The following is a 57,671-nucleotide window of genomic DNA, read 5'->3' on the forward strand; positions in this document are numbered from 1 at the left end:
TTGAATACAAGGCGTACGCGTTGTCGTCGGCGGCTACGCGCTGGGGCAGCTGTTCCAGCGAAGGCAAGATCCGGCTCAACTGGCGGCTGATTCACTTTCCGGTTCACATCATCGATTACGTGGTCGCGCACGAACTCGCGCACCTTCGCGAGATGAATCACAGCGCGCGTTTCTGGAATACCGTCGAATCGATCTACCCTGACTTCAGGGAAGCGCGGCATACGCTCAAGCATCACCCGCCTGAACTGCTGCCTTTGCTCTAGCGGCCGGCTCAGGATGCCTTAAAACGACAACCCCCAAAGGACCCCATCATGCGACTTCTTCACACCATGCTGCGCGTTGGCGACTTGCAGCGTTCCATCGATTTCTACACGCGCATTCTCGGCATGAAAGTGCTGCGTCAAAGCGAGAACACCGAATACAAGTACACGCTGGCGTTCGTCGGTTACGGCGATGAAAGCGAAAACAGCGTGCTCGAACTGACCTACAACTGGGGCGTCGACAAGTACGACCTGGGCTCGGCATACGGCCACATTGCGCTGGAAGTGGACGACGCCGCCGCCGCGTGCAACCGCATCCGCGAAGCTGGCGGCAAGGTGTCGCGCGAAGCCGGTCCGGTGAAGGGCGGCACGACGGTCATCGCGTTCGTGGAAGACCCGGATGGCTACAAGGTCGAGTTGATCGAGAAGCATTCTTGAGATGAACTCGTGAGTTGAACGACAGGCCCTGCGGGGCCTTCAACGTTTTAAAAGCTCCAGCAAGACCACTATAAAAAGCAGAGACAAGACATTCCGATGAGCACCGCCCTTCCCGTTCGACGCGCGCCCGACGCCACCGCCATTCTGTTGATGATCGGCTTGTGCGCGGTATGGGGCTTCCAGCAAGTCGCGATCAAAGGGGCGAACGGCTCGTTTCCACCGCTGCTGCAGGCGGGCATCCGCTCGACCATCGCGACCATTCTGGTGTGGTTGTGGACGCGTTCGCGCGGCGTGGCGCTCTTTCGCCGCGACGACACGCTGCCGTCCGGCCTGCTCGCGGGCGTGCTGTTCGGCGGCGAGTTCGTGTGCATCTTCCTGGGCCTGACGCTGACCAGCGCAACGCGCATGGTCGTGTTCCTCTACACCGCGCCGTGTTTCATGGCGCTTGGCCTGCACTTCTTCGTGCCGGGCGAAAAGCTGAAGCGCGTGCAATGGGCTGGGATTGTGCTGGCGTTCGGCGGTATCGCCATTGCTTTCGCCGATGGCTTCCTGCATCCGAACCCCGATACGGCATCGACATGGCAAGGCACCGCGGGCGATGCGCTCGGCGTGCTCGGCGGCGTGTTCTGGGCCGCGACCACCGTCGTGATCCGCGCCTCGCCGCTTGCGCGCGCCAGCGCAAGCAAGACGCTGTTCTATCAGCTGGGTGTATCGGCGATTGTCTTGCTCGGGCTTGCCTGCGCGCTCGATCAGACGCACATCAGCACGATCACGCCGACCGCGATTGCGAGCCTTGCGTATCAGGCGATCATCGTGGCGTTTTTGAGTTACCTCACGTGGTTCTGGCTGCTCACGCGCTACATGGCGTCGCGGCTTTCCGTGTTCTCGTTCTTGACACCGATCTTCGGCGTGGCGTTTGGCGTGCTGTTGCTCGGCGATACGCTGACCACGCGCTTCGTGATGGCGGCGGCGCTGGTGGTGATTGGCATCGGCCTGGTGAACTCACCGGCTGCGCGGGCGCGCGCCTGATTATCTGAGGCGGCCCATTGAGCGCGCCGAACGAGTCGCCTCGTTCATGATCTGCGCCGCGAGCGCAAGTGCGCCATCAGCCGCCGCCGATTGCGTGCGGTCAGCAAGGCAAACCAGTGCGAACTGCAAGCCCAGCTTGCGCGGATGCACGATCGCCACACGCACGAGCCGCTCATCGAGCACATCGCGCTGCACCGACGAAGCCGTGCAAAACATGACGGCATCCGTGCGCGCGACGACTTTCTTCAACACGGCGACATCGTTGCATTCCAGGTGCAGCGGAATCTCCTCGTGCGCGCGAAACTTCAGCAGCCGGCGCAACGCGTCTTCCATGAACGCCGACAACGATACCGACACCAGCGGATACTCCCGCAGCGCCGCGAGCGGCACGGGTGCGCGCGCAAGCAGCGGATGGCCCTGCCGCACGAACCAGCCGCCGTCGTGACCCGTTAGCCGATGCATGGTGACATCGGGCGCAATGGCCGTTTCCCGGCGATCCACCACGACAAAATCCGCGCGCTCGGCACGCAGCCGCTCCATCAACGTGCCCGCTTCAGCCATCTCCAGCGATATCTTGATACCCGGATATTTCCGCGCGAACTCGACGAGCATTTCCGGAAACAGGATATCGGCGGCATGCGCTCCCAGGCCGATCCGCACTTCGCCGAGTGCATCGGCACGGATCAGCTCGACATCGCGAAAAAGACAACGCGCTTCGAACAGCACGCGCCGCGCGCGCTCGACGAGCAGCTTTCCCGCCGGAGTCGTAGCCACGCCGCGTGCAGCACGGTCGAAGAGTTTGATATCGAATTCGTCTTCGAGCGCCTGGATGCTGCGGCTCAACGCGGGCTGGCTCAAATGCACGCGCTCCGCCGCGCGTGCAAAACTGCCCTCTTCGGCGAGCGCGACAAGGTGCGCCAGTCGACGCGAATTGATCTCATGCATGATGTGTAACGCAGCTCTAAATGTTTTCTGCCTGATGCAATGCGGGCTGGTTATATCATCCACACTCGTTTTTGCCGATGCCCGAGGCATTCATCCGAACGCCCCAAGGCACATTCAGAAGCGATGCCGGATTCCGGTCATCACCCCGATCTGCGTGCTTTTCTGCGCAAGACCGACGGCGTTCACGCCTTGCAACTGCGCGCCGATCAGATCGCCCTTGTAGCGCGAATAATCGGTTTCGATATACACGTCGGTACGTTTTGACAGGTCGTAATCCGCGACCAGCTGGTACTGCCACGCCGAGCCGTCCTGCGATTGCGCCTTGCCATCCTGAAGCGTGCGCCAGACGTTCGCGGCGAAATGCCATGTGCTTCCGACATGCTGCGTAATGCCGCCGAGAATCATGCGGCGGCGCTTGAAGTCCGAGTACTTCAGCGCGGCAAGACCGGGCGCGGCGAACGGACCATTGGCGAACGTGGTGAACCCCTTGTCGTTCTGATTGACGATATAACCCACCGCGAAGCGCGTCTTGTCCCATGTGTACGACCCGCCGAAGGTCCACGCCTTTGCGTCGCTGCCGTTGATGGAATCCTTGGTTTCCTTGAACGCCCCGCCAATCGAAACGGGTCCACCGCCCGGCACGAACGCCGCAGCCACGCCGTACTGACTGCCATACGAGAGTCTGCCCGCGTTGCCGCTGAATGAATACGCGGTGGAAATGCGCAAGTCCTTGAACTTGCCGTGATACTGGATCTGATTACTGCTCCAGATACCGCCAGTCATGGTGACTTCAGGCTGGAAGCTGAAGTCGTATGGAATCCATGGATTGCTGGAGTAACCGCCCATGGTGATGCCTTCGATCATCACGTTGTATTGGCGGCCAATCACGATCTGCCCATACGATGTGGATTGAATGCCGATCTGCGCTTCGTTGAAGAACGGCATGGTCGGATCGCTTTGGCCGTTGTTCAGGAAGAACCGGTTTTCGAGCTTGAACATGGTCGACCAGCCGCCGCCGAGGTCTTCCACGCCCTTGATGCCCCAGCGGCTTTCGCTCATGCCGCCCGGGCCCATGACGAAGTTCCCGTCTCCTTGCTTGTTGGCGTTGGAGAGGTACCGCAAGCTGACGTCCGCGACGCCATAAAGCGTGACACTCGACTGTGCATGGCTCGATGCACAACTCAGCGCTGCGGGCAAAACGGCAAAGCTCAACTTGCACCAGTTGCCGATACCACTTTTTTTCCTCGAAATTCTTGAACTTGTCATGCGTCTCCCGTCTCTTTGTCATCTCGTAGTGCGAATCAAAACCGCACGCATCGGCGGCGTTCACGCATGCGGCTTTAAAGCCGGCCGCGCGAAACGCGTCGCTAATTTGAGGGCAAGAAGACGGTTAACTCCAGTGCATTCCTTGCATCGAAAGAATGCAGGGAACGCATGGGATCAAGAGGGGAAAAGCCTGGAAAAGGAAGCGGGGAGCCGAATAAATAAAATTGACGCTTAATTACTACGCGCTTGCGTCACGACCTGTGCAAGCTTTACGAATTCATCGACAGGCACTTCTTCGGCGCGCCGGGAAAGATCGAAGCCGAGTGCATCGAAGTCAACCTGATCGCGATACACACCCAACGTATTGCGCATCATCTTGCGCCGCTGCGAGAAAGCCGCCAGCACGACTTCGCCGAGCACCTTGTCATCCACATCAGGCAGTTCATTTGGTGCGTACGGAATCATGCGGACGATCGCCGAGTTCACCTTCGGCGGCGGATTGAACGACTCGGGCGGGACATCGATCAGTTTGTCGATGGAATAGCGATATTGCAGCATCACCGTCAGCCGGCCAAAGTCCTTGGTGCCCGGCTCGGCGATCATCCTGTCCACCACTTCGTCCTGCAGCATGAAATGCTGGTCGATGACCTTTGGCGCGAACGTGGTCAGATGAAACAGCAGCGGGCTGGAAATGTTGTACGGCAAATTCCCGACAATCCGCAGCGACGGCCTGTCGCCTTCCAGCGCGAGCGAACCGAAGTCGAACGCAAGCGCGTCTCCGGCGTGCAGCGCCAGCAGATTGCCAAAACGCTTTTCCAGCCGGCCGATCAGATCGCGGTCCAGCTCGACCGCATGCAACGGCGATTCCGGCGTGGAAAGCCGCTCGATCAACGGCGCGGTCAGCGCGGCCAATCCTGGCCCGATCTCGACCATGCGTTCGCCGCGCTTGGGGTCGATGGTATCGACGATCGAATCGATCACGCCCTGGTCAACGAGGAAGTTCTGCCCGAAGCGCTTGCGCGCGAAGTGGCCCTGGTGCTTGATGGACATCGGAGAAACCGGTCAGGAACTGCAAATAAGGGGATCAGGCCGCGCGACGATGGCGCGCCATGGCAACAGCGGTATCGATGGCGACAATCAGGCTGCCCGGGTCCGCCCGGCCCGTGCCGGCGAGATCGAGCGCGGTGCCGTGATCGACGGAAGTACGGATGATCGGCAAGCCGAGCGTCACGTTGATGCCTTCGCCGAAGGTTGCGTACTTCAGGACCGGCAGGCCCTGATCGTGGAACATGGCGAGCACGCAATCGGCGTCTTTCAGGTAACGCGGCTGGAACAACGTGTCTGCGGGATATGGACCCGGCGCATCGATACCCAGCTCGCGCGCACGCAACAGCGCCGGCGTGATGACATCGATTTCCTCGCGGCCGAGATAACCGTTTTCACCCGCGTGCGGATTCAGGCCGGTGACGAGAATGCGCGGCGTAGCCAAGCCAAACATGGCCTTCAGGTCACGATGAATGATGCTCAGCGTTTCGACAATGCCATCCACCGTCAGCGCCGCGGATACGTCCTTGAGCGGCAAATGCGTGGTGGCGAGCGCGACCCGCAACGGCCGCTCGCCCGAACCCGCGAGCATCATCACGACACGCGGCGTATGCGTGCGTTCCGCGAGATATTCGGTATGGCCGGTGAAGGGAACGCCGGCGTCGTTGATGGTGCTTTTCTGCAGCGGCGCCGTGACGATGGCGTCGAAGCGTCCGCTGAGCGCGCCGTCGATGGCTGTATCGAGCAGACCGAGCACGTAGCGTCCGTTCGCGGCGTCGAGCTTGCCGGCTTGCGCCGGAACGCTCAGCGCGTGGTGTTCGATCTCAACGGATGCACCGCTGGAAAGCCACGGAGACGCCCCCGCGCGCTCGGTCATGAGGTCACGGTCGGCGAGCACAGAGAACCTGACGCCGGGCCAGCGCGTGGCCGCTTGAGCCAGCGCCGCCACCGTCAATTCAGGACCAACTCCGGCCGGTTCCCCGGTGGTGATGGCTATCGACAATGAGCGGCCTGCTGGTTCCATTCGGACAACCCTTACTGGTTCAGGGCCTGCTGCGCAGCGGTGCCCTTGTACTGGACGTACGCGGTATCGCGCAGTTCGCGCAGCCAGTCGGAATACGCTTGTTCAGCCTTGCGCTGACCGATCGCCTGACGCGCCAGATCGAGCTGTTGCTGCACCGACCCTTCTGCTTCACGACGTCCGAGCACCTGGATCAAGTGATAGCCGTATTCGGAACGAACTGGATCGCTGACTTCGCCGTCTTTCAGGTTGTTCATGGCGCGCTCGAATTCCGGCACGGTTTCACCCGGGCTGATCCAGCCGAGATCACCGCCTTGCGACGCCGAGCCGTCCGACGAGTAGGTCCGCGCATAGTTGGCGAAATCGCCGCCCTTTGCAACGTCAGCCTTGATTTCAAGCAGCTTCTGACGCGCTGCCGGTTCCGACGTGCCGTCGGTCACGCGCAACAAAATGTGGCGCACGTGCGTTTGCACGAGCTTGGGTGCATCGGCGGCCTGGCCCTGACCCGTACGCCGTTCCACCAGCTTGATGATCTCAAAACCGCCGTCGGTGCGGATCAGTTGCGGATTCACCTGATTCGGACGCAGCGTCGAAACCGCCGTCACAATCGATGCCGGCAACGAGGACTGCGTACGGAAACCGAGATCGCCGCCCTTGGCCGCGTCGGTGTCCTGCGTGTTGTTCTTCGCGAGCTTCGTGAAGTCCGTTCCGCTTTGCGCGTCCTTCAGTACGGCCTCGGCCTTCGCCTGAATTGCGGCAATGTCAGCCTGCGATGCGTTTTCCGGCACCTTGAACATGATGTGCTGCAGATGCAGGTCGTTGCCGCCGCGAGCGTTCGGTCCGCGCTGGCTGGCTACGTAGTTCGCCACTTCCGCGTCCGACACCGTGATCTTGCTGTCCACCTCTTTCTCACGCAGCTTCGAGAGCGTCAGCTCCGTGCGGGCGTCGCGTTGAAAGGTCGTCCATGGAACGCCTTGCGCCTCGATACGCGCGCGGTACACGTCGAGCGTCATCTGGTTTTGCTGAGCGAGACGCTCGAGCGTGCGCTGAACGGTGGCGTCGTCGATGGTGATGTTGTCTTCCTTCGCCTTCTGCAACTGGATGCGTTCCAGCACCATCTGGTCGAGCACCTGCCGCTGCAGCTGAGCGGCTGGGGGAACCGGCGCGTTCTGCTGCTGCAGACGACGCACGATCAGGTTGCTGCGGTCATTGAGCTCGCGCTCGGTGATCACGTCGTTGTTCACAACCGCGACGACGGAATCCGCTATCTGCGCGCCGCCCGCCGTGGTCAACGCCTGAGCGTGCGCCACCGGGCCGGTCAGGAAAGCCGCTGCGCATGCGCTTGCCGCGAACGTTGTCCACTTAAACTTGTTCATGTTTGACACAGATACTCCATCGATTGCGGCCGGTGACCGGCCCTATTACCTTGCGCTGCTGCGTGTCTATGACGCCGCGCCAAACCCGCAAATATACGCCTCGGCGCGTACCACAGGCACTTTCTGCCCTGACCGTTTCTATTCACGCGTTCATTCGTAATTGGTGTAACGCGCAAGCGGCGCAGGCGGCGGCGGTGGCGGCGTGTAACCGGCAACGCCGGCACGGAATGCCGCGGTCAGGCCGTTATCGACGTTCGACAAGCCCTTGAACGTCATTTGAGCCAGCACGCGAGTACCGGCGCTGTTACTGCCCGTGCTATTGACACCGTTTGCGTAACGCTGCACGCCGAGGCCGAGCGTCCAGCAGTCGGCATCGTACTGGAAGCCCAGCAGCCCGTCGACGAGACGATGGCTTGCCAGATCGTAGTTCACCCGGCCGACGCTATAAATGTGTCGCGTGATCGGCCATTGTGCCGAGAGCAGAACCTGGTTGATCGGCTGGGTGGACAACGTGGTTTCGTTCGCCCGCGTGTACCGGTAGCCAATATTGATGACCTTGCGCGCTTCCGGACTGAATCCGAAACCGATGCTCGAACGCACGAGCTGATTGTTGTCGGCATTATATTGGAACGCCGTTTCCTGCGAAAAACCGGCGCCCAGCTTGAAGGACGCGCCCAGGATCAGGTCCGAATGCTTCGCCTGGTCGAGCGGCTGGCCTTCCGTGATCGTCACGCGCTGCGGCTGGAAATAATACTGCTGCGCGATGACAAAACGCGCGCGTTCGTCGCCCGTTGCCGGGTTGATGAAACGCGAGGTCAGGCCGACCGTGAGCCGGTTTGCGTCCGCGATGCGGTCGTTACCCGCGTACGTGTTCGGCGTGTAGATTTCGGCGAGGCTGAAGTCGGCCTGGCCGGTATCGAAGATAGGCGCGAACTCCTGGTTCCTGTACGGCGTGTACACGTAGTACAGGCGTGGTTCCAGCGTCTGGATGTAATCCTGCCCGAACACGGTGACCGAACGGTCGAAGACCAGGCCGGTATCGAAACTGACTGTCGGGATGGATTCCGTCAGGCTCTTCGGCTGGTTGGCGGGCGTGCCGGAAGCAACGCTGCCAAGCTGGCTCAGGTTGTACGACGCCAGATGGTATTGAATCTTCGGCGTGACGAAATAACCCGGGCCCGTGACGCTGTAGCTCAAATACGGATTGAAAACGGCGCGCTGACCCTTCGTTGCATCGTCGACGGTGGTCGTGAAGCGCGTGTAATCCATCTCCGCGCCGTAGTCGAAGCCGCCTACGTTGTACTTGTTGTACAGCACGTTCAACTGCGGCTCGCGCGCATACGGCGCCACCGCCGGCGGCAGGGTCTGCCAGCGCTGTTCGCGGGCGATGATGGACCACGGGCCGTTGTTGTAGGTCAACCCCGCTTCCTGTTGATACAGCACTTGCGTACCGTTCAGGAACTGATTCGTGGCATTGCCCAGGTCTTCCGGATACTGGCTGTCCGAGACCTTGTTGTAGTTGATGTAGCCCGCGAAACCGCCGCCGAAATTCTGCTGATGCTGAATGTAGATCGCATAGCGGTTCGTATGCGTCTGCATGTCGTTCGGCAGGAATTCGCCGGTGATCGTGCCCGAATAGGTGGGCGACAAATACCGGAAGGTCGACTGCAACTGAATGCCGCGCCGTGTCATCAGGCGCGGTGTCACCAGCAAGTCGCGGTTCGGCGCGATGTTGAAGTAATACGGCAGCGAGATTTCAAAACCGGTCGTCGAATTCAGCGACACCGTGGGCGGCAAGATGCCGCTGCGGCGTTCGCCGGTCAGCGGAAACGACAGCCACGGGCTCGCGAATACCGGCACGCCCTGGAAGAACAGCACGCCGTTGTGTGCTACGCCTTCGTTCGCGCCGGTATCGAAATCAAACGACGTGCCCTTGATGTACCACGCCGGATCGGTCTCGCACGAACACGCCGTGTAGGTGCCGTGGTCCACGCGGGTCTGCTCGTTGTCGATCAAATCCGCGCGCGCGGCGCTGCCCGAGCCGTTCGACAAGTTGAAGCGGTACTTCGGGTTCGTCATGTAACCCTCGTTCGCCTCCACCTTCAAATGCGCTTCCGGGCCAATGAACGTATTGCCGTTGTTGAAGATCCTGACATTGCCGTAAGCATCGGCCATGTCGGTGTCCTGGTCGTAATGCAGCGCATCCGACTTGATCACCGAGGTGTTGCGGCGCAGCTCGGCCGAACCCTTCGCAGCCATGTCCTGGTCCGCCGTGCCCAAGGTGCGGTCGCCCAGCACGAACGTGGCCGGCTGGTCGCCCTGCCTGAGCGGACGTTCTTCGAGCTGGGGAGCAAGACGCAGGCTCCACGGGTCGCCAAGCGGCTGCGTGTCTGCCGCCGCGCCCGATAGCTGCGCGTTGGCAAGCGCCGGCATGAGGCCGGGCACTGCGATCAGCGCTGCGAACAGCCGCCGCCTGCGTGGCCGCTGATCACGCGATTCGCGCGATAAAACTTGTTTGGAAAGCTGTCGTGGCGGCATGTTTGAGTGCTGTTCAATCGCGTCACGCTCGGCGCTCGACGCCTCTGGCGTGAGCACCCGGGCACAGCCACCGGAACTCGCGCCACCGGAGTGCGGTTCGCTGCGAACGAAAATGAATCGATCGATGGATGGTACGGGCGGTAACTCCTGTCCTGCAAAAAGCCGCTAAGGCTTGCTGCAGGCCGGGGCGCCGGGCGTTACACGCGGTGCAAACGGAATGCTTAAAAAAGTCGTGGGGTATTATATGGCAAGACGTTTCACCCCTAGAATTTATGACGCCCCAAACCCCTGATTTTCGCCTTACACAGCTTCGTGACTGGCTGCAAACCGTGGCCGAACGGTACGCACTGGATCTTTCATCGCTTGCACCCGCTTCCGCCGACGCCAGTTTCCGCCGCTATTTCCGGCTGGCCGCGCAAAGCGATTTTGGAAACACGCTGATCGCCGTCGATGCCCCGCCGCCCGAGAAATGCCGCGAGTTCGCGCAAGTGGCCGGTTTGTTGCGCGATGCGGGCGTCCATGTGCCGCAGGTTCTCGAGGTCGATCTCGACGCGGGCTTCATGCTGGTCACGGATCTTGGCACCACGACCTACCTCTCCGTCCTCGATGAAAAAAACGCGCGCCCGCTGATGCGCGCGGCGATCGATGCGTTGATCAAGTTCCAGGTGACATCGCGGGAAGGCGTGTTGCCCGCTTTCGATGAAGCGTTTTTACGCCGCGAAATGGAGCTGATGCCCGAGTGGTTCGTGGCAAAGCATCTCGGCCACACGCTGGAGACGGCCGAGCGCAAAGTGCTCGACGACACGTTCAACGTGCTCGTGCAAAGCGCGCTGGCGCAACCGCAGGTTTTCATGCTGCGCGACTTCATGCCGCGCAATCTGATGGTCGCCGAGCCTAACCCCGGCGTGCTCGACTTTCAGGACGCAGTGTATGGACCGTTGAGCTATGACATTGCGTCGCTGTTGCGCGATGCGTTCATCAGTTGGGAAGAGGAGTTCGAGCTCGACTGCTTCGTGTACTACTGGGAAGGCGCGCGCCGTGCGGGACTTCCCGTCGATGCCGACTTCGGCGAGTTCTACCGGCAGGTCGAGTGGATGGGATTGCAGCGCCACATCAAGGTCCTGGGACTTTTTGCGCGGATTTATCATCGCGATGGCAAGCCGCAGTATCTGGCTGATTTGCCGAGGTTTATCGGCTATGCGAGGAAGGTGTCCGAGCGTTACAGGCCGTTGCGCCCGTTTGCGCGCCTGCTCGATACGCTCGAAGGCCGCGCCGTGGATGTGGGATACACGTTCTGATGAGCGCCTTGAATACTGCAATGATTTTTGCCGCCGGACGCGGCGAGCGCATGCGTCCGCTGACGGATTCGTGCCCCAAGCCGCTTTTGAAGGTCGGCGGTAAAGCGTTGATTGTGTGGCAGATTGAACGGCTGGCGGCGGCGGGGTTTGAAGTCATCGTGATCAATCACGCGTGGCTTGGCCGGATGCTTCAATCGAATCTTGGCAATGGTTCCCGTTGGGGCGTCGAGATTCGCTACTCGCACGAAATGCATGCGCTGGAGACGGCTGGCGGGATCGCCCAGGCTTTGCCGCTGCTGGAAACGCACGGCGAGCCGGCGATTTTTCTGGCGGTCAGCGGTGACGTGTTCTGCGACTTCGATTATGCGAGCTTGAAAGCACGCGCGCCTTCAATGGCGATTGCTGTGGAGCCGGCGATGCATCTGGTGATGGTGCCAAATCCGCCATTTCATATGCTCGGGGATTTCGCGCTTGAACCCAACGGCACGCTTTCCCTCGACGGCCCGGCGCGCTACACGTTTGGCAATATCGGTTTGTACGATACGCGCATGTTCCGCGATCTGGCTCCCAACACGCGGCGAGCGTTGACACCCTACTATCAGGCGACCGTCGCGGCCGGGCGCGCTACCGGCGAGCTATTCGAAGGGCAGTGGGAGAATGTTGGAACGGCGGCGCAGTTGGAGGCGCTGGATCGGGCTATGCGAAAAAGCTGAGCAGACGGGACTTCCGAATCGTTATTTCGACAAGTCAGCGGCCCGAGGCCGTTCGCTCCGCTCAGGGAGCGTCAGCTCGCTGCTATCAAGGGCGGCAAAGCGCTGATGCACGCGGGTGCCGAAGCCTTCAGGTTGGTCGCCATGCGACTTGCCACGAATTCCGGCATTCGTAGTTACCTTGCGCTCAGGACGCGAGTTATTTTTTTCCGAAAATGGCATCGTGATCACCTTCGATGGTCAGAAATCGCAGATAGTCACCATCGCGAAATGCCGTCGCGCGACGCGCTTGTGTGATTCGCAGCGAATACACCGCTTCGATGCCGCGCGGCGGGCGCACGCTGGTGATTTTTTCCCATTTCAGCCCCTGGTCCAGATAGACCTGATCCCAAGTCAACTGCAGCAGTTTTTTAACTGTTGCAAGAACACGCGAGGCTTCCGGCTTATCCAATGCGACCCAGTTTCGCTGAAAGACGGGATTATTTAGATCCAGTTTTACGGGATCGTTTCTCTTCGGCATGTCCCAACTCTGTGAAAAGCGCGTCCGGATCGGACTCTTGAGGCGGATTTGCTGCTGCCCAGGCCAAAGCTTCCTGCATGTCTTGCTGAGCAGTTGCCGTATGCATCCATGCTTCATTCTCAGGAATCACGAGCGCAGTCCGGACCAGCCACACACCGGGCTCGCGTTCTTCAACAAGCACTTGCCGGCCAGCGTATTCCTTTCCAAGCGAAATCTGTCCGCTCGCACCGACCACCTTCACGCTGGTTTTAGGTTCTGACAGGGTTGCTCTCATGGGGTACCTAAGAACGTTGATGGATCAAGTTGATTTGTTCTCACAGGGGCAGTCGCACGCGTCCGACCGCTTACAACTGCACTATCGCACGATAGCACAACGGCATGAATGTGGCGGTTAGGCTCCCATCCAAATGGAAAAAGCAGATCTGCGGCCAATGTTAAAATCCATGCCTCCTTTCGTCTCACTCGCGCCCCCCACCATGTCCGATACCCGTCCCGATACCCTTTTCGCGCTCACCGCGCTGTCGCCGCTCGACGGCCGTTATGCCGCCAAAACCGAAGCGCTGCGGGACTGGTTGTCCGAATCCGCGTTCATGAAACATCGCGTGAAGGTCGAGATTCATTGGCTGATCGCGCTCTCGCAAGCAGGATTCGATGAAATCCCGCCCTTCTCCGAAGCGTCCGAAAACTTCCTGCTGCAACTCGCCGAGCGCTTCACTGCGCACGATGCGGCGCGCATCAAGGACATCGAAAAGGTCACGAATCACGACGTGAAAGCTGTCGAATACTGGCTCAAGGAATCCGTCAAAGGCCAGCCGGAACTCGAGCGCGCGAGTGAGTTCATCCACTTCGCGTGCACGTCTGAAGACATCAACAACACGTCGCACGGCATGATGATCGCGGGCGCCCGCGAACACGTGCTTCTGCCGGCGCTGCGCTCCGTGCATGACCGCCTGATCAAGCTTGCTCACGACAACGCCGCGCAACCCATGCTCTCGCGAACGCACGGCCAGCCCGCCAGCCCGACCACCCTCGGCAAGGAAATGGCGAACGTCGCCGCGCGTTTGCAGAGCGCGATTGAACGCATCGCGGAAGTGCCGGTTCTCGGCAAGATGAACGGCGCCGTCGGCAATTTCAACGCGCATCTTTCGGCGTATCCGGAGTTCGATTGGGAAGCGTTCTCGGAAGGCGTGATTGAAGACCGTCTGAAACTGACGTTCAATCCGTACACCATCCAGATTGAACCGCACGACTACATGGCCGAACTCTTCGATGCCATCTCGCGCGCAAATACCATCCTTTTGGATCTGGATCGCGATGTGTGGGGTTACATCTCCGTCGGCTATTTCAAGCAGCGGACGAAGGCGGGCGAGATTGGTTCATCGACCATGCCGCACAAGGTCAATCCCATCGACTTTGAGAATTCGGAAGGCAATCTTGGATTGGCAAACGCATTGCTGCGCCATCTCGCCGATAAACTTCCAATTTCACGCTGGCAACGCGACCTCACCGATTCGACCGTGTTGCGCAATATCGGTGTGGCGTTTGGCTATTCGCTGTTGTCCTACGATTCGTTGATTCGTGGTCTCGACAAACTGGAAGTGAATGCCGCGCGTTTGAATGAAGACCTGGATAATTGCTGGGAAGTGCTGGCCGAACCGATTCAAACCGTCATGCGCCGATACGGCGTGGAAAACCCCTACGAGCAGTTGAAGGAATTGACGCGCGGAAAAGGCATCACGCGCGAAGGTCTGCAGACGTTCATCAATGGTCTCGCCATTCCCGATGACGCCAAGAAACTGCTTCTCGACATGACGCCGGGATCGTATGTTGGGAAAGCTGTCGAGCTGGCGCAACGCATCAAGTAATACGCTTAGGGCTTCAGTAACTGCAAAGGCCGTTCAAGATATTGAACGGCCTTTTTTTTATGTGCCGACACTCTGCGCATTCAATGCATTTCAATTCGCACTGTGTGTTCGACAAGCAACTCGGCGTTGGCGCTCGAATGCTCGATCACGTTATAAAGAACGCCACCGACTTCCGTAGTTCCGTGATGGTGCCAGGCGCCTTCCGCCAGTCCCGCGACGTGTGAGTTGGTCAGGTTGACGGAATCGCCCTCCTTGCCGTTCACCATGAGCTGCGACTTGCCATCGTCAATAAACAGGTCTTGTTTGGCAAGGCTGAGCACATCGGCGAGAGACACTTTCAGCGCGTTGTGATGGCCACCAAGGTCGAAGCCCAAAATGCTTTGAGTGTGCGCAGCAGGCCCATGGTCCGTAAAGCTGCTTAAATTGACGACCTGATGGTCGCCCTCAAACGAAACCGTATCGAAGCTCTTGCCATTTTCCGCTGGCGCGGATGTATGCCTGACATACGAAAGTGGCTCACTTTCCGTATCAACGAGACCGTGCGCGGCTTTGTCGGAAACGGCGGAGTCTGCATGCGCGGAAGCAGAACGAGATTTAAAAAGGTTCGGCGGGAAATACGGTACATCGCCGTCTATATGATTATCAAACAGTCGCGGCGCATGGAAGTGGTTGTCATCGTGGACGGGCTGTGCATTTGCCGATGTATCAACCGTAATCGCGAAATAACTCGTGGTGGGACCGGCTCCAAATTCGTTCAGTTGAACTGCGGAGAGATCATGAATGCCATCGAAGAGTGGATTCGAAAGTTGGAGCGACCAGCCGCCTTGTCCATTAGACGCGACCACTCCCAGAAGTGTTGTGCCGTCGTACACGTCAACGGTCGTAAAGGGTTCGGCTGTTCCAACAATCAGCGGTTTTTCGCTGGTTACGATACCGCCGCTCGCGACGCCCTCCACGTCGGTAATAACCGCCTGCACGCGAACATCAACATCAGAAGCCATTGTGTAATTCCTCGTTCAAAGAGAATCGACGCGGTGCTTTAACTGATAATCCATTTGATTGCTGCGTTGTTGGAATTCGTGTCGCCTTATTCGAAGCCCAAAGAAAAGTGGCTCGCGATAGAACGTCTAAGTTACCTGCTCATGGAAGGGAGGGCCAATCAAACGGTGAAATAACGCGTTGCAGGTTTTGAGTGCTGGACAACAACCCGCTTTGCTGAGATGCAAGAGCGGGTTTGTCGTGGCTGCGGGAGCCAGTCCAATCTCAGCGCCCACAAACAAAAAAGCCGCTCCAGAAACATCCTGGAACGGCTTCACACGCGAGTTTTAAATCAACCCGCTTTCCCAAACCAGCGAAAGCGAATGTCTACACCATTAATGCACGACGATCTGCACGCCTTGCTGAACCAGCAGCTCGGTATGCACGCCCGAGTGTTCGTAAACGTTGTACGTGACACCACCCACTTGCGTCGTACCATGCGCCTGCCACTCGCCTTCAGCCAGACCGGCAATGTGCGAATTCGACAAATCGACTTCATCGCCTTCCTTGCCATTGACCATCATCTGCTGCTTGCCGTCCTTCATGAACAGGTCGGTTTCGCCCAGATTCAGCACGTCTACCAGCGACAGCTTCAACGTGTTGTGCTGGCCGCCAAGATCGATTGCTTCAATACCCGAGATCTTCGCCGCTGCAGTTTTGCCAGTCAGTGAGGTCAGATCGAGGATCTGATGATCGCCTGTCAGATGCAGCGTGTTCACCGCGGGAGCTGAAACTCCCGCAGCCACTGTACCGGTTGCGTCACTTTCCGCGAGCACAGGGTGCGCCGTGCTGCCTTCGATGTGCGCGGTCGCATCCTTGAAGTAAGACGCCGGGTCGGCGTTCAGGTCCACCGTGTCATGGCCCGTCGTACCCTTGAAAACTTCATGCTCGTTGACCACCGTGTGATGTGGCGCAGTATCAGGAGCGGCGGCAGCAAGCACGGCCAGTGCCGCTTCGCTCCCTGCGTCTTCATGAGTTGCACTTAACAGTGTCGATTTGAGCCCGGCAGGAGAATGCAGTGTCGAGGCCAGGCTCGTAGTAGGATTGTAGTATTGGTAGCCGCCAACATAGGTGCCACCCATCTGCATATAGTTGTAGGTGGCTGCGGTACGAACATCAAGATAGATGGGCGCGCCACCGTCACTGGGCCTGTAAACGAACGCATAAGTGTAATTTACGTTGAAGCCATTGTTGGCCGGGGACCAAGAAGAACCATAGGCAACCACGCCCACATAGTTCCCACTTTGATCGTAGGCTTCAACCCTGATCGAACCTGTAAGCAACTTCTGCCCCGTGCGATTGTTGACGATACCGGTATCTGTGCAAAAGGCTTCGAAGTTCTTTGTGAGCCCAGAAATATTAAAGTTGGTGGTTGAGCCAGTCATACGGAAACTGGCGCTGGACACAGTGTATGTGTCGACCGATGATGCTTCAGTGAACGAATACCCGCCCGAAAATGCACTATTCCCCGCACTGTTTTCCACGCGTGCCGTATAGGTGTGACTGCCCACGCTAACGCCTGAATCGTTGAATGACCAACTGGTGCCGTTCATAGTTGCCGTACCGACCTTGGTACCGTCACGGTAAACCGCCAACGATTCGCCACTCAGCAGCGCATGGGACACATCGCCCTTAACAATCGGCGTGGTGTCCCTGGTCGAACCACCGTTACTCACCAACACCTGAGTTCCCGACGTGTCGTCGTACAAGCCGGAGATGGTGACGGTTTCTGTCGGCGCAACGACGACAGGCGTGGTGTTGACCGTGAACGTCCAATGGTTTGAGTGTGCGCTTTCAACACCGCCGCTCACGGTCGTCGCGCTGATGTCGTGCGTACCATTCGAAAAGGTCATTACATTGGAAGCCCATGTACCATTCTGGGCCACTGCCGCTGAACCTATCAGAGTCGCGCCGTCATAAAGGTACACAACGGTACCTGCGACGCCGTTGCCTGCGAACTTCTCGCTCGTATGTGAAGTCGTGCCTCCCGACTGGTTCATATAGTCCGGGTTGGTCCAAGCCGCATCATCGGCCATGACGACGGTGATGACCGGCGCTGCCGGGACCGAGGCGCCCCAGCTCGTCTCGGTGATTGTGTATGTGTTGCCTGTCGCTTTGTTGCTATGCCCACTGTTTTGTAACAACGCAGTCATTGTGATGTCCCCTGCATTCCCGGAGAACAACGCACCGCCTGTACCGGTTAAGCCGGTTTTGGTGTCTGCGGTGAGAACCACGGAAAATTTGCCGTTGACGATCTGTACGTTATATATCTGAGGGCGAATAACGTTTACATCACCCACTGCTGACCCGCCAAAATAGAGGGAAACGGTGTCTCCGTTGGCATAACCGGTTGCCGTGCCCTCTACGGTAAACGTTCCCGTATTCGAGCCGTGGTCCGGAATCAGAGCGTGGTTGTGGTCGTACACGCCGGTAATTGTGATAGCCGGTGCGGGCGTGGTATTCACCGTGAAGTCGACGGCGCCCGAATGCGGGCCCGTTGTGCCTGCTGCATTGGTGTCAGTGACAGTGATGCTGTGTCCGGCGTTCGACAGATCGGTCGTCGGCTTGAATGTCCAATTGCCGTCGGTACCAATCTTGACCGAGCCAAGCAGGGTGGCGCCGTCATACACCGTGATGATGTCGCCGGCTGTGCCCTTGCCGCTGATGTACGGGTGTGCGTCGGCTGTGGTCGAGCCCGCAGGAATCAGGTTGCCGCCTTCGTCGGTCAAGACCGGAACCGGGGGTGCAGCCGGAACCGACGTGTCGATGGTGATATGCGTCGGATCCGATGCCGGGCTGGTCGTGCCAGCCGGGTTCGTGTCGGTCACAGTAAAGTCATGCGGGCCAGGATTCAGGTCCGGCGACGGCTTGAACGACCACGTGCCGTCCGGGTTGACAGTCGTCGAGCCAATTGCCTTGCCGCCGTCGTACACCGTGATGGTGTCGCCAGCCTTGCCGCCGGTGCCGTCGATGTGCGGATGCGGGTCGGCCGTCGTGCTGCCTGCGGGAATCGCCATGCCGTTGTCGTCCGACAGCGTCGGTGCGGCAGGCTTTGCCGGAACCGACGTATCGACCTTGATGGTCCAGGCGTTCGACGCAACGCTCTGCGCACCGCTGCCGGTGAACTGCGTTGCCGTCATCACGTGCAAGCCGTCGGACAGTGCTCCCTTCAGAGTCACGGTCCAGTTCCCCGTTGCGTCGACCTTTACGTCACCGCAGCCAACGCCGTTCTGGAATATATAAACCGTGTAGCCTGCAACGCCCTTGCCGCTGATGGTCGGATGTGAGTCGTCAGTCACGCCGCCGTTCACAATCGGACCCGTGATGGTGCCAACCGCGTCAACTACGCTCTCGATTACCGGCGCACCCGAGACCAGTGAGTAGGTGAACGGAACGGCGTCGGACTTCGGGCTGGGCGTGCCGGCCGCGTTCGTCTCCGTCACCGAGATGCTGTGCGCACCCGTGGACAGATCAGTCGCGGGCGTGAACGTCCATTTGCCGTCGCTGCCAATCTTGACGGAGCCCATCAAGTTCGAGCCGTCATACACCTTGATGATGTCGCCCGCCTTGCCCGTGCCGCTGATATGCGGATGGCCGTCATTCGTGGTCGAGCCCGCCGGAATCACAGTGCCGCCTTCGTCGGTCAGGACTGGCGTAGCAGGCTTGTCCGGAACCGATGTGTCGACGGTGATGTGCGTCGGATCCGAAGCCGGGCTGGACGTGCCAGCCGGGTTCGTGTCGATCACGGTAATGTCGTGCGGGCCGTTATTCAGGTCTGTCGTCGGCGTGAACGACCAGTTGCCATCAGGCTTGACCGTTGTCGAGCCAATGACCTTGTCGTTATCCAGCACTGTGATGGTGTCGCCAGGCGTGCCCTTGCCGTCAATGTGCGGAAGTGCGTCAGCAGTCGTGCTGCCTGCGGGAATCGAAGCGCCGTTATCATCCGTCACCGTCGGCGCGGCAGGCTTGGCCGGCGTGCTGGTGTCAACAGTGAACGTCCAGTGGTTCGAATGTGCGCTCTCAACACCGGCGGCACTCTTCACCGTCGCGCTCAAATCGTGCGTACCAGTCGAATAGTTCGTTTTGAGGTAACTCCATACGCCACTGCCGTCCGCCCGGCTTGAGCCAAGCAGAGTCGCGCCGTCGTAAACGTACACCACAGCATTTGCCGTGGTCGTGCCTGTCAACGCGACTGTCTGATAGGCAATGGTGCTTCCCGTCGGCACGGGGGCGATCACATTACCGCCCGAGTCGAGGTCCCTCGCAGCGGTGATAACCGGCGCTGCGGGCACTGTCGTATCCACCGTGAAGCCTGCGGCGCCCGAATGCGGGCCTTCCGTGCCGCCCGGGACTTTGTCCGTAACGGTAATTGCGTGCGTTGCATTGGACAGGTCAGTCGTGGGCGTAAATGTCCACTTGCCGTCGGGATTAATTTTGGTGGATCCGATCGGAGTCGCACCGTCGTACACCGTGATGATGTCTCCGGCCGGGCCTGTACCGCTGATCTGCGGCTTCGCGTCAGCTGTCGTGCCGCCAGCTACGATTGGCAGGCCGTGGTCGTCAGTGATGATTGGCGTGGGGGGTGTAACCGCCGACGAGGTGATTGTGACGTTCACGAGTGCAGACGATGCACCGAAGTTGCCAGCGGTGTCTTGAGCGATTGCTGCGAAGTTATGTGCGCCGGTCTTGAGGTCGACGGCCGGCGTAATCGTCCAGTTGCCGTTCGCGTCGGCGGTCACCGAACCAATCGGCCTGACGCCGTCATAAACCACAACAATATTGCCTGCGTCTGCCTTGCCGGTAATGACCGGCTTGGTGCTGCTCGTCGTGCCACCGCTTACCGCGGTGCCAACGGATGAAATTACCGCTGTTGACGGATCTTTTGTTTGAAGTGCCATGTCATTACCTTTAATACAGTGAGATCAAAAGGATGCGAAGCCGAGCCATACGTTCAGAGGTATGGTGCTGGCAGTGCCCCGGAGTATTGAGACGAGCCGGGAAACAGTGAGTTACCACGCGTGAGCGCCGATTCTGAACGGCAAGGCGACGCTGTCCTACCGGAAAAGTCCTAAATACATGGCGTATGAAGTCGAGTAGACAAAGAACAACTTCTTTTAGAAGATCAATCTAATATTCATATGCATAACAAAACAAATCCCGCCGCCGCCCACCGTTGACTGATTAAAAGCACGTCTAGACCGTCAGGCGAGCGCCGTTTAATCAACGCAAAGATCACATAACCCATGCGTTGAAATGGCTGTGGTAATGCAGAGGTTTTTTTGGAACGGACTGTGATCTGACTCGCTTTCGCGCGACCTCCCAACTTGGAAGCCGTTGCGAAATCAATTGATCAAAAGAGGTCACTAAAGCGACGAAGCAGGTGTCAGACAAATCGACTAATACCGCTGACCTGAAAACCGTCACGTAGCCGGATTGATAGTAGACCGGCAGTGCAAACAAAAAAAGCCGTTCCAGACCTTCTGGAACGGCTTGCCGTACTACCTTGAATCAACCCGCTTTCCCAACCTAGCGAAAGCGGATGTCTACACCATTAATGCACAACGATCTGCACGCCTTGCTGAACCAGCAATTCGGTATGCACGCCTGAGTGTTCGTACACGTTGTACGTGACACCGCCCACTTGCGTTGTACCGTGCTGCTGCCACTCGCCTTCAGCCAGACCGGCAATGTGCGAATTCGACAGATCGACCGTATCGCCTTCTGCACCCTTCACCATCATCTGTTGCTTGCCGTCCTGTTGGAACAGGTCGGTTTCGCCCAGATTCAGCACGTCAACCAGTGACAGCTTCAACGTGTTGTGCGCGCCGCCCAAATCAACCACTTCAATGCCCGATACCTTCGCCGCTGCGGTCTGACCCGTCAGCGAAGACAAATCGAGAACCTGGTGATCGCCAGTCAGATGCAGCGTGTCAATAGCAGCGCCCTTGGAACCTTCAATATGCGCAGTGGCTTGCTTGAAGTAATCCGTGGGATCCACGTTCAGGTCGACGGTCTCGTTGCCATTGGCAGCCGTGCCATGGAACGTTCCGTCCGTGTCTACCGCGGTGTGATGCACGCCATTTGCATCTACTGTGGAGTGGTCGGTGGCTGCAACAACTTGGGTTGAGTCGTCGGCTACTGCTACGTCGTGCGTTGCACTTACAAGCGTTGCCTTGACATTACCCGTACCGTACAACCCTGCCGGAACCTCATCCACTTCGTTGCCCCATCCGCGTTCCTTGTTCTGCACAGAAGCCGGATTAAGATACTCTGCCCCGGTGTGAGCATCAACAAAGAACTCTTTACCATTCTCTCCGGATTTTGCCGTTAGCACATAAACCAAATCGGGATTTATGCTCCCTTTTGTGAAGGTAGCGATAGAAGTAGGTTTCCAAGTTCCAGTTTCAGTAACTGAACGAACCCCATCTGATATCGTGCTGACAAGCACTCCCGCCGCCGTATAAGCGCGAAGGGAAAAATACATCCAGACATAATAATCTGATCCCTTCGGGAAAGACGTATCATAAACCAAAAAGCTTGAGGTACCATCTTCGGGCCAAAGTACTATGTCGACACCGTCAACTTGGTTATTGGTGTAGTGCACGTTTTGTTGGACCCATACGGCCCCCATACCGTTGCTAATTATTTCGTTCCAAACCTCGGTGAAAGTGAACGTTGACGACATTGCACTATTGCCTGCACTGCTTTGTACCTGAGCCGTATAAGTGTGCTGTCCCACGCTGACGGCCGAGTCGGTATAACTCCACCCGGTTCCCGATACCGTAGCAACGCCAACCGCGTGCCCATCACGGAAAACTTCAACAGTTTGTCCGTTGGACAAACTGTTTGAAAGTGTGCCCTTGATTGTTGGTGACGAGTCATACGTACTTCCCCCGTTGGCGACCATGGTGTTCACGGCGGTATGATCGATCAGGCCCGAAATCACCGGGGCCAAAAGAGGGGATGCCGGAACGTAGTTAAGCAGCCACGTGTCGGAGTGCGGGCTCGTGCCGAATGCGTTCGTATCCGTGACGTACAGGTAGTGTCCTCCGGCAGAGACATTGGACGAAGGCGTGATGGTCCAGTGACCCGAGCCGTCAACCACGGCAGAACCAAGCAAGCTCCCGCTCGCTTGGTCATACAGCTTCATGATGTCGCCAGCCGTGCCCGTACCGCTGACATGCGGATGGCCGTCAATGGTGGCCGAGCCCGCAGGGATTACACTGCCGCCGTCGTCGGTCATAACCGGGATGGCCGGTTTGGCCGGAACGTTACCGTAAGTGAACCCGATGCTGCCCGACTGCGCGCTCATACCCGCGGAGTTCGACTCCGCCGCCGTGATGCTGTGCGCGCCGGTCGCCAGGTCCGTCGCGGGCTTGAACTTCCAGTTGCCGTCGGACCCCACCGTGGTTGAACCAATTACCGAGCCCTTGTCATACACCGTGACAATGTCGCCCGCCGTGCCCTTGCCGCTGATGAACGGGTGGCCGTCGGTTGTCGTTGAGCCAGCAGGAATCACCGTGCCGTTGTCATCGGTCAGGACCGGAACGGCGGGGGTGGCAGGAGCGTCCGCGGAGGTCCAACTGGTCTCGTTGATCGTGTATGTGTTGCCTGTCGCTTTGTTGCTATACGCACTGTCTTGTAACAAAGCAGTCATTGTGATGTCCCCTGCATTCCCGGAGAACAACGCATTGCCTGTACCGGTTACGCCGGTTTTGGTGTCCGCGGTGAGAACCACGGAAAATTTGCCGTTGACGATCTGTACGTTGTATATCTGAGGACGCATAGAGTTTATATCGCCCAATGCTGACCCGCCAAAATAGAGCGAAACGATGTCTCCATTGGCATAACCGGTTGCCGTGCCCTCTACGGTAAAGGTACCCGTATTGGAGCCGTGGTCCGGAATCAGAGCGTGGTTGTGATCGTACACGCCGGTAATCGTGACCGACGGCCCAGGCGTGGTATTCACCGTGAAGTCGACAGCGCCCGAATGCGGACTCGTGCCTGCCGCATTGGTGTCAGTGACAGTGATGCTGTGGCCGGCGTTCGACAGATCGGTCGTCGGCGTGAATGTCCACTTGCCATCGGGACCAATCTTGACGGAGCCAATTACGTTCGCGCCGTCATACACCGTGATGATGTCACCTGCCGTGCCCGTGCCGCCGATGTGCGGGTGAGCGTCGGTTGTGGTCGAGCCCGCCGGAATTGCCGCGCCGCTTTCGTCGGTCAGGACGGGCGTGGCGGGGGTGGCTGGAACGCTGATCGGGCTATTGACCGTAATGGACCAGTGGTTGGACGCAGCGCTTTCCGACTGACCGGCCCCAAACTGCGTTGCCGTAAAGTCATGCTCGCCGATGGACAGAGCACCAATGAGCTTAATTGACCACTTACCGTCAGAGCCCACCGTCGTGTCGCCGCAACCCGCGCCGTTCTGATACAGGTAAATCGTATCGCCCGCGATGCCCGTTCCACTTACCGTCGGATTTGCGTCAGTCGTCGTGCCGCCTGCTGGAACCGTACCCGTATGAACGCTGTTCGCGTCCGCGACGTTCGTGATTACCGGCGCACCCGCGACCAGCGCGAAAGTGAACGCAATGGAGTCGGACTTCGGACCAGTCGTGCCGGCCGGGTTCGTATCCGTCACAGAAATGTTGTGCGTGCCCTGGGATACATCGCTTGATGGCGTGAACGTCCACTTGCCGTCGCCGCCAATCTTGGCCGAACCAATCACGTTCGCGCCGTCATACACCGTGACGATATCGCCGGCCGTTCCCGTGCCGCTGATGTGCGGATGGCCGTCGCTGGTGGTCGAGCCTGCGGGGATTACCGCATTGCTTTCGTCGGTCAGGACTGGAGTAGCAGGCTTGGCCGGAACCGACGTGTCGACGTTGATGTGGGCCGGGTTCGAAGCGCCGGACGTGCCCGCCGCGTTCGTGTCGGTCACGGTAATGTCGTGCCCGCCCTTCGACAGGTCCGTCGTCGGCGTGAACGACCATTTGCCGTCCGGACCAATGGTCGTCGAGCCAATGATCGAACCGTTGTCATACACCTTGATGATGTCACCTGCCGTGCCCGAGCCGCTGATATGCGGTTGGGCGTCGGCTGTCGTCGATCCCGCCGGAATCACTGAACCGTGATCGTCCGTCAGGACCGGCGTGGCGGGGGTTGCCGGAATGGTGACCGGCGCGAATGTAAACGGAACGCTGCCCGACTGCGGGCTCATACCGGCTGAGTTCGACTCCGCCACCGTGATGCTGTGCGCGCCGGTCGCCAAGTCCGCCGCGGGCTTGAACGTCCATGTGCCATTTGCCGCCACCGTGGTCGAACCAATTATCGCGCCCTTGTCATACACCGTGATGACGTCGCCCGCCGTGCCCTTGCCGCTGATGTTCGGGTGGCCGTCAGCTGTCGTTGAGCCAGCAGGTATCACCGAGCCGTTGTCGTCGGTCAGGACTGGAACGGCTGGCGTGGCAGGAGCGCCCGCGGTGGTCCAGTTCGTCTCGGTGATCGTGTATGTGTTGCTTGACCCACGGTTCTTGTGCGCACTGTCCTGTAACCAACCATTGATGGCAATGTCCCCTGGGTTCCCGGAAAATAACGCATAGCCTGTACCGCCTACGCCGGTTTTGGTGTCCAAGGTGAGAACCACGGAAAACTTGCCGTTGACGATCTGAATGTCAAAAATCTGGGGACGGATGTAATTTGTATCGCCTACGGCGGTCGCTCCTGTAAACCAGAGGGAAACGGTGTCTCCGTTGGCATAACCGGTTGCCGTACCCTCTACGGTGAACGTTCCCGTATTCGAGCCGTGGTTCGGAATCAGGGTATGGTTGTAGTCGTACACGCCTGTAATCGTGATCGACGGTCCGGGCGTGGTATTCACCGTGAAGTCGACGGCGCCCGAATGCGGGCTCGTTGTGCCTGCTGCATTGGTGTCAGTGACAGTGATGCTGTGCCCGGTGTTCGACAGATCGGTCGTCGGCTTGAATGTCCAATTGCCGTCGGTACCAATCTTGACCGAGCCAAGCGGGGTCGCGCCGTCATACACCGTGATGATGTCGCCGGCTGTGCCCTTGCCGCTGATGTACGGGTGTGCGTCGGCTGTGGTCGAGCCTGCAGGAATCAGCGTGCCGCCTTCGTCGGTCAAGACCGGAACCGGGGGTGCAGCCACCGGCGACGTGTCAACCGTGATGGTCCAGGCGTTCGACGCAACGCTCTGCGCACCGCTGCCGGTGAACTGCGTTGCCGTCATCACGTGCTGGCCGTCGGACAGTGCGCCCGTCAGTTTCAGGGTCCAGTGACCCGTTGAGTCGACGGTGGCTTGACCGCAGCCGGTGCCGTTCTGGAATACATAAACCGTGTAGCCTACAACGCCCGTGCCGCTGATGGTCGGATGCGAGTCGTCAGTCACACCGCCGTTCACAATCGGACCCGTGATGGTGCCAACCGCGTCAACTACGCTCTCGATCACCGGCGCGCCCGCGACCACGGCGTAGGTGAACGGAACGGCGTCGGACTTCGGGCTGGGCGTGCCGGCCGCGTTCGTCTCCGTCACCGAGATGCTGTGCGCGCCAGTGGACAGATCGGTCGCAGGCGTGAACGTCCATTTGCCGTCGGGCTGAACCGTAGTGGAGCCAATCGCTTTCGTGCCGTCATAGACTGTGATGGTGTCGCCAGCCTTGCCCGTGCCGCTGATATGCGGATGGCCGTCGTTCGTGGTCGAGCCCGCTGGAATCACCGCATCGCTTGCGTCGGTCAGGACTGGCGTAGCAGGCTTGTCCGGAACCGACGTGTCGACGGTGATGTGCGTCGGATCCGAGGCCGGGCTGGACGTGCCAGCCGGGTTCGTGTCGATCACGGTAATGTCGTGCGGGCCGTTATTCAGGTCTGTCGTCGGCGTGAACGACCAGTTGCCATCAGGCTTGACCGTTGTCGAGCCAATGACCTTGTCGTTATCCAGCACCTTGATGATGTCGCCAGGCGTGCCCTTGCCGTCAATGTGCGGTTGTGCGTCGTTCGTGGTACCGCCAGGTACGATCGTCGCGCCGCTGTCGTCCGTCACCGTCGGCGCGGCAGGCTTTGCCGGCGTACTGGTGTCGACCGAGAAGGTCCAATGATTCGAATGCGCGCTCTCGGTGCCGGCAGCGTTCTTCACTGTCGCCGTAATGTCGTGCGAACCCTGTGCAAACGCTTTGTTTTCGAAATTCCAAGTGCCATTTGCTGCAGCGACGGAAGATCCCACCAGAGTCGCTCCGTCGTACACATACACAACGGCGCCGGCCAAAGCCTTGCCAAATATCACCACGTCTGGCGACGCCACAACAGCCCCCACGGGAACGTCGCCAATCCGATCATCGCCGTTCCAGTTTGTCGCCGACGTAACGGTTGGACTAGAGGGCACGGTCGTATCCACCGTGAAGCCAGCGGCGCCCGAATGCGGGCCTTCCGTGCCGCCCGGGACTTTGTCCGTAACGGTAATTGCGTGCGTTGCATTGGACAGGTCAGTCGTGGGCGTAAATGTCCACTTGCCGTCGGGATTAATTTTGGTGGATCCGATCGGAGTCGCACCGTCGTACACCGTGATGATGTCTCCGGCCGGGCCTGAACCGCTGATCTGCGGCTTCGCGTCAGCTGTCGTGCCGCCAGCTACGATTGGCAAGCCGTGGTCGTCAGTGATGATTGGCGTGGGGGGTGTAACCGCCGACGAGGTGATTGTGACGTTCACGAGTGCCGACGATGCACCGAAGTTACCGGCGGTGTCGTGAGCGATTGCTGCGAAGTTATGTGCGCCGGCCTTGAGGTCGACGGTCGGCGTAATCGTCCAGTTGCCGTTCGCGTCGGCGATCACCGAACCAATCGGCCTGACGCCGTCATAAACTACAACAATATTGCCTGCGTCTGCCTTGCCGGTAATGACCGGCTTGGTGTCGCTCGTCGTGCCACCGCTTACCGCGGTGCCAACGGATGAAATTACCGCTGTTGACGGATCTTTTGTTTGAAGTGCCATGTCATTACCTTTAATACAGTGAGATCAAAAGGACGCGAAGCCAAGCCATACGTTGAGAGAGATCGTGCTGGCAGCCCCCCGGAATATTGAGACGGTCCGGGGAACAATGAGTTACCACGCGTGAGCGCCGATTCTGAACGGCAAGGCGACGCCGTCCTACAGGAAAAGTCCTAAATGCATGGCGCATGAAGTCGAGCAGACAAAAGAACAACTTTTTTCAGGCCGAAAAAACTCAACAGGTGATTTAATTGGCAGAACAAAATCTTTAGAGCGATCAAAGTTACATTACGATCCGTTACCGTTCAAGCGCCATCCTGAAATGACGGATTTCACTGAGACGTGTTTCTTTTGGCGGCATGATTGCGAGATTAGGAATGCTTTGGATAACCAATTTCATGACGTTTCCGTGCACGACATGAACTCCGCTGTGAACTCGCTTGCGCCTGACAGTCCTGCCCGATGGGAAGCGTTTTTACCAAATTGAAACTATCCATAATCTTGAAAAGACCGTCGCGTTGCGCGATCAGCCGGAAACATGGAGAGTAAAAGGAGAGGCTAAGAAAGGACGGTTGAAATTCTTCTGCACAAGAAAAAAGCGGGCTCAGCTTTTCACTGAACCCGCCTTGTTCTCCGCGCTCTAGACCATCGCGCGCTTGAGATAAAACTTAACGCTGCTTTATTTCATTTAATACCGTATCGACAATCAATTCCGGCGACAACGCAATATCCACTTCGATTGCTTCATCCGCCGTAGGTGGTTCCAGCGTGTCCAGCTGACTTTGCAATAAAGCGGGATCGAAGAAATGGCCCTTGCGCGTCTTGATCCGCTCTTTCAGCAATTCGGGCGTGCCCTTCAGGTACACGAAAGTCACGTCCTTGTCGCCATCGCGCAGAATATCGCGGTACACGCGTTTTAACGCCGAACACGCGTAGACGTGCGTCGTGCCGTCGGCCTTCTTCTCTTCAATCGATGCACGGATTGCTTTCAGCCACGGCCAACGGTCGTCGTCCGTGAGCGGAATGCCCTTGTGCATCTTGTCCTTGTTCGCCTGGCTGTGAAAACTGTCGGCATCGGCGAAATCGCAGCCTAGCCGCTCTGCCAGCAATTCGCCGATCGTAGTCTTGCCGCAACCGGATACACCCATCGCTATCAATATCATCAGAATCTCCTTACACGACCGACGCGAGCGCGAAGGTCAAGCCTAATCCCATCACCGAAATAATCGTTTCGCACAACGACCAGGTCTTGAACGTCTGGCCGACCGTCATGCCGAAATACTCCTTGATGAGCCAGAAACCGCCATCGTTCACATGCGAGAAAATCAACGATCCCGAACCCGTGGCAAGCACGAGCAATTCGGGACTCACGCTTGCCCCCGCAGCCGATGCAATCGGCGCAACAATGCCGCACGCGGTCGTCATGGCGACGGTCGCGGAACCGGTAGCGAGGCGAATCAGCGCTGCAACGAACCAGCCGAGCAGCAATGGCGACAAATGCGCAGCCGACGCCGTGGTCACGAGTTGCTGCGAAATGCCGCTCTCGCGCAGCACGTTGCCAAAGCCGCCGCCGGCGCCCACGATCAACGTGATCCCCGCGATAGGCGCGAGACACTCGCCGCAAAACTTCTGAATCTGCTCGCGATTGAATCCACGCGATGCACCAAAGCTCCAGAAGCTGAACAACACGGCAATCAGCAATGCGACGTCGGAGTTGCCAACGAAGTGCAGCAGGTTATTGATGAACGTTTTCGGCGCGGAAAACAGGTCGGCCCAACTCCCGATCAGCATCAGGATCACCGGCAGCAAAATGCTGAATAGCGTGATGCCGAAACCTGGCAGTTCGCGCGTCTCGCCTTCCTTGCGTGAATCGACGAATTGCGACGCGAGCGGATTGTTCTCCGGCAACTTGATGTGCTTGTGAATCAGCAGCGCGAAAAGCGGACCCGCGACAATTGCCGTAGGAATACCGACGATCAAACCGTACATGATCGTGCGGCCAATATCCGCGTGATACGCCTGCACCGCGAGCAACGCGGCCGGATGCGGCGGAATCAGTCCGTGGACTACGGAGAGTCCGGCGACCATTGGCAAGCCAATCAGCAACAATGATTTCTTCGTGCGTTTCGCGACGTTGAATGCAATCGGAATCAGCAGCACGAAACCCACTTCAAAGAACACCGGCAAGCCAACGATGATCGCCACGCACATCATGGCCCAGTGAATGTATTTTTCGCCGAACCAGCCAATCAAGGTATTTGCAATGCGTTCGGCGCCGCCTGATTCGGCCATCATCTTGCCGAGCATGGTGCCGAGACCCACGACTATGGCTATGTGTCCGAGCGTGTTGCCATTGCCGGTTTCGAAAGCCTTCACGATCTTGTCCATCGGCATGCCGACGGCCAGACCCAGCAACAATGAAACAATGATCAGTACAAGAAACGGGTAAACCTTGTAACGCGTGATGAGCAAGATCAGCAGAGCAATGGCGATAACCGCATACACCAATAGCATGCTGCCGTGAACGGGCTCCATAAGCGCCTCCTTCTGTTTTAGCGTTCTTTTGGGCTGCGTGTGCGTCTGGCTTTACCGGATGATTCAGGCTGGAAGGCCAGGCGTACAGGCAGTCGGCGAGTGAATGACACCGGATTTTACTTGCAGCGCCCGAAACCTGCGCAGTAAGCGTTCCCGAATGCAAAAAGCCTTTGCGGCACGTTTGACACGTGCACGGCAAAGGCTTTTGCTGGTCTTCTTACTTCAGATGATGCGCAAACTTATGCCTTGACGGGCGCGAGAAGGCTGGCGGCGCGAGCAAGGCGCGTCACTTCTTCCCAGTTTTGCGCGGCCAGTGCCGCTTTCGGTGTGAGCCACGATCCACCCACGCAGACCACATTGGGCAGCGTCAGGAAGTTCGGCGCGGTTTCAGCGGTGATGCCGCCGGTCGGGCAAAACTTCAGGCTTGGGAAAGGACCGTTGAGCGCCTGCAACATCTGCACACCGCCCGCCTGCTGCGCAGGAAACAGCTTGACGATTTCATAGCCGAGTTCCATCGCCTGGATGATGTCGGTCGGCGTCATCACACCGGGCAGCAAGGGAAGGCCGGCATCGAGCGATGCCTGGTGAATCTCCTTCGTCAATCCCGGCGATACGCCGAATTGCGCGCCCGCTTTCTTCGCCTGCGCGCAATGCTCGGGTTTGGTGATCGTGCCTACGCCCACAACAATATCGTCAGCCAAATGGCTCGCCCGTTCGATAGCCGCCAACCCCGCCGCCGTGCGCAGCGTGATCTCGAGCACCTTGACGCCGCCCGCGTGCAGCGCGCGCGACACGTTTTCACCCTGCTCGACCGAGTCGAATGCGAGGACCGGAATCACCGGGCCCAAACGCACGATTTCGCTTACTGTTTTCATTTGACTGCAGCTCCTGTTGTTTGCGATGCGTGCTCGACGGTGTCGCACAATGCGTTTTCACCCACCATGGGACCGAATACCGATGCGCCCAGTTCCGCCGGCATGGCCGCCGCACGGAAAACGCCGAAGAGTTCGCGCCCGAAGCCGACCTCGTTCGCCGCCTGATGCTTCGGTTGCTCGACTTCTCGCGCAGCCCAAGTACTTTCGTCGATTTCGACGTCGAGCACGCCCTTGTTTGCATCGATGACAATCATGTCGCCCGTGCGCACCTTGCCTATTGGACCATGCAACAGCGCTTCCGGCGAAATGTGGATCACGGCAGGTACCTTGCCCGACGCGCCCGACATGCGCCCGTCCGTCACCAGCGCCACATGGAAGCCCTGATCCTGCAACACGCCCAGAAGCGGCGTCAGCCTGTGCAACTCCGGCATGCCGTTCGCCCGCGCGCCCTGGAAGCGCACGATCGCGACGAAATCACGTTTCAGCTCGCCGTTGTCGAACGCCGCCTGCACTTCCTCTTGAGACTCGAACACGATCGCCGGCGCCTTCACAAGCCTGTGCGCTTCGGCCACCGCCGAGATCTTGATCACGCCGCGGCCAATCTTGCCGTGCATCAAGCGCAGACCGCCGTCAGGTGCGAACGGTTCCTTGTGGCTGCGCAGGACTTTGGTGTCATGGCTGGTTTCGGTGCCATCGACCCATTGCAGTTTTCCATCGATAAGCTTCGGTTCGCGCGTGTAATGCGCGAGGCCGCGGCCCGCGACCGTTTGCACGTCTTCGTGCAGCAAACCGGCTTCCAGCAGATCGCGCACCAGATACGCAATGCCGCCCGCCGCGTGGAAATGGTTCACGTCGGCCTTGCCGTTCGGATAGATCCGCGCGACGAGCGGCACGGCTTGCGAGAGTTCATCGAAGTCGTTCCAGTCGATCACGATGCCCGCCGCACGCGCGATCGCCACCAGGTGGAGCGTGTGATTGGTCGAACCGCCCGTTGCCAGCAACGCAACGATGCCGTTGACGATCGATTTTTCATCGACGACATGGCCCACCGGCGTGTAATGTCCACGATCCACCGTGAGTTCCAGCACGCGCTTTGCGGCTTCAGCCGTGAGCGCGTCACGTAACGGCGTGTGCGGATGAATGAACGCCGAGCCTGGAAGATGCAGGCCCATCACTTCCATCAGCATCTGGTTACTGTTGGCCGTGCCGTAGAACGTGCACGTGCCGTGGCCGTGATACGCGGCCGCTTCCGCTTCGAGCAGCGCGTCGCGATCGCACGCGCCGGTCGCGAATTGCTGACGGACCTTGGCTTTCTCGTCGTTGGTGAGGCCGCTCGTCATGGGACCGGCCGGCACGAAAATGGTCGGCAGATGCCCGAATTGCAGTGCGCCGATCAACAAGCCCGGCACGATCTTGTCGCAGATGCCGAGGCACAACGCGGCATCGAACATGTTGTGCGTGAGCGCGACCGCCGTGCTCATGGCAATGACTTCGCGCGAAAACAGCGACAGTTCCATGCCCGCATTGCCTTGCGTGACGCCGTCGCACATGGCCGGCACGCCGCCCGCGAATTGCGCAACGCCGCCGGCTTCGCGCGCGGCGTGCTTGATGATGTCAGGGTAATTCTTGAACGGCGCATGGGCCGACAGCATCTCGTTATAAGACGAAACAATGCCGATGTTCGGCTCGCGAATCGCCTTGATGGAGATTTTCTCCTGGCCTTCGAGGCCGGCAAAACCATGCGCCAGATTCGCGCACGACAACGCGCCGCGTGCCGGGAAATGACCCTGGGCGGCATCGATACGCGCCAGGTATGCCGCGCGTGTCGGCTTGCTGCGCTCGATCACGCGCTGGGTGACTTTGTTCAGATGCGAATGCGGGGACACCATCGAAACTCCTTCGCCTGGGGCGGCGAGCGGGCGCCAAGCGCCAGGTTGATTGGCCGTGGGGTCTTGTTTTTGAGATGATCCACGCCATGACCATGAATTTTAGTAGAAAAACTACATTTGTTCCATCTGGAAAACCCTTATTTTGGGCCGTCGCTTTCTGTGATGCCTTTCTTTGGATACCTATTACGCTTAATGAATAGGAGCGGAACACGCCTTGAGCTTGTAGTTTTTGTACATTTTCGCCAATCGGCTATAGTCCACGCATTTCCAGCATAGGCGAGATTCCCGATGTTGCTGTCTCAGGTTAAGGCAATGCGCGAGCAGTTGCGACCCTCCGAGCGCAAGCTCGCCGATTACGTCATGGAAGCGCCCCGCGAAGTCCTCGATCTCGCGATGACCGACTTCGCCGTCCGCGCGGGCGTCAGCCAGCCGACCATCGCCCGCTTCTGCCGGGCGCTCGGATTTTCCGGCTTTCGCGAATTCAAGATCCGGCTCGCGCAAAGCATTGCGTCTGATGTGCCGGCCGCGGCTGTGTATCGCGATGTCCGCGCCGATGAACCCGCTGCCGGCGTCGCGGCGAAGGTGCTGGATAGGACTATCGGCGCGTTGCTGCAGGTGCGCAATAGTTTGTCGTCGGACAGCGTGGCGGCGGCGATTGCTCTACTCGCCGACGCACGGCGTATCGAGTTTTACGGTGCCGGCGGTTCGGGCATCGCCGCGCTCGATGTGCAGCACAAGTTCTTCCGGCTGGGCGTGCCGAGCGTTGCGTATTCGGACCCGCATACGTACACCACGTCTGCTGCGTTGCTCGGTGCAGGCGACGTGGTCGTGGTCATTTCAAATACGGGTCGCACGCGCGACATTCTCGACGCGGTGAAATCCGCGCTCGATGGCGGTGCGAAGGTGATTGCGATCACGCACGGCAACTCGCCGCTGGCGCGCATGGCAAGCGTGGGATTGTTCGCAAACGTGGATGAAGACACGGACATCTTTTCACCGATGACATCGCGTGTATCGCACCTGGCTATCGGCGATATTTTGGCTGTGGGCGTGGCGCTGGCGCGCGGGCCGGAATTTGCGGAAAGGCTGGCCGAGGCGAAAGGCGTGCTGGATCGACGGCGCGTGGGGAATTAAAAGCCTGCCTGCATAAAAAAAGCGGGCGCTTCCGGAGAAGAGCCCGCTTCAGGTACAGCTAAGGTACTACAAGGTACATCTACAGCTACAACAAGTTCATCTACTACAAAGAAGTTACAGAACCAATCCTTCGAGAAACCCGGCTCTTTCGAGCCGGACTTCTCTCAGATCAGATCCCGATTACCACTGGTACGAAGCACCAGCACCAACCGTCGTACCAGCTGCCGACCAACCCGCGCCCACGCGCACCTTGATGTTCTGCGTGATACGAGCCGTACCGCCAATGGCCGTTGCTGCGTAGCCCTGGAACGTACCGCCACCAATACCGATCGACAGCGTCTTGTTCGCATCGACGTCCGGGATCATCGTCAGCGCAGTGGCTGCCGCAATACCGCTGTACGCCTTACGAGCAACACCGCCCACGGCCTGGTTCATCTGGTTCAGGTTGACCGCATCCGTGCCGGCCGTACCTGCTGCAACGTTCGTCAGTTGACGTTCCTTGCCTTCCGAACCGATCGAGACGCTGTTGTCGCGATCCGTCGTGGAACCCGCACCCAACGCTACCGAATTGTTATCCGGAGCCGTAGCACCGTTACCAATAGCGATCGAGTCCTTGCCAGACGCATTGGAGTTGCCGCCAATTGCGATCACGCCGTCAGCCGTACCGCTCGCGCCGCCACCAATCACAACTGCGTGATCGCCGGAAGCAGAAGCGTTGTCACCCATGGCGATTGCGTCAGCACCATTGGCCGAAGCTGCGGTGCCGTTGCTGCCGGCAACGCCGTTAGCACCATTGATGCCGTTCGTACCATCCGCACCCTTGACACCGATGACCGTGGTGCCCGTTTCCGCGATGTTATTCACGGTCGTTTGCAGCGTCGTTACCGAGTCCTTGACTTCGCTCAACTGGTTGCCCGTTACAGCGTCCGTGCTACCTGCTGCCACGTTGCCGTCCGTCAAACCGCTGAGCTTCGTGGTGCCACCGCTCGTTGATGCAAGCGTCAACGTGTCGTGTGCATCCGTGTCGTACGCCACTGCGTTCGGCGTTGCAGTACCGCTGCCGCCCGTAGAGATGTTCGACACCTTCGTCGTCAACTCCGTCAAGCTGTTGTTGGTGCTGTCGATTCGACCGTCGAGGCCAAGGATTGCATCACCGACGTTGTACATGGTCTGACCGCCAACACTGAACGAAGGCATCGTGATTGCACCGGTCTTGCTGTCGACGTTCATGCCGCCGCCAATTGCCGTAGCAATGTTCGACGTCGTTGCGTTCAACTGCGAACCGTTGATTGCATCAAAGCTCGAGGCACCCAGGCTACCGGCAGCTACACCGGTGATCGTGCGAGCACCTGCCGTACCGGTCATATCGACCACCGTGCCGCCGTTCACCGAACCAACCTTGATGTCGCCCGAGGTCGGGTCCTGAATAACCAGGCCATCACCGCCAGCCGTGATCGCGCTGACCGTGGTCTTCAGGTCCGTCAGGTTGCCGTCAATCTTCGTGAACGCGTCGCCAGCGTTGTTCACCGTCGAGCCCTGGATTGTGTACGACGGGCCAGTTACGTTACCCGCTGCATCGACCCCAGCACCGCCGCCCAAACCTGCGACGACTGGCTTCAACTGGCTCAAGTTCACTGCAGACGTGTCCTTCGTGCCTGCTGCTACGTTGATCAGTTCACGATTACCGGCCGTGCCCGCAAAGTTCACGTGCGTACCGTCGGTCTTCGAGCCAACCAGAAGGTCAGAGCCAGCCGAAGCTTGCGTAACCAGCGGATTGCCCAGTGCGTCGATCTTGGTGTTGACCGTGGTCAAGCCGCCATCGAGTGCCGTCAAGGCATCGCCGACTGTCGACTTGTTCGCGCCCTGGATCGAGTACGTCGGGCCAGTCACGGCACCCGTCGTGGCATCGACCTTCGCGCCGCCACCCAACGCAGTTACAACCGGCTGCAACTGGCTCAGATTCACAGCCGAAGTAGCCTTCGTGCCTGCTGCCACACCCGTCAACTCACGAGCAACACCCGCGCTGTTCGTGAAGTTCACGTGTGTTCCAGCGACTGCTGCACCAACCAGCAGATCACCCGTGCCAGCGGTAGGTTGTGTGATCAGGGTCGAGCCGCCGCCACCGCTTACCGTTGCGATTGCTGCATTCATCTGACCCAGGTTGACCGCGTCCGTGGTCGTGGTACCAGCAGCCACGTTCACGATCTTGCGTTCGGTACCCTTGGCGCCAACCGAAACCACGTTGCTTTGCGAACCATCGCTGGAGTTACCCAATACCACCGAGTTGGTGCCCGTTCCGACGACCTGGTTACCCAGGACGATCGAGTTTGCGCCCGACACCGAGTTCTTGTAGCCGATTGCAATCGAATTCGAACCGGTCGCCAATACGTTGGTGCCGTTACCGAGAGCAATACTGTTGGCGCCTTGCGACTTCACGCCAGTACCCATAGCCAACGAGTTGTCACCCATCGATTGGGCGTTGACACCGACTGCGGTGGCGCTCGCACCACCCGACGTGGCCAGGTTACCGATTGCAACACCACCAACGCCGCCTGCGGCAACGTTCGTGCCGATAGCAACTGTGTTGTCGTTGGTCGCATGGGCGCCCAGACCAACTGCTACTGCATCCGTACCGATTGCTTCAGCTTGGCCGAGTTTGTCCGTGGTTCCAACTGCGACCACATCCGACAATACCGGCGCGGCTTGTGCGGTCAGCACCGATGCGCCCAACAGCGTACGGGTGTTCTTGACAACCTGCTGCGACGACGAGTTAGCCGCGCTGATCAAGCTTTCAACCTGACCCAGATTGACGGCGTCCGTTGTCGTCGTACCTGCGGCTACGTTGGTAATACGACGTTGCACCGACATATTGCCCACGGAAACCGTGTTGTCGCCGTCTGCCGAGGAGTCGGATCCAATAGCGACCGAGTTTTGGCCGTCTGCGGTCGCTCTCGCGCCGATTGCGACTGAATTGAGGCCCGACGAATTGGAGAAGAGGCCAATTGCCACAGAACCGGTCTGCGAAGCAAACGCGTTACCGCCAAGCGCCAGGGAGTCGGTACCCATTGCGTTCGCCGTCTGAGCAGTGCTCGAGCCGAAACGCAGGTACTTCAAAGCCGGCGAGAGGTTGCCAATCGAGTTACTGATCGCAGACGTCGCGCTGTCAAGCTGTGCCTTGTTGACCGCGTCGGTGGCATCGACACCTGTTGCGACGTTGGTCACCGTGACTGGCGCGCTGGTGCTGCCCAGCGTGATCTTGCTATGCGCCGAGGAGTCGTACCGCACAGCGTCAGCCGAGCCCGTTCCTGCCAGTGCTGCGGCTGCCGTGATTGCACCCGACAAATTGTCGTATGTCGTGGTGCCAACCACGATAGACGGCTTGCTGATCTTGCCGTCCGCACCCATGGTCGCGGTGCCACCGATCGCTGCTGCCGCGCTCGAACCCACGTTGTATAGCTGCGTACCGTTCACCGCGTCCGTGCTGGATGCGCTCAACGTGCCTGCCGTCAACTTCGTGATCTTCGTGGTGCCGCCCGTGCCCTTCAGCGAGATCGTGTCCATTGACGTGCCGTTGTCGTAGGCTACGAATGCGTTCGTCACCGTGCCGCTCGTGCCGATCAATGCGCCCAATTGCTTCAACTGAGCAACGTTCGTTGCATCCGTATCAGCCGTGCCTGCCACAACCTGGTGAATCTGTGCGCCAACCGTGCCGTTACCCAGCGTTACACCGGTCTTGGCCGTGCTGTCGTATGCCACGAATGCGTTCTGAACTACACCGCTCGTATTGACATTCAAACCTGCTGCGGTCAACTGGGCAAGGTTCACTGCGTCCATGGCGGTCGTACCGGCCTTGACGTTCGAGATCTTCGTGCCAGCCGATCCACCCAGCGTGACCAGATCCTTCGCCGTGCTGGAGTACGCGACGAACGAATTCGTGGCCTTGCCAGTCGTGTCGATGGTCAGGCCTGCTGCCGTCAATTGGCCAACGTTCACTGCGTCTGTTGCCGTCGTACCTGCGACCACTTGGTGAATCTGCGCGCCAACCGTGCCGGTGCCCAGCGTCACGCCGGTCTTGGCCGTGCTGTCGTATGCCACGAACGAGTTCTGAACTACGCCGCTCGTGTTCACGATCAGGCCCGCTGCCGTCAACTGGCCAACGTTCACTGCGTCCATGGCGGTCGTACCGGCCGTCAGGTTCGAGATCTTCGTGCCAGCCGATCCACCCAGCGTGACCAGATCCTTCGCCGTGCTGGAGTATGCGACGAACGAATTCGTGGCCTTGCCAGTCGTGTCGATGGTCAGGCCCGCTGCCGTCAATTGGCCAACGTTCACTGCATCCGTTGCCGTCGTACCTGCTACAACCTGGTGAATCTGTGCGCCAACCGTGCCGGTGCCCAGCGTCACGCCGGTCTTGGCCGTGCTGTCGTATGCCACGAATGCGTTCTGAACTACGCCGCTCGTGCTGATGTTCAGGCCAGCTGCCTTCAATTGCTCAACGTTCACTGCGTCGTTGTTGGCGGCGCCATCTGCCACGTTCGACACGGTAACCGGCGTGCCGGCTTTGCCCAGCGTGACCTTGTTGTGTGTCGTGCTGTCATACACCACTGCATCAGCCGAACCGCCAGAGGCGAGTGCTGCAACTGCCGTCAGCGCGGTGCCGACGTCGGCGTACGTCGAGCTACCAATCGTGTAGGCCGGTGCCTTGATCTTGCCGTCTGTACCCATGGCCGCACCGCCGCCCAGTGCTGCAGCCGCGGTTGAACCGACGTTGTACAGTTGCGAACCGTTCACCGCGTCGGTGCTGGATGCGCTCAACGTGCCTGCTGTCAACTTCGTGATCTTCGTGGTGCCGCTCGTTCCCCTCAGCGAGATCGTGTCCATCGACGTGCCGTTGTCGTAGGCAACGAACGCGTTGGTCACCGTGCCGCTTGTGCCGATCAATGCGCCCAATTGCTTCAACTGAGCAACGTTCGTTGCATCCGTATCAGCTGTGCCTGCCACAACCTGATGGATCTGCGCGCCAACCGTGCCGTTACCCAGCGTTACGCCGGTCTTGGCCGTGCTGTCATATGCAACGAACGTGTTCTGAACTACACCGCTCGAGTTCACGATCACGCCTGCTGCGGCCAACTGACCCACGTTGACTGCGTCCGTTGCCGTCGTACCTGCAGCCACGTTCACGATCTTGCGTTCGGTACCCTTGGCGCCAACCGAAACCACATTGCTTTGCGAACCATCGCTGGCGTTACCCAATACTACCGAGTTGGTGCCCGTTCCCGTGACCTGGTTACCCAGGACGATCGTGTTTGCGCCGGACACCGAGTTTTTGTAGCCGATTGCAACCGAATTCGAGCCGCTCGTCAGTACGTTGTTGCCGTTGCCGAGTGCGATACTGTTTGCGGCCTGCGACTTGACACCGGTACCCATGGCCAACGAGGAGTCACCCATCGATTGTGCGTTGACACCGATTGCCGTGGCATTTACACCACCCGACGTGGTCAGGTTGCCGATTGCAACGCCACCGACGCCGCCTGCGGCAACGTTCGTGCCGATAGCAACCGTGTTGTCGTTAGTCGCTTTAGCGTTCAGGCCGATCGCAACCGCATCCGTACCGATTGCTTCAGCTTGGCCGAGTTTGTCCGTGGTTCCAACTGCGACCACATCCGACAATACCGGCGCGGCTTGTGCGGTCAGCACCGATGCGCCCAACAGCGAGCGCGTGCTCTTGACCATTTGCTGCGACGGCGTCGTCGCGGCGGTGATCATGCTTTCGACCTGACCCATGTTGACGGCGTCGGTTGTCGTCGTACCTGCGGCTACGTTGGTAATACGACGCTGCTGCGACATGTTGCCGACGGAAATTATGTTGTCGTCGTCTGCCGACGAGTTCGATCCCAGTGCCACCGAGTTTTTGCCGTCCGCGGTCGCGTTCGTGCCGATCGCGGCTGAATTGAGGCCCGACGAATTGGAAAAGAGGCCAATCGCCACAGAACCGGTCTGCGAAGCGAATGCGTTACCGCCAATCGCCAGGGAGTCGGTACCCATCGCGTTCGCCACCTGAGCGGAACTCGCGCCAAAGCGCAAATACTTCAAGGAGTTTGCAACGCTGCTGGTCGATTGAGCGACTGCGTCAAGCTGTCCCTTGTTGACCGCGTCAGTAGCAACGACACCATCTGCGACGTTCGAAACCTTCACGGCCGTTGTGCCGTTACCCAACGAGACCGCGGTCTTATTCGCGTCGGTGTATTGCACTGCCAGCGGATCCGCGCCACCACCCGAACCCGACGCTGCTGCAGCCGTCAACGCGCTGTCGAGGCTGGTGTAGTCGGTGTTGTTGATCTTGTACGTCGGCGCCTTGATCGTGCCGTCGGGGTTGACGGATGCCGAGCCGCCCAGCACTGCTGCTACGCTGGCTTCAGCGTTGTACAGTTGCGAACCGTTGACTGCGTCCTTGCTCGTCGAGTTGATCGTGCCGGCTGCGACGTTCGAAATCTTCGTTCCCGATGCACCCAGCAACGTGACCAGATCCTTCGCCGTGCTGGAGTATGCGACGAACGAATTCGTGGCCTTGCCAGTCGTGTCGATGGTCAGGCCTGCTGCCGTCAATTGGCCAACGTTCACTGCGTCTGTTGCCGTCGTACCTGCGACCACTTGGTGAATCTGCGCGCCAACCGTGCCGGTGCCCAGCGTCACGCCGGTCTTGGCCGTGCTGTCGTATGCCACGAACGAGTTCTGAACTACGCCGCTCGTGTTCACGATCAGGCCCGCTGCCGTCAACTGGCCAACGTTCACTGCGTCCATGGCGGTCGTACCGGCCGTCAGGTTCGAGATCTTCGTGCCAGCCGATCCACCCAGCGTGACCAGATCCTTCGCCGTGCTGGAGTATGCGACGAACGAATTCGTGGCCTTGCCAGTCGTGTCGATGTTCAGGCCTGCTGCCGTCAATTGGCCAACGTTCACTGCGTCCGTTGCCGTCGTACCTGCTACAACCTGGTGAATCTGTGCGCCAACCGTGCCGGTGCCCAGCGTTACACCGGTCTTGGCCGTGCTGTCGTATGCCACGAATGCGTTCTGCGCCACGCCGCTCGTGTTCACGATCAGGCCTGCTGCGGTCAACTGGGCAAGGTTCACTGCGTCGGTTGCATGCGTACCGGCTGCCAGGTTTGCGATCTGGCGTTGCGTGGTTGCGTTACCGACCGATACCGTGTTGATGCCGGTCGCGACTGAATCCTGGCCGATTGCAACAGCACCTGAAGCCGATGCCGAGGCGTTCTTGCCGATTGCCATGCCGCCAGCGCCCGTTGCCGTAGCGCCTTCGCCGATGGCGACGCCACCATTATTGATGCTGTACGAATTTGCACCAATTGCCGTGCCGCCGTTCTGAGCCGCTGCGCCAGAACCAAAAGCCAGGCTGTCCGAGCCAGCCTGGCTGTTTTGACCGACTGCAACGCCGGAACCGATTGCGTAGGCCGAATCGCCAATGGCGATGCCGCCAATCTTGGCGGCGTTCAGCGTGTCAGCATCGACTTCCGAGTTGACGCCGATTGCCACGCCGTCAGCGATATTGACGGTTGCGTTGGTGCCCTGCTTGACGGTGTCGTCAGCCATTGCCACGCCAACACCAGCCAAACTCATGCCGCCGACGGCGACTTGCGTCAGGATTGCCTTCGAGATTGCTGTCTTCGCACGCTTGCTCTTGCTGCGACCAGTTGCCAGCTCAGACACCGCGACCCATGACCCCGTCGATTCATTCCAGACGGATTTGTATGACTTGTTCATGCTATGTACCTTTACAAAAATAAGAAAATCGCCTTGCGGATCGGCAGAGACATGGATCGATCTCTTTCTGAGATGCAATCTGGTTTAAAGGCTTCCGCTTACGCTCGGCGTTCATTGCCTTTCAGAGATTTCGCACTGAAGCACTGAGACCGGGATCACAACTCAAGGGCCCGGTTTTGTGAACGCAAACGAACTATAGGTTTTGAAGGGGAGCCGCTTAATGCGAAAACTCCTAATTTGGATAGCGCCAAATAAAATCAGGAGTTTCGACGACGAAAATCCGTGCAGACTGGTCTTTCGCGACCCGGCCAGGATCATCTATTCCTATGCTGGCTATGGCTTTTAGCAGTTTTTTGGGGCGTGAAAACCGGTATTATCGAGATAATAAGAACAATCTTATAAAATAGAACCGTTGCATTCAAACAACCTGCGAAACCAATCAAGACGGACAAATAACTACAAAAATTCGCTTGCCTTTATATTTCAACGCATTTTTTAGAAACTGAATTAACCGGATTCGGTTGATTGAAAACAATAAAGCCATTGACGCACTTGACGCCAATGGCTTTTAACATTCGATACCAATCAATTTCTACGCGCGGACTTGGTATAAAACCTGCGCTACGAGAGAACTGCTCAACATTCGGCTGTCAAGCGCCCTGCAGCCACTCATTCAGCGTTCCATTATTAAGATGGATTTTAAGAACTGACTGATAGGCGTCGAACTGGGTTGTTACCGCACTAACCTGGTTGTTGTAGAAGTCGCTTTCGGCGGACAACACGTCTACGAGGGTGCGGCGGTTCAGGTGATACCACTGCTCGAAGAACTGCTTGCGAATCAGATCGGTCTCGACGGATAGCTCGCCGTAGAGCTTCGCGCGCGTCGCCAGCGCAATGGCGTCACGGTGAGCGTCGCGTACCTTGAACTCGGAATCGAGCTGCAGCTGCTCGCGCTTGTCATCGCTTGACGAAGCCCGGGCGAGCGCTGCCCGCTCGGCCGCCTGCTGGCTGCCGCCCTGAAACGGCGTCCATGACAATTGCAGCATGGTGGTCCAGGGCTGGCGCTGGCCAAACGTATCGTGCGCGGTGGTCTTGTTGACGACCCAGTTCAATTGCGGCAACGATCCCGCTCGCACCGATTTGGCAGTCGCCTTGGCGGCGGCGGCCTCGGCCACTGCCTGCTCGATTGCCGGATTTTGGGCGACCGCAGCCACGGCGCTGTCGAGGCCATCCAGTTGCAATTGCCATTGCGTGCCCGAAGGGAGAGGCGTCGGCTCGTCGCCTACGAGTTTTCGCACGCTGAGTTCGAGCGACCGGACTTGCGCTGCAATTACGGCCTGAGAAGTCTGCGCCTGAAGCATGCGCGACTTCGCCTGGCTCAGTTCACTCAAGCGGCCCGGATCAATCTTGACGATCTCTTCCAGCATTTCCACCAGGGCAGACATTCGCTTCACGTAGCTTTCGCCGATTGCGTACACCGCGCGGTTCTTCGCCAGCTCCACCAGGTTCGATGAAACTTCGTACGCGTTTTGCTGCAAGACGGTCTGATAGTAGAACTCGGCGGCTTCGGCCGTCTTGGTCCTGCTGTCGATGTTCTTGCTCGTCTTTCCCCAGTCGTAGACCATGGTCGTGACGCTGACGCTTGCGGTGGGCGGGTTGCTATCGTCGAACCTATTGGCCGATCCTCTCAAGGCCGGCGAGTTGGCTCCGACCTGCACCTGCGGCCAGCGTTGGCCCTTCACCTGGTCGATGTCGAACTTCGCAGCGTCCCAGTCGGTACGGGCCTGGCGCACGGCTGCACTGCGTTCGGCGGCGATATCGGCGGCATTTTTCAGCGCACTGCGTACAGCCTGCTCAGGCACGACAGTTTTGTCGGCCAGCGCTTTCGAGCCGGGGGTGTCGTCCAGCCACTCGGCGTAGTTATCTTCTACACCACGGCCTTTTCGCATGCCCTTTTTCGTGGATGCATTGGCGCCATCGGCGAGCGCGCCACGGCGTACAGGCATATCGTCGGCCTGGAAGGACGGCGACGACGACACGCCATCGAATTTATTTGCAGTCCCTGTGGCGACGCTTCCGCGCAACGCGATGATGTCTGCTTGCATGTCAGGCGCACGCTTGATCGAAAGCGCGGGACGGATGGGCGACGCGGAGACGCCCAACGGCACCGGCGCTGCGGCTTGTACCGGCGCGGACACAATGATCGGACGCGCCGGCTCAGTGCGAACCGGGACCGCGCTTCGGGCCACCGCTGCTTCACGAGGCACATCGGCGACATTTGCGGTCGGCATCGCCGGTGCATCCATCGGGATCAGACCCGCATCGGCGAAACCTCGCGAACGACGTGCGGGGATGGGCTCAACAAGTCGCGGGGCAGTAACGGGCGCCGCAACCGGGACGGGGACCGAGTTGCTGACTACCGCTGCTTGCGGCGCCGCATCTTGAGCAGGAACCTGCAAGATGCTGACGGCTTCATTCAGCGCAGACCTGACGGCGGGCTGCATAGGAGGTTGCTGCGCCACGCGTGTCTGTTGCTGCTGCGCCCAGGCCATTTCATCCAGCGCCGATCTGGCTTGCGCTTGCGACGGCAGCGCAGACAACGCTACAGCGCCTGTACCGACCAGCACGCTAAGCGCAGAAAACAGCGGCCGGCGGCGGAATACATCCTTGATGAGTTGCTCTTCGCGACGATCTTTTCGCGCGGTAAATGTTGAATTGGACATTGTGCTTATCTCTCGCGGAACGCTTCACGCGACTTGAAAATCGGTTTCAGCAAGTACGACAGAACGGTCTTTTCGCCAGTGCGAATCTCGACGTTGCCGGTCATGCCAGGAATGATCGGCAGATGTTTGCCGGCGGCGACAAGTTCGCTCTTTTCCGTCAGGACGTCCACGCGGTAATAAATGGCATCCGGCTTGCCGGGCGCTGCTTTTTCATCGGTGAGCGTGTCCGGGCTGATGGTCAGGACATGCCCCTTCAGACCGCCGTAAATACCAAAGTCGTACGCGGAGATCTTCACCATGGCCGGAAGGCCCGGCTTCAGGAAGGCAACATCCGAAGGCTTGACGTGCGCTTCCACAATCAGTTGATCAGCGTAAGGAACGATGCTCATGATTTGCTGGCCCGGCTGAATCACGCCGCCAACCGTGGTCACCTTGATGTCCTTGACCGTGCCCTTTACCGGCGCTAGAAGCGTTGTCCGCTTCAAGACGTCCGCGCGGCCCACGAGGTTTTCCTTCGTCTGGGAAAGTTCGAGTTCGAGTCGCGAGAGTTCGTCGTTGGCATCGGCCTGATATTTGTTCCGGCGATCGACGATCTGCGACTGAAGCTCGTTCGCGCTACGTCTCATGCGAATGACTTCGGTTTCCGAAATAAGTCCGCGCTTGGCGAGTGGCTCTGTCATATTCAGCTCGTCCATGGCGAGGCCATAGCTGTGCTGAAGCGACGCCACGCTGTCTTCCAAAGCCCGGCGACGCGCGTTGTACGCCATCGTTTCACTCTGCACGACCGACTTATCGGCCAAGACTTCCGGGGGAAATACGAGTGCGGTGTGGAAGGCCTCGGCTTTCAACCGTGCGACCTTCCCTTGCAAGCCGATCAGCTTCGACAGTCCTTCTGCATAGTTCGAATCGGCGCGCTTCGGATCGATGTTGAGCAGCAACTGCCCTTTCTCGACCACATCGCCTTCCCGAACGTGCATGTCGGCGAGAATCCCGCCTTCGAGCGACTGGATGATCTGTTCACGGCTGACAGGGATCACTTTCCCTTGCCCTTGCGTGATTTCCTCGACCTTGGCGAACTTCGCCCAGACGAGCCCGGCAACCAGGATCGCGGCGACGAGGTAGAGCACGGCCAGCGTGCCAGGGATGGTCTGCGCGAGCGACGATTCGCGCAGGTCGTTCATGTAAGCGAGATGGGCGGGATGGATGCGTGGCGCGGCATTCTTGCGGCGGCCGGCCGGCGTCAATCCGCGGATCCAGCGGCCCAGTTTGGTAAGTGAGTTCATCATTGTTCCTTCGTGATGCGGGCCGGTTCATCGCCGGACGGCGTCGGTTGTGTGGCCGTCGGCGCACGCAACGCGGCAAGCACGGCTTCCTTGGGGCCATCGGTGACGACCTTCCCGCCATCGACAACGATGATGCGATCCACCAGAGCCAGCAGCGACGGCCGGTGCGTGACCACGACCAGCGTCGTGCCGACGGTTGCCCCTGCCAGGTCGCGAATAAACGCGGCTTCGGTCTGGGTATCCATGGCGCTGGTGGGTTCGTCCATCAGCAACAACTTGGGACGGGCGAGCAGGGTTCGGGCAAGCGCCACGAGCTGACGTTGACCACCGGACAGGCCATCGCCGTTTTCGCCAATCTGCATGTTCCAGCCGTGCGGATTGCCAGCGGCTATAGCGTCGAGCCCGGTAACCTTCGCTACGCGCAGTAATTCGTGAATGGAAGCGTCCGGACGGCCGATCATCACGTTCTGACGCAGCGAGCCATAAAACAGGCGGCTGTCCTGGGCGACATACCCAATCGAGGCGCGCCAGTCGGACGGATCGATTTGCGAAAGGTCGATACCATCGCTGAAAATCTGGCCGCTCGTCGGACGATAAAGATTCGACATCACGCGCAGCAGCGTAGATTTGCCGCTGCCGACGCGCCCCAGAATGGCGATGCGTTCACCCGCTTCGATCTTGATGTTGATGTCCTTGAGGAACTCGGGCGGCTTCATGCCGTTCGGTGCCGGGTAGTGGAATCCAACGCTCTTCAATTCCACCGCACCGGTGACAACAGGGCCGTCGAGATAATCCACTTCGGGATCGCGTTCGACCGGCATTTGCATCAGCTTGCTGAGCGAATCGAGGGCTGCTTTCGACTGCTGGAAGCGGACAGCCAGGCCGGTCACTTGAGCGAGCGGCGCAAGCGCGCGGCTTGCCAGGATCACCGAACCGATCAAGGCACCCTGAGTGAGCTTGCCATCGGCGATGAGATACACGCCTGTCACCACGATCATCACCGTCTCGAACTGCGTGACCCACGATACAAAGTTCGTAGCCAGCGCCGAGAGATGCTTGGATTTCATCGACGTATCGGAGGCCTTCGCTGAAAACAGTTCCCAGCGTTCCTGCATGTAACGTTCACCGCCCGTTGCCTTGAGCGTTTCGATGCCTTCAACGGTTTCAATCAGGACACCTTGCTTAAGCGATGATTCGCGCAGGTTTTCCTTCATGGTCTTCTTGAGCGGCCACTGGATGAAGAGACTCACGCCCACGATCACTGGAATCAGCGCCAGCGGAATGAAACCGAGCGGCCCGGCAATCATGAAGATCACCGCGATATACAGAAACGTGAACGGCAGATCGGAGATTGTCGCGAGCGTGGCTGACGCCACGAAATCCCGCACCGATTCAAATTCGCGCAACTGATTCGCGAACGATCCCGACGATGCCGGCTTATGTTCCATCCGGATGGACAGCGCCTGCTTGAAGAGCATCGCGCCCATGATCAAGTCGGCTTTTTTGCCGGCGGTATCCAGCACATGCGCCCGCACGTTTCGCGAGATGAACTCGAACAACATGGCGATCGCCACGCCGATAGCGAGCGACCACAAGGTCGTGAACGCCTGGTTCGGCACGACGCGGTCGTACACGTTCATGGTGAAGAACGTACCGGCGAGCGCAAGCACGTTGATGAGCAGCGCGGCGAGCGCGGCGCTCCAGTAATAACGGCGATAGCGCCACAAGGTGCTTAACAGCCAGTGACCGCTTTCCTTGGCTTCCGGCTTGCCGGCGCGCTTATCGTCGCGGCCTACCGGTTTTACGAGCATCGCAAAACCGGTGTAATTCGCCTTCAACTGGCTCACACCGATAGCGACAACCTTTGATCCGGCTTCCGGCAATACCACCAGGTACGCGGCTTCCATCTCGTCTTGTGGCTGCTCGCCTTCCTTTATTTCCGAAGCGGGCTTAATGAGCTTGACGTCGTTCGGCGAACGGCCGATCAGCACGCAGCCGCCGTGGTCCTTGCGAAACAGCACGACCGGCAACAGCATCGGCGAGACTTCGTTCGGCTGGCGTTCGATGACGCCGACCGAGAAGCCGGATTGCTCCATTGCAAGTTGCGCCTGTTTCGGCGAAATAAATCGTCCCGCGGGCAAACCCGAAAGCATCGCCGCCTCGCTGGTCGGCTTGCCGTGATAGGCCGCCATCCAGACCAGGCTTTGCAGCAAGGTATCGTCAACCTTCGTCGATAGCGCCAATGCGTCGCCGCCGTCCGGTTGAATGGGCGTTATCGCGCCCGGTACTTCATTTTTCATGGCATTTGACTGTTGAGCGTCCGATGGGGAGGTCTAAGCTCCGGACCGGCCGGGGTGGATACGTCGCTATGGACGACGCGAAAAGATTCGTCGCGGGATGCATTTTTTCAGCGGGTGCATTATCTGCACGGGCTCGGACGTGGAAAATCGGAAACGTCTTAAATACAAACAGGGAAAGGAATCCGTAATTACAACTCTGCGCACTGGTTTAATGCGATGAGTTGATTCTCGGCGTCCAGACGTCGGAGAACCATGAGAAACGTCCTAATTAAACGGATGAGCACCGTGAATCCGACGCTGCTTTTTTCGGTTAAATCAGGTACTTATGTGGTGATAACAAGCAGGGACGGACGTTTCCGCGCGTAGGGCAGGACGCGAACCGTCCGTCCTCTCAAACTCGCTTAGCGGTAATGAGGAGTATTAATTCAATTCGAAACGGGCTTACGTGCAAAGTAACTCCGAGGGAAGCGAAGTATTATCATCAAGTGCGGCTATTCATTTTTTCGCTTCAAGCAACTGAATTGATCGATCAGCGCGTTGTCAGCAAATCTGGTTTCACCTGCCTTAAGCTCTCAGACTAGACCTCATTACCGGATATCGATTTATGTCTTCATCGCCCTTATTGCTTGAGATCTGTGCCGGTTCGGTAACCTCTTGTTTGGCGGCACAGGCAGGCGGCGCTGGCCGCGTCGAATTTTGCGACAACCTCCTGGAAGGCGGCACCACGCCCTCTTATGGCGCGATAGCCAGCGCACGGGACAAGTTGCGGATCTTGCTGAACGTGATCATCCGCCCGCGCGGTGGCGACTTTCTCTATTCAGATGTCGAATTCGAAGTCATGGAGCGGGACGTCCGTGCGTGCAAGGACCTGGCAGTGGATGGCGTGGTGATCGGGTTGCTCACCGCTGACGGCGACATCGATGTGCCACGCACGAAGCGCCTGATCGAACTGGCCGTGCCCATGCCGGTCACCTTCCATCGCGCGTTCGACGTCGCGCGTGACCCGTTCAAGGCGCTGGAAGACATCATCCTCGCCGGCTGTAACCGGCTGCTGACTTCCGGTCAGCAAGCAAGCGCGTTCGAAGGGCGCGAACTGATATCGCAACTGCGCGAGGCGGCGGGCGACCGGCTGGTCGTCATGCCCGGCGCCGGCGTGCGGCTGAACAACATCGCGCAACTGGTTGCTGAAACGGGCTGCATCGAATATCACACTTCGGGTCGTGCGCCCTTTCCCAGCGGCATGCGATATCGCAATGAGCGCGTGAAGATGGGCGGGCCCGGGCAAGATGAATACGCAATCGTGGAGACTTCGGCCGATCTGGTGAAGCAGATCATGGCGGAGGGAAATGATGCCTGGAAGCGGCTACACGGCATCTGAACGCAAAAACGCCGGCACTCGAGGCCGGCGTTTCTTTTCATGCAACATGCTGATGCGTTTCAGAACGGTTTGAGCACGACCAACAAAGTCGCTCCGAGCAAACCCAGAACCGGCAGTTCGTTGAACATCCTGTACCACTTGTCCGAGCGCTTGTTCTCACCACGCGCGAACGTGCGCAGCAATACGCCGCAATACGCGTGATAAATAATGATCAGGATCACTATGGTCAGTTTTGCATGCATCCATCCCTGGCCTTGTCCGATACCCACCACCAGAAATAGCCACAAGCCGCAAGCCAGTGCCGGCACCGCAATAAACGTCATGAAGCGAAACAGCTTGCGCGCCATGATCAACAGGCGGGAGATAGCGGCCGGTTCGGTTTCCATCGCGAGGTTGACGAAAATTCGCGGCAGATAAAACAGGCCGGCGAACCACGAGGCCACCAATACTATATGCAGCGCTTTGATCCAGAGCATCTGAGACATTTTCTCGTTGTTATCGGCGAAGGTTATTGACGTACTTCGCCGTGACCTAAAACTACATACTTCAACGATGTCAAACCGTCCAGCCCGACCGGGCCGCGTGCGTGCAGCTTGTCGTTCGAGATGCCGATCTCGGCGCCCAGGCCGAACTCGAAGCCATCGGCGAAACGCGTCGATGCATTGACCATCACGCTCGCCGAATCCACTTCGCGAAGGAAGCGCATGGCACGGTCGTGGTCTTCGGTGACGATGGCGTCGGTGTGACGCGAGCTGTAGGTGTTGATGTGATCGATGGCGTCGTCCAGTCCGTCGACCAGCTTGACGGACAAGATGGGCGCGAGGTATTCGGTGCTCCAGTCGTCTTCCGTGGCGTTGACGAGCGGGCCTTCGTAGCGGGCGTTATCGAGCACGGCTCGGCTCGCCGCGTCCACGCGCAGTTCCACGTCTTTCGCCCTGAACGCGTTCGCGAGCAACGGCAGCGCTTCTGCCGCAATTCCGCGCGCGATGAGCAGCGTTTCCATGGTGTTGCAGGTTCCGTAACGATGCGTCTTCGCGTTGTCGCAGACGTTGAGCGCCTTGGTCAGGTCCGCGCGGTCGTCCACGTAGACGTGGCAGATGCCGTCGAGGTGCTTGATCATCGGCACGCGTGCTTCTTCCATCAGGCGTGCGATCAGGCTCTTGCCGCCGCGCGGGACAATCACATCGACGTATTCGGTCATGGTGATCAGCTTGCCCACCGCCGCACGATCCGCGGTCGATACAACCTGCACGGCTTCCTGCGGCAAGCCGGCCGCTTCCAGCCCTTCGCTGATCAACTTCGCCAACGCTGCATTGCATTCGAGCGCTTCCGAACCACCACGCAAAATGGCGGCGTTGCCGGACTTCAGGCAGAGCGCGGCGGCATCGATAGTCACGTTCGGCCGCGATTCATAAATGATGCCGATCACGCCGAGCGGTACGCGCATCTGGCCGACCTGAATTCCGGTCGGCCGGAATTTCAAACCACTGATTTCACCGATGGGATCAGCCAGCGCGGCAACTTGCCGCAAACCTTCGATCATGGTGTTCAGTGCTTTATCGGAAAGCGTCAACCGGTCGATGAACGCCGCGTCATGCCCTTTGTCGCGGGCACGGGCGAGATCCCGCGCATTCGCGTCTTTCAGTGCGGCGCGCTCGCGTTCGATGGCGTTGGCAATGGCGCCGAGCGCGGCGTTCTTGTCGGCCGTTGACGCCCGCGCCATGGCGCGCGAAGCGCGGCGCGCGCGGCGGCCGAGGTCGATCATGTATTCGTCGATGTTGGTCATCGTCATTCTCTTGGAGCGCTGGAGCGCTAAAAAGCGCAAAGATAAGCCCGATTCTAAGCCGATGTCAGCCTGGACGCTTTGACGGCGGCGCTTTAGGCGCGTTGCCTTGCAGTGGACTGCCCGACGACGCCACGGTCATCGCAAGTTCGAACATGCCGTCCCAGACATCGGGCGGCGGATCGCCTGGACCGGCGCTGCCTCGCGGCCCGCTGCCGCCGGACAAGCCTTTAACCTGCCGATCCAGCTTCGCCGCCAGCGACAACGCCTTTTCAAGCGCCGCCTCGCTCACGCGTGAAAGGGCCGGCCCGATCAGCCGTTCGCGCGGACCCCAGACGCGGTTTTCGCGCAGCAAAGTGGCAAGCGGTTTGCCCGCCGCAACGCCGCGTTTCATGCGCAGCAATGTGCGCACTTCTTCGACCAGCGCCCAGATCACGAGCGTGCCGGCTTCGCCCTCGCCCTTCAGCCCGTCGAGCATGCGCGTCAAACGGCCTACGTCGCCGGTGAGCATGGCTTCGTTCAGCTTGAATACGTCGTAGCGCGCGACGTTGAGCACGGCGTCGTGGATCTGTTCGAACGTGAGAATACCTGTGGGGTACAAAAGCCCGAGCTTCTGGATTTCCTGATGCGCGGCGAGCAGATTGCCCTCCACTCGCTCGGCGATAAACACCAGCGCGCGCCGCCCGTCTTCTCCCGGCGCGACCCGCTGGTTTTGCGCACTGAGCCGTTGCCCGATCCACATGGGCAACTGCGCGCGCTCGACCGGATCGATCTTCAGCGCAACGCCCGGCCCGCTCAACGCCGTGAACCACGCGGACTTTTGCGTGGCCGCGTCGAGGCGCGGCAAGGTGATGAGCGTGAGGACGTCGGGGTTATCGGCGGCGGCCAGGGTTCTCAACGCCTCGCCACCTTCCTTGCCCGGCTTGCCGGTCGGAATGCGCAACTCGACCAGTTGGCGATCGCCGAAAAGCGACATCGACTGGCTGGCGCCGAGCAGCGAACTCCAGTCGAAATATCGATCGACCACGAACACCGAGCGGTCCGTGAATCCCTGCGCCCGGGCCGACGCGCGAATCTTGTCCGATGCTTCCTGCACGAGCAGATGCTCGTCGCCATAAACGACGTACAGGCCTTTCAGCCCTTTGGCGAGGTGCGCATCGAGCGCGTCGAGTCGAAGTTGCATGGTTTCTGCGACGCGCGCTTATAGCGGCGGCACGGGCAGCGGCGCACGCGGCGCGATGCCCGGCAACGCTTCGCTCGGCGCCGGATGCAGCGAACGCACGACGGCAAGGCGGCGGGTCAGTTGATCGACGGCATCGAATTGCATGTCGCGGAACAGCGTCTGCGCTTCCGTACCCTTCGCGAGCGTGAACTGGTCGCTGTAAGTCAACGCGCGGTTAAGTGCGATCGTGCTTGGCGGAATCAGCAGCGTGCCGTCGGCGCCGACCAGCGTGTAACCCAGGTTGTAGTCGAGCTCGTATTCCTGCACGACGCCTTGTGCGTTCAGGCTCAACGTCTTCATGCCGGTGCCGCTGCTAAGCGATAGAACGGCGTCGGGCTTTTCGGACGTCTTGACGATCACGGTGTCACTGCCACCCTCCACCACGCGCTGCAGGCGTCCGAGCATCTCCGGCGTGCCGCCGCTGATGGCGAGCCGCTTGAACGCGTAGTCCTGCTGGCCGCGCAACTGGAACCCACACGCGGACAGCAGCAACGCGCCGCATGCCAGCGAGAGGATCGACCTTCGGCTGATCACTTTGTTGGTCGAACTGAAGCCTTTGCTGCTCACAACGTCCTCCAGAATTTTCACGGTGCGCGAAACCCGGCTCATACGACCACGTTCACCAGTCGGCCCGGCACGACGATCACCTTCTTCGGCGTGCGCCCTTCCGAGAATTTCTCGAACATCTCGTGCGCCACCGCCGCCTTTTCGATGTCCTCGCGCGACGCGTCCTTCGCCATGGTCATCGAACCGCGCACTTTGCCGTTCACCTGCAGCACCAGTTCGATTTCAGATTGCTCGAGCGCGGCTTCATCGACTTTCGGCCAGGGCGCGTCGAGCAAGCTGCCGTACACGTCGGCATAACCGAGTTCCTGCCACAACTGGAACGTGATGTGCGGCACGACCGGATACAGCACGCGCAGCAACACGCCGAAGGTCTCGTTGACCACGGCTGGCGTGGCGTCCTTCGCGCTGTCGACGGCGTTCAACATCTTCATTGCCGCCGACACAACCGTGTTGTACTGCAAGCGGCCATAGTCGAAATCCGCTTGCTTCAGGATGGTGTAGATCTCGCGGCGCAGCGTGCGGTCGGAATCGTTGAGCTTCGATGTATTCAGTTTGCCGTGCGCCTTGAGCGCGTCCGCGCGGCCGTGCGCCAGTTGCCACACGCGGCGCAAGAAGCGGCTCGCGCCTTCCACGCCCGTACCCGACCATTCGAGCGATTGCTCCGGGGGCGCAGCGAACATCACGAAGAGGCGTGCCGTGTCCGCGCCGTAGGCATCGATCAGCGATTGCGGATCAACGCCGTTGTTCTTCGACTTCGACATCTTCTCCACGCCGCCGATCACGACCGGCTGGCCGTCCGCGTTCAGCACCGCGCCAACCGGGCGGCCCTTGTCGTCGTGCGAAACGGTCACGTCCGCCGGGTTGATCCACGTCTTCTTGCCGGCTGCGTCTTCGCGATAGTACGTTTCGTTCAGCACCATGCCCTGCGTGAGCAGGTTCTTCGCGGGTTCATCGAAGCTCACGAGACCGAGGTCACGCATCACCTTCGTCCAGAAGCGCGAATACAAAAGGTGAAGAATTGCATGCTCGATTCCGCCGATGTACTGGTCCATCGGCATCCAATAATCGGTGCGTTCGTCGACCATCGACTTGGCGTCGGGCGCTGCGTAGCGCGAGAAGTACCACGACGAATCCACGAACGTGTCCATGGTGTCGGTTTCGCGTTTTGCCGGCGCGCCGCACTTCGGACACGTGCAATTCACGAACGCTTCCGACTTCGCGAGCGGATTGCCCGTGCCGTCCGGCACGAGGTCTTCCGGCAGCACGACCGGCAAATCCGCTTCCGGCACCGGCACGTCGCCGCAGGTTGCGCAGTGGATGATCGGGATCGGCGTGCCCCAGTAACGCTGACGGGAAATACCCCAGTCGCGCAGACGCCAGGTGATTTGTTTATCGCCGAAATTCCTGGCTTTCAGGTCGGCCGCGATTGCGTTGACGGCTTCCTCGAAGCCAAGGCCGTCGTACTTGCCGCTGTTGATCAGCGTGCCCGTACCTTTCTCGCCGTACCACTCTTCCCACGCGTCCGTGCTGTAGGTCTTGCCTTCGACCGCGACCACCTGCTTGATCGGCAGGTTGTATTTCTTGGCGAACGCGAAGTCGCGTTCATCGTGCGACGGCACGCCCATCACGGCGCCTTCGCCATAGCTCATCAGCACGTAGTTGCCAATCCACACTTCGACCTGTTCCTGCGTCAGCGGATGCGTGACGAAGAAGCCGGTCGGTGCGCCCTTCTTTTCCATGGTCGCGACGTCGGCTTCGGCCACGCCACCGCGCTTGCATTCTTCGATGAAAGTTTGCAACGCCGGGTTATCGCGAGCGAGACGCGTAGCGAGCGGATGTTCCGCGGCGACGGCTGCGAACGTCACGCCCATGATGGTGTCGGCGCGCGTGGTGAAAACGCGCAGCAATTTGCTTTCGCCGTCGATCTCGTACGGAAAGCCGAAATTCACGCCGAAGCTCTTGCCAATCCAGTTCTGCTGCATCACTTTCACGCGCTCGGGCCAGCCGAGGCCGTCGAGGTCGCCGAGCAATTGATCCGCGTAATCCGTGATGCGCATGTAGTACATCGGGATTTCGCGCTTTTCCACGAGCGCGCCGGAGCGCCAGCCGCGCCCGTCGATCACCTGTTCGTTCGCGAGCACGGTCTGGTCGACCGGGTCCCAGTTCACCTTCCCGGTCTTCTTATAAGCGATGCCCTTTTCCAGCATCTTCAGGAACAGCCACTGGTTCCATTTGTAGTACTCGGGTTTGCACGACGCAATTTCCCGCGACCAGTCGATAGCCAACCCCATCGACTGCATCTGCTTCTTCATATAGTCGATGTTGTCGTACGTCCACTTCGCCGGCGGCACGTTGTTCGCCATCGCCGCGTTTTCCGCGGGCATGCCGAACGCGTCCCAGCCCATGGGCATCAGCACGTTGTGGCCGTTCATGCGCAGGAACCGGTACATCACGTCGTTGATGGTGTAGTTGCGCACGTGGCCCATGTGCAGCTTGCCCGACGGATACGGCAGCATGGACACGCAGTAGAACTTCGGCTTGTCGCTGGTTTCAGTCGACCGGTAGACATCTTTCGCGCGCCAGTCGCTTTGCGCTGCGGATTCGACGTCGGCGGGTACGTATTTATCTTGCATGGTGTGGTCTTGGCGGTTTTGCCTTGCGGCGATGTGGCTGTGTTGCCCGGAAAAGCCTCACGGCCAGACTCAGGGCGATGCTCGGCGGGCGTTGGTTCGCGGGTCTCGTCGAGGTGAGGCCGTCTGGCATCGCGCCCGGGCCGCTCCTTCAGCGTGGTTCCATGTCCCGTAGATGCAATCAAGGCCATGGAGGCCGCCCGCGCGGCCAAAGCGCGATTATACCGTTGAGGCGAAGGGTTCTGGCGTGGCGCGCCTTTGGGCGACCGGCTCGCCTCATGGGCCCCGGATTCTGTTAGCGCGCCGGTTTGGCCGGCTCAGTCACAAAGCCGATCCTGCTTAGTCCCGCGTTCTGCGCCGCGCCCATCACCCGGGCGATCACGTCGTAGTGCGTCGCCGCCGACGCCCGCAGATGTAGCTCCGGCTGCGTGGCCTTTTTGCCTTCCGCCGCGAATTGCGCCTGCATTTGCTCGAACGCGACCGGCTTGTCGTTCCAATAGAACTTGCCGGTGTCATCGATGGAAAGCGTGATGGTGTCCGGCGTCTCGCGCGCGACTTGCGATGCAACTTTCGGCAAGTCCAGCCGGATGGCATGCGTGAACAACGGCGCGGTAATGATGAAAATCACGAGCAAGACCAGCATCACGTCGATCAACGGCGTCATGTTGATCTCCGCCATGGGAGCGCCGTTCGATTTCTTGTCCAGTCCGCCGAATGCCATGGTGTGTTCGTCCGGTGCGTGTTTCGAAGCGCTGGCTTAAACCGCGTGGTCCTCGACCGCCGCGCTCTTCACCCGACGCGGCGCCGTGCCATTCGTGTAGGCGTGCAGGTCGTGCGCGAAGCCATCGAGTTCTTCCGATATTTGCCGCACCAGCCGCCCGAGCACGTTGTACGCGAGCACGGCCGGAATGGCGACGACCAGCCCGAACGCCGTCATGATCAGCGCCTCGCCAACCGGGCCCGCCACGTTTTCGATCATGGCCTGCCCGCTCGCGGCAATGCTGCCGAGCGCGTGATAAATGCCCCACACGGTGCCGAGCAAACCAACGAAGGGCGCCGTACTTCCCACCGATGCCAGCAAGACCTGTCCGAACTCAAGCCGTCTCTGCGATGCCAGCAGCGCATGCCTCAACGCACGCAACACCCGCTCGCCCGGTTCAACATGCGCGATCAAGGCGCCCGGCATTTCCGCTTCCGATGCACGCCACGCAGCGACCGCCAGCGGCAAATACACCCGTTCCCGATCGACTTTTTTCAGCTCCCCGATGCCGTCCGAAAGCGTCGCCGCCTGCCAGAACCGCTGCACGGCGCGTGGCCCTTGACGTTTCGCACGCACGAGAACCCACGCCTTCACGATCAGGAAACACCAACTCGCCACCGACATGGCCAGCAGCACGCCCGCCACGCCATGCGTGATGCCGTCGCTGCTTTGCAAGTAATGGATGATGCCGGTTGTTGCCATTAAGCGATGACCTCGGAGGAATCAGCGACTGCAATCAACGCAAGCCGAGCACGTCCTGCATGTCGAACATTCCGCGATCCCGGCTCGCGAGAAACCGCGCCGCGCGCAACGAACCCTGAGCGTAGGACAAACGATTGGACGACTTATGCGTGATCTCGACGCGCTCGCCGATTCCCGCAAACAATACCGTGTGGTCGCCGACAATGTCGCCGCCGCGAATCGCGGCAAAGCCGATAGTCGACGGATCGCGTTCCCCCGTCACGCCTTCACGGCCATAGACGGCGCATTCCTTGAGGTCACGGCCGAGCGCGTTGGCGATTGTTTCGCCCATTGCAAGCGCGGTGCCTGACGGTGCATCGACCTTGTGACGGTGATGCGCTTCGATGATCTCGATGTCGTAGCCTTTATCGAAGTGCTTTGCCGCGAATTCGAGCAGCTTGAGCGTCACGTTCACGCCCACGCTCATGTTCGCCGCAAATACGATGCCGATCTTTTCTCCGGCCGCACGCAGTTGGGCTTTTTGATCGTCGCTGAAACCCGTCGTGCCGATCACCATTTTCACGTTATGCCGCAACGCCGCTTCAAGATGCACAAGCGTGCCTTCAGGACGCGTGAAGTCGATCAGCACGTCGCTATCGGCAAACACCCGTTCGATATCGTCCGTCAGAATCACGCCCGTAGTTTTGCCGAGAAGCGAGCCCGCGTCCTCGCCGAGCTGAGGCGATCCCGCGCGGTCGAGCGCGCCGGACAGCGTGGCGT

General features: G+C 59.4%; 36 protein-coding genes (2 of these 36 running past the window's edge). 9 read left to right on the forward strand and 27 right to left on the reverse strand.

Translation table 11 applies throughout. The annotated features are described in order from the left end of the window. The 3 genes from HB633_RS23810 to HB633_RS23820 all read left to right on the forward strand — a co-directional run. On the forward strand, positions 1-263 hold the final stretch of the coding sequence (locus tag HB633_RS23810) for a SprT family zinc-dependent metalloprotease (protein WP_213780579.1). Its footprint begins 685 nt before the window's first position; the window shows 263 of its 948 coding nt (coding positions 686-948); its start codon lies beyond the left edge, outside the window; the stop codon is at positions 261-263. A 48-nt stretch (positions 264-311) separates the two neighbouring features. Continuing rightward, complete coding sequence (gloA, locus tag HB633_RS23815; protein ID WP_056351352.1) at positions 312-698, forward strand: lactoylglutathione lyase; 387 nt, start codon at positions 312-314, stop codon at positions 696-698. 96 nt (positions 699-794) lie between these two features. Then, entirely contained in the window at positions 795-1,727 is a 933-nt protein-coding gene (locus tag HB633_RS23820; RefSeq protein WP_213780580.1) for a DMT family transporter, read from the forward strand. On the opposite strand, the gene HB633_RS23825 is transcribed toward HB633_RS23820, so the two are convergent. The 6 genes from HB633_RS23825 to HB633_RS23850 all read right to left on the reverse strand — a co-directional run bounded on the left by HB633_RS23825 (position 1,728) and on the right by HB633_RS23850 (position 9,917). Next, on the reverse strand, positions 1,728-2,672 hold the full coding sequence (locus HB633_RS23825) for a LysR family transcriptional regulator (protein WP_213780581.1): 945 nt from the start codon (positions 2,670-2,672) through the stop codon (positions 1,728-1,730). Between the two features lie 114 nt (positions 2,673-2,786). After that, complete coding sequence (locus HB633_RS23830; protein WP_213780582.1) at positions 2,787-3,938, reverse strand: porin; 1,152 nt, start codon at positions 3,936-3,938, stop codon at positions 2,787-2,789. A 231-nt stretch (positions 3,939-4,169) separates the two neighbouring features. Further along, on the reverse strand, positions 4,170-4,988 hold the full coding sequence (gene rsmA, locus HB633_RS23835; RefSeq protein WP_213780583.1) for a 16S rRNA (adenine(1518)-N(6)/adenine(1519)-N(6))-dimethyltransferase RsmA: 819 nt from the start codon (positions 4,986-4,988) through the stop codon (positions 4,170-4,172). Between the two features lie 34 nt (positions 4,989-5,022). After that, positions 5,023-6,006, reverse strand: coding sequence for a 4-hydroxythreonine-4-phosphate dehydrogenase PdxA (gene pdxA / locus HB633_RS23840; protein WP_213780584.1), 984 nt, complete (start codon positions 6,004-6,006; stop codon positions 5,023-5,025). A gap of 11 nt (positions 6,007-6,017) precedes the next feature. Continuing rightward, positions 6,018-7,388, reverse strand: coding sequence for a peptidylprolyl isomerase (locus HB633_RS23845; protein WP_346730354.1), 1,371 nt, complete (start codon positions 7,386-7,388; stop codon positions 6,018-6,020). Positions 7,389-7,529: 141 nt separating this feature from the next. Further along, positions 7,530-9,917, reverse strand: a complete 2,388-nt coding sequence (locus tag HB633_RS23850; protein WP_213780586.1) for an LPS-assembly protein LptD — start codon at positions 9,915-9,917, stop codon at positions 7,530-7,532. A gap of 272 nt (positions 9,918-10,189) precedes the next feature. On the opposite strand from HB633_RS23850, the gene HB633_RS23855 reads away from it, so the two are divergent. Then, a complete protein-coding gene (locus tag HB633_RS23855) occupies positions 10,190-11,215 on the forward strand; it encodes a phosphotransferase (RefSeq protein WP_213780587.1) in 1,026 nt (341 codons plus the stop codon). Continuing rightward, positions 11,212-11,928, forward strand: coding sequence for an N-acetylmuramate alpha-1-phosphate uridylyltransferase MurU (gene murU / locus HB633_RS23860; RefSeq protein WP_213780672.1), 717 nt, complete (start codon positions 11,212-11,214; stop codon positions 11,926-11,928). The genes HB633_RS23855 and murU overlap by 4 nt, the downstream gene beginning before the upstream one ends. Positions 11,929-12,124: 196 nt before the next feature. Here the strand turns inward: murU and HB633_RS23865 are convergent, their stop codons facing one another. Beyond that, positions 12,125-12,445 carry a hypothetical protein gene (locus HB633_RS23865; RefSeq protein ID WP_213780588.1) on the reverse strand — a complete coding sequence of 107 codons (321 nt, stop codon included), beginning with the start codon at positions 12,443-12,445 and terminating at the stop codon, positions 12,125-12,127. Next, positions 12,405-12,719, reverse strand: a complete 315-nt coding sequence (locus HB633_RS23870; protein ID WP_213780589.1) for a hypothetical protein — start codon at positions 12,717-12,719, stop codon at positions 12,405-12,407. Before HB633_RS23870 ends, HB633_RS23865 begins: the two co-directional genes overlap by 41 nt. A 202-nt stretch (positions 12,720-12,921) precedes the next feature. On the opposite strand from HB633_RS23870, the gene purB reads away from it, so the two are divergent. Further along, positions 12,922-14,310 (forward strand): adenylosuccinate lyase, encoded by a 1,389-nt coding sequence (gene purB / locus HB633_RS23875; protein WP_213780590.1) that lies wholly within the window; start codon positions 12,922-12,924, stop codon positions 14,308-14,310. 80 nt (positions 14,311-14,390) lie between these two features. Here the strand turns inward: purB and HB633_RS23880 are convergent, their stop codons facing one another. The 3 genes from HB633_RS23880 to HB633_RS23890 form a co-directional block, all read right to left on the reverse strand. Next, entirely contained in the window at positions 14,391-15,311 is a 921-nt protein-coding gene (locus HB633_RS23880) for an Ig-like domain-containing protein (protein ID WP_213780591.1), read from the reverse strand. Between the two features lie 372 nt (positions 15,312-15,683). Beyond that, positions 15,684-20,246 (reverse strand): Ig-like domain-containing protein, encoded by a 4,563-nt coding sequence (locus HB633_RS23885; protein ID WP_213780592.1) that lies wholly within the window; start codon positions 20,244-20,246, stop codon positions 15,684-15,686. A 653-nt stretch (positions 20,247-20,899) separates the two neighbouring features. Further along, the gene (locus HB633_RS23890) at positions 20,900-27,355 is read right to left on the reverse strand and encodes an Ig-like domain-containing protein (RefSeq protein ID WP_213780593.1); all 6,456 of its coding nucleotides are present in this window, start codon (positions 27,353-27,355) and stop codon (positions 20,900-20,902) included. A gap of 178 nt (positions 27,356-27,533) precedes the next feature. Here HB633_RS23890 and HB633_RS23895 point away from each other — a divergent pair, with 178 nt between their 5' ends. After that, positions 27,534-27,839: a hypothetical protein gene (locus HB633_RS23895; protein WP_213780594.1), complete on the forward strand. Its 306-nt coding sequence runs from the start codon at positions 27,534-27,536 to the stop codon at positions 27,837-27,839. 181 nt (positions 27,840-28,020) lie between these two features. Here the strand turns inward: HB633_RS23895 and HB633_RS23900 are convergent, their stop codons facing one another. The 4 genes from HB633_RS23900 to edd form a co-directional block, all read right to left on the reverse strand. After that, on the reverse strand, positions 28,021-28,515 hold the full coding sequence (locus tag HB633_RS23900) for a gluconokinase (RefSeq protein WP_213780595.1): 495 nt from the start codon (positions 28,513-28,515) through the stop codon (positions 28,021-28,023). 10 nt (positions 28,516-28,525) lie between these two features. Further along, positions 28,526-29,887, reverse strand: a complete 1,362-nt coding sequence (locus tag HB633_RS23905) for a GntP family permease (RefSeq protein WP_213780596.1) — start codon at positions 29,885-29,887, stop codon at positions 28,526-28,528. Between the two features lie 239 nt (positions 29,888-30,126). After that, positions 30,127-30,762: a bifunctional 4-hydroxy-2-oxoglutarate aldolase/2-dehydro-3-deoxy-phosphogluconate aldolase gene (gene eda, locus HB633_RS23910; RefSeq protein ID WP_213780597.1), complete on the reverse strand. Its 636-nt coding sequence runs from the start codon at positions 30,760-30,762 to the stop codon at positions 30,127-30,129. Then, positions 30,759-32,651, reverse strand: a complete 1,893-nt coding sequence (gene edd / locus HB633_RS23915; protein ID WP_213780598.1) for a phosphogluconate dehydratase — start codon at positions 32,649-32,651, stop codon at positions 30,759-30,761. Before edd ends, eda begins: the two co-directional genes overlap by 4 nt. A 288-nt stretch (positions 32,652-32,939) precedes the next feature. Here edd and HB633_RS23920 point away from each other — a divergent pair, with 288 nt between their 5' ends. Then, a complete protein-coding gene (locus HB633_RS23920) occupies positions 32,940-33,785 on the forward strand; it encodes a MurR/RpiR family transcriptional regulator (protein WP_213780599.1) in 846 nt (281 codons plus the stop codon). 180 nt (positions 33,786-33,965) lie between these two features. On the opposite strand, the gene HB633_RS23925 is transcribed toward HB633_RS23920, so the two are convergent. From HB633_RS23925 to HB633_RS23940, 4 genes are all read right to left on the reverse strand, one after another. Continuing rightward, complete coding sequence (locus HB633_RS23925; RefSeq protein ID WP_213780600.1) at positions 33,966-41,564, reverse strand: YadA-like family protein; 7,599 nt, start codon at positions 41,562-41,564, stop codon at positions 33,966-33,968. A 650-nt stretch (positions 41,565-42,214) separates the two neighbouring features. Next, a complete protein-coding gene (locus HB633_RS23930) occupies positions 42,215-44,287 on the reverse strand; it encodes a TolC family protein (protein ID WP_213780601.1) in 2,073 nt (690 codons plus the stop codon). A 5-nt stretch (positions 44,288-44,292) separates the two neighbouring features. Beyond that, on the reverse strand, positions 44,293-45,570 hold the full coding sequence (locus HB633_RS23935) for an HlyD family type I secretion periplasmic adaptor subunit (RefSeq protein WP_255581093.1): 1,278 nt from the start codon (positions 45,568-45,570) through the stop codon (positions 44,293-44,295). After that, positions 45,570-47,870, reverse strand: coding sequence for a type I secretion system permease/ATPase (locus tag HB633_RS23940; protein ID WP_213780602.1), 2,301 nt, complete (start codon positions 47,868-47,870; stop codon positions 45,570-45,572). Before HB633_RS23940 ends, HB633_RS23935 begins: the two co-directional genes overlap by 1 nt. Positions 47,871-48,474: 604 nt before the next feature. On the opposite strand from HB633_RS23940, the gene HB633_RS23945 reads away from it, so the two are divergent. Continuing rightward, a complete protein-coding gene (locus tag HB633_RS23945) occupies positions 48,475-49,248 on the forward strand; it encodes a copper homeostasis protein CutC (protein WP_213780603.1) in 774 nt (257 codons plus the stop codon). Positions 49,249-49,307: 59 nt separating this feature from the next. Here the strand turns inward: HB633_RS23945 and HB633_RS23950 are convergent, their stop codons facing one another. From HB633_RS23950 to dapB, 8 genes are all read right to left on the reverse strand, one after another. Then, on the reverse strand, positions 49,308-49,724 hold the full coding sequence (locus tag HB633_RS23950) for a CopD family protein (RefSeq protein ID WP_213780674.1): 417 nt from the start codon (positions 49,722-49,724) through the stop codon (positions 49,308-49,310). A gap of 32 nt (positions 49,725-49,756) precedes the next feature. Then, complete coding sequence (locus HB633_RS23955) at positions 49,757-51,034, reverse strand: glutamate-5-semialdehyde dehydrogenase (RefSeq protein WP_213780604.1); 1,278 nt, start codon at positions 51,032-51,034, stop codon at positions 49,757-49,759. Between the two features lie 64 nt (positions 51,035-51,098). Further along, positions 51,099-52,214 (reverse strand): DNA polymerase III subunit delta, encoded by a 1,116-nt coding sequence (gene holA / locus HB633_RS23960; RefSeq protein WP_213780605.1) that lies wholly within the window; start codon positions 52,212-52,214, stop codon positions 51,099-51,101. 18 nt (positions 52,215-52,232) lie between these two features. Beyond that, entirely contained in the window at positions 52,233-52,784 is a 552-nt protein-coding gene (lptE, locus tag HB633_RS23965; protein WP_213780675.1) for an LPS assembly lipoprotein LptE, read from the reverse strand. Positions 52,785-52,858: 74 nt separating this feature from the next. After that, positions 52,859-55,453: a leucine--tRNA ligase gene (gene leuS / locus HB633_RS23970; protein ID WP_213780606.1), complete on the reverse strand. Its 2,595-nt coding sequence runs from the start codon at positions 55,451-55,453 to the stop codon at positions 52,859-52,861. A 292-nt stretch (positions 55,454-55,745) separates the two neighbouring features. Continuing rightward, entirely contained in the window at positions 55,746-56,171 is a 426-nt protein-coding gene (locus HB633_RS23975) for a biopolymer transporter ExbD (protein WP_213780607.1), read from the reverse strand. 36 nt (positions 56,172-56,207) lie between these two features. Further along, positions 56,208-56,912, reverse strand: a complete 705-nt coding sequence (locus tag HB633_RS23980) for a MotA/TolQ/ExbB proton channel family protein (RefSeq protein WP_213780608.1) — start codon at positions 56,910-56,912, stop codon at positions 56,208-56,210. A gap of 34 nt (positions 56,913-56,946) precedes the next feature. Then, positions 56,947-57,671, reverse strand: partial view of a 4-hydroxy-tetrahydrodipicolinate reductase gene (dapB, locus tag HB633_RS23985; protein ID WP_213780609.1) — the 3' portion only. Its footprint extends 73 nt past the window's final position; the window shows 725 of its 798 coding nt (coding positions 74-798); the start codon falls outside the window, past its right edge — the gene reads right to left on this strand; the stop codon is at positions 56,947-56,949.

Origin of the sequence: Caballeronia sp. dw_276 (assembly GCF_018449635.1) — a bacterium.
In the GTDB taxonomy this organism is placed as follows: Bacteria; Pseudomonadota; Gammaproteobacteria; order Burkholderiales; family Burkholderiaceae; genus Caballeronia.

Excerpts from the sequence above, each read along its gene's own strand:
- gloA (WP_056351352.1), top strand. The coding sequence starts at position 312 with ATGCGACTTCTTCACACCATGCTGCGCGTTGGCGACTTGCAGCGTTCC.
- HB633_RS23820 (WP_213780580.1), top strand. The coding sequence starts at position 795 with ATGAGCACCGCCCTTCCCGTTCGACGCGCGCCCGACGCCACCGCCATT.
- HB633_RS23825 (WP_213780581.1), bottom strand. The coding sequence starts at position 2,672 with ATGCATGAGATCAATTCGCGTCGACTGGCGCACCTTGTCGCGCTCGCC.
- HB633_RS23830 (WP_213780582.1), bottom strand. The coding sequence starts at position 3,938 with ATGACAAGTTCAAGAATTTCGAGGAAAAAAAGTGGTATCGGCAACTGG.
- rsmA (WP_213780583.1), bottom strand. The coding sequence starts at position 4,988 with ATGTCCATCAAGCACCAGGGCCACTTCGCGCGCAAGCGCTTCGGGCAG.
- pdxA (WP_213780584.1), bottom strand. The coding sequence starts at position 6,006 with ATGGAACCAGCAGGCCGCTCATTGTCGATAGCCATCACCACCGGGGAA.
- HB633_RS23850 (WP_213780586.1), bottom strand. The coding sequence starts at position 9,917 with ATGCCGCCACGACAGCTTTCCAAACAAGTTTTATCGCGCGAATCGCGT.
- HB633_RS23855 (WP_213780587.1), top strand. The coding sequence starts at position 10,190 with ATGACGCCCCAAACCCCTGATTTTCGCCTTACACAGCTTCGTGACTGG.
- HB633_RS23865 (WP_213780588.1), bottom strand. The coding sequence starts at position 12,445 with ATGCCGAAGAGAAACGATCCCGTAAAACTGGATCTAAATAATCCCGTC.
- HB633_RS23870 (WP_213780589.1), bottom strand. The coding sequence starts at position 12,719 with ATGAGAGCAACCCTGTCAGAACCTAAAACCAGCGTGAAGGTGGTCGGT.
- purB (WP_213780590.1), top strand. The coding sequence starts at position 12,922 with ATGTCCGATACCCGTCCCGATACCCTTTTCGCGCTCACCGCGCTGTCG.
- HB633_RS23880 (WP_213780591.1), bottom strand. The coding sequence starts at position 15,311 with ATGGCTTCTGATGTTGATGTTCGCGTGCAGGCGGTTATTACCGACGTG.
- HB633_RS23885 (WP_213780592.1), bottom strand. The coding sequence starts at position 20,246 with ATGGCACTTCAAACAAAAGATCCGTCAACAGCGGTAATTTCATCCGTT.
- HB633_RS23890 (WP_213780593.1), bottom strand. The coding sequence starts at position 27,355 with ATGGCACTTCAAACAAAAGATCCGTCAACAGCGGTAATTTCATCCGTT.
- HB633_RS23895 (WP_213780594.1), top strand. The coding sequence starts at position 27,534 with ATGGCGCATGAAGTCGAGCAGACAAAAGAACAACTTTTTTCAGGCCGA.
- HB633_RS23900 (WP_213780595.1), bottom strand. The coding sequence starts at position 28,515 with ATGATATTGATAGCGATGGGTGTATCCGGTTGCGGCAAGACTACGATC.
- HB633_RS23905 (WP_213780596.1), bottom strand. The coding sequence starts at position 29,887 with ATGGAGCCCGTTCACGGCAGCATGCTATTGGTGTATGCGGTTATCGCC.
- eda (WP_213780597.1), bottom strand. The coding sequence starts at position 30,762 with ATGAAAACAGTAAGCGAAATCGTGCGTTTGGGCCCGGTGATTCCGGTC.
- edd (WP_213780598.1), bottom strand. The coding sequence starts at position 32,651 with ATGGTGTCCCCGCATTCGCATCTGAACAAAGTCACCCAGCGCGTGATC.
- HB633_RS23920 (WP_213780599.1), top strand. The coding sequence starts at position 32,940 with ATGTTGCTGTCTCAGGTTAAGGCAATGCGCGAGCAGTTGCGACCCTCC.
- HB633_RS23925 (WP_213780600.1), bottom strand. The coding sequence starts at position 41,564 with ATGAACAAGTCATACAAATCCGTCTGGAATGAATCGACGGGGTCATGG.
- HB633_RS23930 (WP_213780601.1), bottom strand. The coding sequence starts at position 44,287 with ATGTCCAATTCAACATTTACCGCGCGAAAAGATCGTCGCGAAGAGCAA.
- HB633_RS23935 (WP_255581093.1), bottom strand. The coding sequence starts at position 45,570 with ATGAACTCACTTACCAAACTGGGCCGCTGGATCCGCGGATTGACGCCG.
- HB633_RS23940 (WP_213780602.1), bottom strand. The coding sequence starts at position 47,870 with ATGAAAAATGAAGTACCGGGCGCGATAACGCCCATTCAACCGGACGGC.
- HB633_RS23945 (WP_213780603.1), top strand. The coding sequence starts at position 48,475 with ATGTCTTCATCGCCCTTATTGCTTGAGATCTGTGCCGGTTCGGTAACC.
- HB633_RS23950 (WP_213780674.1), bottom strand. The coding sequence starts at position 49,724 with ATGCTCTGGATCAAAGCGCTGCATATAGTATTGGTGGCCTCGTGGTTC.
- HB633_RS23955 (WP_213780604.1), bottom strand. The coding sequence starts at position 51,034 with ATGACCAACATCGACGAATACATGATCGACCTCGGCCGCCGCGCGCGC.
- holA (WP_213780605.1), bottom strand. The coding sequence starts at position 52,214 with ATGCAACTTCGACTCGACGCGCTCGATGCGCACCTCGCCAAAGGGCTG.
- leuS (WP_213780606.1), bottom strand. The coding sequence starts at position 55,453 with ATGCAAGATAAATACGTACCCGCCGACGTCGAATCCGCAGCGCAAAGC.
- HB633_RS23975 (WP_213780607.1), bottom strand. The coding sequence starts at position 56,171 with ATGGCATTCGGCGGACTGGACAAGAAATCGAACGGCGCTCCCATGGCG.
- HB633_RS23980 (WP_213780608.1), bottom strand. The coding sequence starts at position 56,912 with ATGGCAACAACCGGCATCATCCATTACTTGCAAAGCAGCGACGGCATC.